Annotated in this window: 51 protein-coding genes and 6 pseudogenes (1 of these 57 only partly in view); 25 read left to right on the plus strand and 32 right to left on the minus strand. The window is 68.7% G+C overall.

Annotated elements, in window-relative coordinates; translation table 11 throughout:
• Positions 1–3 precede the first annotated feature (3 nt).
• Together ACIQD6_RS25560 and ACIQD6_RS25565 are read left to right on the plus strand one after the other, a co-directional pair.
• A pseudogene (locus tag ACIQD6_RS25560) lies at positions 4–261 on the plus strand (aldehyde dehydrogenase family protein); the annotation flags it as partial.
• Between the two features lie 76 nt (positions 262–337).
• A pseudogene (locus ACIQD6_RS25565) lies at positions 338–784 on the plus strand (aldehyde dehydrogenase family protein); the annotation flags it as partial.
• A 332-nt stretch (positions 785–1116) separates the two neighbouring features.
• On the opposite strand, the gene ACIQD6_RS25570 reads toward ACIQD6_RS25565, so the two are convergent.
• From ACIQD6_RS25570 to ACIQD6_RS25580, 3 genes are all read right to left on the minus strand, one after another.
• Positions 1117–2646 carry a GMC family oxidoreductase gene (locus ACIQD6_RS25570; RefSeq protein WP_401886194.1) on the minus strand — a complete coding sequence of 510 codons (1530 nt, stop codon included), beginning with the start codon at positions 2644–2646 and terminating at the stop codon, positions 1117–1119.
• A 78-nt stretch (positions 2647–2724) separates the two neighbouring features.
• On the minus strand, positions 2725–3603 hold the full coding sequence (locus ACIQD6_RS25575; protein WP_401886196.1) for an LLM class F420-dependent oxidoreductase: 879 nt from the start codon (positions 3601–3603) through the stop codon (positions 2725–2727).
• Positions 3600–4685 (minus strand): CE1758 family FMN-dependent luciferase-like monooxygenase, encoded by a 1086-nt coding sequence (locus ACIQD6_RS25580; protein WP_401886197.1) that lies wholly within the window; start codon positions 4683–4685, stop codon positions 3600–3602. The genes ACIQD6_RS25575 and ACIQD6_RS25580 overlap by 4 nt, the downstream gene beginning before the upstream one ends.
• 221 nt (positions 4686–4906) lie before the next feature.
• Here ACIQD6_RS25580 and ACIQD6_RS25585 point away from each other — a divergent pair, with 221 nt between their 5' ends.
• Positions 4907–5359 (plus strand): MarR family winged helix-turn-helix transcriptional regulator, encoded by a 453-nt coding sequence (locus ACIQD6_RS25585; protein WP_401886198.1) that lies wholly within the window; start codon positions 4907–4909, stop codon positions 5357–5359.
• A 161-nt stretch (positions 5360–5520) separates the two neighbouring features.
• On the opposite strand, the gene ACIQD6_RS25590 is transcribed toward ACIQD6_RS25585, so the two are convergent.
• Together ACIQD6_RS25590 and ACIQD6_RS25595 are read right to left on the minus strand one after the other, a co-directional pair.
• Positions 5521–5937, minus strand: coding sequence for a MarR family winged helix-turn-helix transcriptional regulator (locus ACIQD6_RS25590; RefSeq protein ID WP_401886201.1), 417 nt, complete (start codon positions 5935–5937; stop codon positions 5521–5523).
• Positions 5938–6155: 218 nt separating this feature from the next.
• Positions 6156–7031 carry an aldo/keto reductase gene (locus tag ACIQD6_RS25595; RefSeq protein ID WP_401886203.1) on the minus strand — a complete coding sequence of 292 codons (876 nt, stop codon included), beginning with the start codon at positions 7029–7031 and terminating at the stop codon, positions 6156–6158.
• 440 nt (positions 7032–7471) lie between these two features.
• Here ACIQD6_RS25595 and ACIQD6_RS25600 point away from each other — a divergent pair.
• Positions 7472–7645 (plus strand): annotated as a pseudogene (locus ACIQD6_RS25600) (MoxR family ATPase); the annotation flags it as partial.
• 3 nt (positions 7646–7648) lie between these two features.
• On the opposite strand, the gene ACIQD6_RS25605 reads toward ACIQD6_RS25600, so the two are convergent.
• From ACIQD6_RS25605 to ACIQD6_RS25615, 3 genes are all read right to left on the minus strand, one after another.
• On the minus strand, positions 7649–8968 hold the full coding sequence (locus ACIQD6_RS25605) for an MFS transporter (RefSeq protein ID WP_401886205.1): 1320 nt from the start codon (positions 8966–8968) through the stop codon (positions 7649–7651).
• A 262-nt stretch (positions 8969–9230) separates the two neighbouring features.
• Positions 9231–10211, minus strand: coding sequence for a catechol 2,3-dioxygenase (locus ACIQD6_RS25610; RefSeq protein ID WP_401886208.1), 981 nt, complete (start codon positions 10209–10211; stop codon positions 9231–9233).
• Positions 10212–10257: 46 nt separating this feature from the next.
• Positions 10258–10908 (minus strand): GntR family transcriptional regulator, encoded by a 651-nt coding sequence (locus ACIQD6_RS25615; RefSeq protein WP_401886209.1) that lies wholly within the window; start codon positions 10906–10908, stop codon positions 10258–10260.
• Between the two features lie 255 nt (positions 10909–11163).
• Between ACIQD6_RS25615 and ACIQD6_RS25620 the strand changes: the two genes are divergently transcribed.
• Positions 11164–12939 (plus strand): tannase/feruloyl esterase family alpha/beta hydrolase, encoded by a 1776-nt coding sequence (locus ACIQD6_RS25620; RefSeq protein ID WP_401886211.1) that lies wholly within the window; start codon positions 11164–11166, stop codon positions 12937–12939.
• A 445-nt stretch (positions 12940–13384) separates the two neighbouring features.
• On the opposite strand, the gene ACIQD6_RS25625 is transcribed toward ACIQD6_RS25620, so the two are convergent.
• Together ACIQD6_RS25625 and ACIQD6_RS25630 are read right to left on the minus strand one after the other, a co-directional pair.
• The gene (locus ACIQD6_RS25625) at positions 13385–14374 is read right to left on the minus strand and encodes a D-alanyl-D-alanine carboxypeptidase family protein (RefSeq protein WP_401886213.1); all 990 of its coding nucleotides are present in this window, start codon (positions 14372–14374) and stop codon (positions 13385–13387) included.
• A 322-nt stretch (positions 14375–14696) separates the two neighbouring features.
• Positions 14697–15113 (minus strand): hypothetical protein, encoded by a 417-nt coding sequence (locus ACIQD6_RS25630; RefSeq protein WP_401886216.1) that lies wholly within the window; start codon positions 15111–15113, stop codon positions 14697–14699.
• Between the two features lie 52 nt (positions 15114–15165).
• On the opposite strand from ACIQD6_RS25630, the gene ACIQD6_RS25635 reads away from it, so the two are divergent.
• Positions 15166–15333, plus strand: coding sequence for a hypothetical protein (locus ACIQD6_RS25635; RefSeq protein ID WP_401886219.1), 168 nt, complete (start codon positions 15166–15168; stop codon positions 15331–15333).
• 353 nt (positions 15334–15686) lie between these two features.
• On the opposite strand, the gene ACIQD6_RS25640 is transcribed toward ACIQD6_RS25635, so the two are convergent.
• Positions 15687–15956 carry a hypothetical protein gene (locus ACIQD6_RS25640; protein WP_401886221.1) on the minus strand — a complete coding sequence of 90 codons (270 nt, stop codon included), beginning with the start codon at positions 15954–15956 and terminating at the stop codon, positions 15687–15689.
• A gap of 673 nt (positions 15957–16629) precedes the next feature.
• Between ACIQD6_RS25640 and ACIQD6_RS25645 the strand changes: the two genes are divergently transcribed.
• Entirely contained in the window at positions 16630–16953 is a 324-nt protein-coding gene (locus ACIQD6_RS25645) for a chaplin (RefSeq protein WP_401886223.1), read from the plus strand.
• Here the strand turns inward: ACIQD6_RS25645 and ACIQD6_RS25650 are convergent.
• The 3 genes from ACIQD6_RS25650 to ACIQD6_RS25660 all read right to left on the minus strand — a co-directional run bounded on the left by ACIQD6_RS25650 (position 16950) and on the right by ACIQD6_RS25660 (position 18477).
• Positions 16950–17144 (minus strand): hypothetical protein, encoded by a 195-nt coding sequence (locus ACIQD6_RS25650; RefSeq protein ID WP_401886224.1) that lies wholly within the window; start codon positions 17142–17144, stop codon positions 16950–16952. The two genes, ACIQD6_RS25645 and ACIQD6_RS25650, sit on opposite strands and share 4 nt — an antisense overlap.
• A 109-nt stretch (positions 17145–17253) precedes the next feature.
• A complete protein-coding gene (locus ACIQD6_RS25655) occupies positions 17254–17613 on the minus strand; it encodes a nuclear transport factor 2 family protein (RefSeq protein ID WP_401886226.1) in 360 nt (119 codons plus the stop codon).
• A 78-nt stretch (positions 17614–17691) separates the two neighbouring features.
• Positions 17692–18477 (minus strand): SDR family oxidoreductase, encoded by a 786-nt coding sequence (locus tag ACIQD6_RS25660; RefSeq protein WP_401886229.1) that lies wholly within the window; start codon positions 18475–18477, stop codon positions 17692–17694.
• A gap of 118 nt (positions 18478–18595) precedes the next feature.
• On the opposite strand from ACIQD6_RS25660, the gene ACIQD6_RS25665 reads away from it, so the two are divergent.
• Positions 18596–19111 (plus strand): winged helix-turn-helix transcriptional regulator, encoded by a 516-nt coding sequence (locus tag ACIQD6_RS25665; protein WP_401886230.1) that lies wholly within the window; start codon positions 18596–18598, stop codon positions 19109–19111.
• A 437-nt stretch (positions 19112–19548) separates the two neighbouring features.
• Positions 19549–21042: an FAD-binding oxidoreductase gene (locus ACIQD6_RS25670; RefSeq protein WP_401886232.1), complete on the plus strand. Its 1494-nt coding sequence runs from the start codon at positions 19549–19551 to the stop codon at positions 21040–21042.
• A 102-nt stretch (positions 21043–21144) separates the two neighbouring features.
• Here ACIQD6_RS25670 and ACIQD6_RS25675 read toward each other — a convergent pair whose 3' ends face one another.
• The 4 genes from ACIQD6_RS25675 to ACIQD6_RS25690 all read right to left on the minus strand — a co-directional run bounded on the left by ACIQD6_RS25675 (position 21145) and on the right by ACIQD6_RS25690 (position 24340).
• Positions 21145–22176, minus strand: a complete 1032-nt coding sequence (locus ACIQD6_RS25675) for a zinc-dependent alcohol dehydrogenase family protein (protein WP_401886234.1) — start codon at positions 22174–22176, stop codon at positions 21145–21147.
• Between the two features lie 244 nt (positions 22177–22420).
• Positions 22421–22831, minus strand: a complete 411-nt coding sequence (locus tag ACIQD6_RS25680; RefSeq protein WP_401886235.1) for an arsenate reductase ArsC — start codon at positions 22829–22831, stop codon at positions 22421–22423.
• The gene (gene arsB, locus ACIQD6_RS25685; RefSeq protein ID WP_401886236.1) at positions 22824–23924 is read right to left on the minus strand and encodes an ACR3 family arsenite efflux transporter; all 1101 of its coding nucleotides are present in this window, start codon (positions 23922–23924) and stop codon (positions 22824–22826) included. The genes ACIQD6_RS25680 and arsB overlap by 8 nt, the downstream gene beginning before the upstream one ends.
• Complete coding sequence (locus ACIQD6_RS25690) at positions 23921–24340, minus strand: ArsR/SmtB family transcription factor (protein ID WP_401886239.1); 420 nt, start codon at positions 24338–24340, stop codon at positions 23921–23923. Before ACIQD6_RS25690 ends, arsB begins: the two co-directional genes overlap by 4 nt.
• A 476-nt stretch (positions 24341–24816) precedes the next feature.
• Between ACIQD6_RS25690 and ACIQD6_RS25695 the strand changes: the two genes are divergently transcribed.
• On the plus strand, positions 24817–27138 hold the full coding sequence (locus tag ACIQD6_RS25695) for a beta-L-arabinofuranosidase domain-containing protein (RefSeq protein ID WP_401886241.1): 2322 nt from the start codon (positions 24817–24819) through the stop codon (positions 27136–27138).
• A 192-nt stretch (positions 27139–27330) separates the two neighbouring features.
• Here the strand turns inward: ACIQD6_RS25695 and fdhA are convergent, their stop codons facing one another.
• Positions 27331–28560, minus strand: coding sequence for a formaldehyde dehydrogenase, glutathione-independent (gene fdhA / locus ACIQD6_RS25700; RefSeq protein ID WP_401886243.1), 1230 nt, complete (start codon positions 28558–28560; stop codon positions 27331–27333).
• A 481-nt stretch (positions 28561–29041) separates the two neighbouring features.
• Positions 29042–29650: an NAD(P)H:quinone oxidoreductase gene (wrbA, locus tag ACIQD6_RS25705; RefSeq protein ID WP_401886245.1), complete on the minus strand. Its 609-nt coding sequence runs from the start codon at positions 29648–29650 to the stop codon at positions 29042–29044.
• Between the two features lie 499 nt (positions 29651–30149).
• Here wrbA and ACIQD6_RS25710 point away from each other — a divergent pair, with 499 nt between their 5' ends.
• Complete coding sequence (locus tag ACIQD6_RS25710) at positions 30150–30521, plus strand: SgcJ/EcaC family oxidoreductase (protein WP_401886248.1); 372 nt, start codon at positions 30150–30152, stop codon at positions 30519–30521.
• Positions 30522–30607: 86 nt separating this feature from the next.
• On the opposite strand, the gene ACIQD6_RS25715 is transcribed toward ACIQD6_RS25710, so the two are convergent.
• Positions 30608–30937: a VOC family protein gene (locus tag ACIQD6_RS25715; protein WP_401886249.1), complete on the minus strand. Its 330-nt coding sequence runs from the start codon at positions 30935–30937 to the stop codon at positions 30608–30610.
• Here ACIQD6_RS25715 and ACIQD6_RS25720 point away from each other — a divergent pair.
• Positions 30936–31859 (plus strand): LysR family transcriptional regulator, encoded by a 924-nt coding sequence (locus tag ACIQD6_RS25720; protein WP_401886251.1) that lies wholly within the window; start codon positions 30936–30938, stop codon positions 31857–31859. The two genes, ACIQD6_RS25715 and ACIQD6_RS25720, sit on opposite strands and share 2 nt — an antisense overlap.
• A gap of 87 nt (positions 31860–31946) precedes the next feature.
• On the opposite strand, the gene ACIQD6_RS25725 is transcribed toward ACIQD6_RS25720, so the two are convergent.
• Entirely contained in the window at positions 31947–32801 is an 855-nt protein-coding gene (locus ACIQD6_RS25725; protein ID WP_401886253.1) for a GNAT family N-acetyltransferase, read from the minus strand.
• A gap of 203 nt (positions 32802–33004) precedes the next feature.
• Positions 33005–33307 carry a muconolactone Delta-isomerase family protein gene (locus ACIQD6_RS25730; RefSeq protein WP_401886255.1) on the minus strand — a complete coding sequence of 101 codons (303 nt, stop codon included), beginning with the start codon at positions 33305–33307 and terminating at the stop codon, positions 33005–33007.
• A 259-nt stretch (positions 33308–33566) separates the two neighbouring features.
• On the opposite strand from ACIQD6_RS25730, the gene ACIQD6_RS25735 reads away from it, so the two are divergent.
• The 5 genes and pseudogenes from ACIQD6_RS25735 to ACIQD6_RS25755 all read left to right on the plus strand — a co-directional run.
• A complete protein-coding gene (locus ACIQD6_RS25735) occupies positions 33567–34280 on the plus strand; it encodes an SDR family NAD(P)-dependent oxidoreductase (protein ID WP_401886258.1) in 714 nt (237 codons plus the stop codon).
• A 75-nt stretch (positions 34281–34355) separates the two neighbouring features.
• On the plus strand, positions 34356–35195 hold the full coding sequence (locus tag ACIQD6_RS25740) for an oxidoreductase (protein WP_401886259.1): 840 nt from the start codon (positions 34356–34358) through the stop codon (positions 35193–35195).
• Between the two features lie 44 nt (positions 35196–35239).
• On the plus strand, positions 35240–35884 hold the full coding sequence (locus ACIQD6_RS25745) for a DsbA family protein (protein WP_401886262.1): 645 nt from the start codon (positions 35240–35242) through the stop codon (positions 35882–35884).
• Between the two features lie 336 nt (positions 35885–36220).
• Complete coding sequence (locus ACIQD6_RS25750) at positions 36221–36949, plus strand: SDR family oxidoreductase (RefSeq protein WP_401886263.1); 729 nt, start codon at positions 36221–36223, stop codon at positions 36947–36949.
• 33 nt (positions 36950–36982) lie between these two features.
• Positions 36983–37383, plus strand: a pseudogene (locus ACIQD6_RS25755) (glycosyltransferase); the annotation flags it as partial.
• Here the strand turns inward: ACIQD6_RS25755 and ACIQD6_RS25760 are convergent.
• Complete coding sequence (locus ACIQD6_RS25760; protein WP_401886266.1) at positions 37382–37729, minus strand: SDR family NAD(P)-dependent oxidoreductase; 348 nt, start codon at positions 37727–37729, stop codon at positions 37382–37384. The pseudogene ACIQD6_RS25755 and the gene ACIQD6_RS25760 sit on opposite strands and share 2 nt — an antisense overlap.
• Before the next feature lie 223 nt (positions 37730–37952).
• Between ACIQD6_RS25760 and ACIQD6_RS25765 the strand changes: the two are divergent.
• Positions 37953–38174 (plus strand): annotated as a pseudogene (locus ACIQD6_RS25765) (transcriptional regulator); the annotation flags it as partial.
• Between the two features lie 119 nt (positions 38175–38293).
• Here the strand turns inward: ACIQD6_RS25765 and ACIQD6_RS25770 are convergent.
• Entirely contained in the window at positions 38294–39304 is a 1011-nt protein-coding gene (locus ACIQD6_RS25770; RefSeq protein WP_401886268.1) for an aldo/keto reductase, read from the minus strand.
• Positions 39305–39443: 139 nt separating this feature from the next.
• Between ACIQD6_RS25770 and ACIQD6_RS25775 the strand changes: the two genes are divergently transcribed.
• A complete protein-coding gene (locus ACIQD6_RS25775) occupies positions 39444–40343 on the plus strand; it encodes a LysR substrate-binding domain-containing protein (protein WP_401886271.1) in 900 nt (299 codons plus the stop codon).
• A gap of 48 nt (positions 40344–40391) precedes the next feature.
• On the opposite strand, the gene ACIQD6_RS25780 is transcribed toward ACIQD6_RS25775, so the two are convergent.
• Positions 40392–41195, minus strand: coding sequence for an AraC family transcriptional regulator (locus ACIQD6_RS25780; protein ID WP_401886274.1), 804 nt, complete (start codon positions 41193–41195; stop codon positions 40392–40394).
• A gap of 49 nt (positions 41196–41244) precedes the next feature.
• On the opposite strand from ACIQD6_RS25780, the gene ACIQD6_RS25785 reads away from it, so the two are divergent.
• Positions 41245–41724, plus strand: coding sequence for a DUF2000 family protein (locus tag ACIQD6_RS25785; protein ID WP_401886277.1), 480 nt, complete (start codon positions 41245–41247; stop codon positions 41722–41724).
• A gap of 90 nt (positions 41725–41814) precedes the next feature.
• The gene (locus ACIQD6_RS25790; RefSeq protein WP_401886805.1) at positions 41815–42957 is read left to right on the plus strand and encodes an FAD-dependent monooxygenase; all 1143 of its coding nucleotides are present in this window, start codon (positions 41815–41817) and stop codon (positions 42955–42957) included.
• Between the two features lie 85 nt (positions 42958–43042).
• Here ACIQD6_RS25790 and ACIQD6_RS25795 read toward each other — a convergent pair.
• Positions 43043–43318: pseudogene (locus ACIQD6_RS25795) on the minus strand (hypothetical protein); the annotation flags it as partial.
• Between the two features lie 81 nt (positions 43319–43399).
• Here ACIQD6_RS25795 and ACIQD6_RS25800 point away from each other — a divergent pair.
• Complete coding sequence (locus ACIQD6_RS25800; RefSeq protein WP_401886280.1) at positions 43400–44434, plus strand: zinc-dependent alcohol dehydrogenase family protein; 1035 nt, start codon at positions 43400–43402, stop codon at positions 44432–44434.
• Between the two features lie 70 nt (positions 44435–44504).
• Here the strand turns inward: ACIQD6_RS25800 and ACIQD6_RS25805 are convergent, their stop codons facing one another.
• Complete coding sequence (locus tag ACIQD6_RS25805; RefSeq protein WP_401886283.1) at positions 44505–45065, minus strand: TetR/AcrR family transcriptional regulator; 561 nt, start codon at positions 45063–45065, stop codon at positions 44505–44507.
• Between the two features lie 111 nt (positions 45066–45176).
• Here ACIQD6_RS25805 and ACIQD6_RS25810 point away from each other — a divergent pair, with 111 nt between their 5' ends.
• The 3 genes from ACIQD6_RS25810 (at position 45177) to ACIQD6_RS25820 (ending at position 50631) form a co-directional block, all read left to right on the plus strand.
• Entirely contained in the window at positions 45177–45863 is a 687-nt protein-coding gene (locus ACIQD6_RS25810) for an SDR family oxidoreductase (RefSeq protein ID WP_401886286.1), read from the plus strand.
• A gap of 387 nt (positions 45864–46250) precedes the next feature.
• Entirely contained in the window at positions 46251–49292 is a 3042-nt protein-coding gene (locus tag ACIQD6_RS25815; protein WP_401886289.1) for a family 16 glycoside hydrolase, read from the plus strand.
• A gap of 238 nt (positions 49293–49530) precedes the next feature.
• Complete coding sequence (locus ACIQD6_RS25820) at positions 49531–50631, plus strand: cellulose binding domain-containing protein (protein WP_401886291.1); 1101 nt, start codon at positions 49531–49533, stop codon at positions 50629–50631.
• 159 nt (positions 50632–50790) lie between these two features.
• On the opposite strand, the gene ACIQD6_RS25825 is transcribed toward ACIQD6_RS25820, so the two are convergent.
• The 4 genes from ACIQD6_RS25825 to ACIQD6_RS25840 form a co-directional block, all read right to left on the minus strand.
• Positions 50791–51546, minus strand: a complete 756-nt coding sequence (locus ACIQD6_RS25825) for a class I SAM-dependent DNA methyltransferase (RefSeq protein ID WP_401886293.1) — start codon at positions 51544–51546, stop codon at positions 50791–50793.
• Between the two features lie 114 nt (positions 51547–51660).
• The gene (locus tag ACIQD6_RS25830; protein WP_401886295.1) at positions 51661–52440 is read right to left on the minus strand and encodes a hypothetical protein; all 780 of its coding nucleotides are present in this window, start codon (positions 52438–52440) and stop codon (positions 51661–51663) included.
• Entirely contained in the window at positions 52437–54350 is a 1914-nt protein-coding gene (locus ACIQD6_RS25835) for a class I adenylate-forming enzyme family protein (RefSeq protein ID WP_401886298.1), read from the minus strand. The genes ACIQD6_RS25830 and ACIQD6_RS25835 overlap by 4 nt, the downstream gene beginning before the upstream one ends.
• Positions 54347–55494, minus strand: partial view of an amino acid adenylation domain-containing protein gene (locus tag ACIQD6_RS25840; RefSeq protein WP_401886301.1) — the end only. 10321 nt of this gene lie beyond the right edge of the window; only the last 1148 of its 11469 coding nucleotides appear in the window; its start codon lies off the right edge, out of view; the stop codon is at positions 54347–54349. The genes ACIQD6_RS25835 and ACIQD6_RS25840 overlap by 4 nt, the downstream gene beginning before the upstream one ends.

The raw sequence follows: 55494 nt of genomic DNA on the forward strand, positions 1-55494 counted from the left end.
CTGATGGTTGCCGAGATCGCGGAGGAGGCAGGGTTCCCACCCGGCGTGATCAACGTGGTCCCCCATGCTCCCGGCGGCGCGGCGGCCATCGCCGATGAGTTCTTCGCCAGCCCGGACGTGCGCGTCATCAACCTTATCGGCGGAGTGAACACGGCCCGGATGCTCGCGGAACGAGCCGGCCGCATGCTGAAGAGGACGGTCCTGGAGCTCGGCGGCTACAACCCCATGATCATCCTTGACGACGTGGACCTGGACTACGCCGTGCGCACCGCAACCGCCGGTGCCTTCTTCCACCAGGGGCAGATCTGCCTGAACACCCGCAAGAGCAGCGGTCGACCTCGTGGATGCGCGTGTCAAGGAGGCTGTCGAGAAGGGCGCCACGCTGCACACGGGCGGTACCCACGGGGGTCTCGTCTACCAGCCGACCATTCTCACCAACGTGTCCTACGACGCCACCGTTTCCAACGAGGAGACGTTCGGACCGCTGGTCATCGTCGAGCCGGTGGACACCGCCGAGGAAGCCGTACAGGTTGCGAACCGGACCATGTACGGTCTCACCTCCTCGATCCTGACGGGCGACACCTACCGCGGCTTCGAGTTGGCACCGACCCTGCTGCACGGCATCGTCAACGTCAATTCGTCAACCGTCAACGACGAGATCCACGCGCCCATGGGCGGCGTCCGCGACAGCGGCTGGGGGCGCACTGGCCCGGATGCCCTCAACGACTTCTCGGACGTCATCTGGATCAACGCCACGAGCGATGAGCGGCCGCTCCCGTTCTGAGGAGTCGTCCAGAGCGGGGATCACCCACACAAGGTGGGTCGACGCGCTACAGCAGATGGCCCAGTCACAGCGAGGTGACTGGGCCATCTGCGTTATGCGCGAGGGGTTCGTCATGTGGTGCCGGACGGTTCGTCGGAGCTGTTCCAGCGCGTCGTGCCGCCTGCGTTGGTACGTCCTCAAGGCGGAGGCCGACGTGGACGGCAAGCGGTGACCGGGAGGCCCCGGCCACCGCTTACCGTCAGCCGCACGCTGTCCCCCTGTCCGGGCGGCCGGCCTGTTCCCGTTCCACTACTACGACCGATCAGGGTTCTGACAGTTCTGGTGACGGGACGTCAGTGCTTGTAAACACGACGCGCAATGTGTTCCGCGAGCATGATCGTGGTCGCGTTCGTCGGTGCGGACGGGACCTCGGGGATGATCGATGCGTCCACGACACGCAACCCTCCCAGCCCCTTGACCGCACCGAGTCCGTCGACGACGGCCCATTCGTCGTCGGAGCCACCCATGGGCGCTGTCGATGTGGGGTGGCCATAGGTGGTGATCTTCCGCATGACGAGTTCCGCCAGTTGATCATCACTGCGGACCGCGTCCCCGGGGGCGAGTTCAGAGGTGATCGCGCGTGCGAAAGGAGCACTTCCGGCGATACTCCGCACGAGCTTGACGGCTTCCAGCATGCGACGCAGATCTCTTGGCGTCGACAGGTAGTTGTCGTCTATGAGGGGAGCGACGTGCGGATCCCTGCCCGCGAGTGAGACGGAGCCACGCGAGTCCGGGCGGGTCACCGCGGCCGCCAGCAGTACCGCTCCTCCTGTGGGGCTGAACGAGCCGTCCAGCAGGTGGGTGGCGACGATGCTCAGGTCGAGCTCAGCTTCGTACGCGTCGCGCGACGCGAACCACAGGTGGGCCTGGAAAGCCGCCGTCATCGTCTGGTGTTCAGGGGCAAGCGCGAACAGCGAGTGGAAGAAAGGGTGGTCCTGCAAGCGCCGGCCCACCGGCAGGTCGGCCACCACGTCGATTCCCAGGGCCCGCAGATGAGCCGAAGGGCCGATTCCCGAGCGCATCAAAATGGCGGGACTGCCATAGCTGCCGGCGGACAGTACGACCTCTTCAGCACGGTAGACGGTGCCCGAGTCGCTCACCACTCCTTGCGCCACGCCGTTCTCGATGAGCACGGTGTCGATCGTGATGCCCGAAAGGATTCTGAGGTTGGGGCGGCGGCGGACCTCAGGAGTCAGGTATGCCAGAGAGGTGTTCTGGCGGATGCCGTCCACGATGTTGACCGGGTAGCCGCCCGTTCCGTACTGCTCGGCGCCGTTGAAGTCGTGGTTCTGCGGAAAGCCTTGGCCGACGCAGGTGTCGACGAAAGCCTTCAGTGGGGACGTCAGTTCCTTGTAGTCCCACTGCCTGAGAGGGAATGGGCCGGTGCGCCCGTGGAATCTGTCGTCCCCGGCCGACGTGTTCTCCAGGTCCCTGAATGTGAGGAGAACGTCCTCATAGGACCACCCCTTGATTCCGTATCGAGTGTCCCAGGCGGCGAAGTCCGAGGCTCGGGCCCTGAGAAACACTCCGGCGTTGACCGAAGAGCTGCCGCCCATGGTCCGGCCGCGGGGCGCGGGTATGAGCGGAGCGCGCTCAGAGCCCCGAGCACTGTAGGCCCAGTCGTGGCTCGGGTGAGCCAGGATGTGGGGGTTCAGGAGTTCTTCCGGGAAGTCGCCGTCGGGATAGTCCGGTCCTGCCTCGATGAGCAGGACCCGTCGCTGCGGATTCTCGCTGAGCTTGGCTGCCAGCACGGCCCCGGCTGACCCGCCGCCCACGACGAGCACCGTGGTGCCATGGATGTCAGCAGTGTTGTTGTCGCTCACAGATGTCTCCAGCTCTACATGCTTTTCAAAGCAATAAAGTTCAGGGCAATAGAGTTCAGGTGTCGACCGGCCGGCCGCCTACATGCCCATGGCCTCAGGAACGACACGTTCTCCCAGCAGCGTCAGCGCAGCGAGCTGATCGGGACCGTGCACGGGACCGATGACGTGGTCGAATCCCAGCCGGCCGAGACGCTCAAGTTCAGCGAGGAGGGCAGGGATGCGCTCGCCTCGTACACCTGGTGCGAGAGGGAGCATGACCGTCTTCTCGATCGTGGCGTAGTCCCTGCCGATCGCGTCGCAGTGCCTGCGCAGCACATCCAGTTTGTGCCCGAGGTCCGGACCGTGGAAGAGATTGCAGGCATCCGCGTACTGGGCCACGAGCCGAAGTGTCTTCTTTTTCCCGGACCCTCCGATCAGGATCGGAGGGCGCGGATCACGCACCGCGGGAGGCGAGTTGAGAGTGCGCTCAAGGCGGTAGTGCTTGCCCTGGTAGGGCTCGTCGTTGCTGTCCCACATCCGCAGGCAGATCTGGAGTGTTTCTTCCAGACGTTCGAACCGCTCGGCAACCGGCGGAAAGGGCAGCCCCAGCCCCCGCGACTCGGCGATGTTGAAAGGGGCACCGATTCCGATGCCGAGCGCTGCCCGGCCTCCTGAAAGAACGTCCAAGGTGGTCAGCGTCTTCGCCAGGAGACCGGGCTCGCGGTAGCCGACGGAGGTCACCAAGGTGAGGAGTTCGGCGCGCGAGGTCGATGCCGCCAGGTAGCCGAGCGTGGTGTATGCCTCAAGCATCTCCTGCTCGGGCGCACCGACGATGCCGATCTGGAACAGATGGTCCATCACGGCGATGCGGGAGAATTCGAGGTCGTCCGCCGCTCGAGCCAGTTCGGTGACATGCCTGGCGATGGAGTGCGGGCCCTCAGGCCAGGTGAAGTCGGCGATGGTGACGCCCAGTCTCATGCGCTGCTCCCATGGATGGGGGACCCTACTGCCTGACGGACGGTCATGCGGCCGGCCATGCGGCCGGCCGGGGAAACGCCGAGCTCCGTGCGCAGCACGGGCAGGATCTCGGAGCCGGCCAGTTCGATCATTTCGTGGACCGTGGTTTCAGGCAGTCCCGCCATGTCCAAACCGAACAACTGCCGTTGGTAGGTGCCGAAATGCTCGCGGAAGGACAGGACTCGCTCAATCGCCTGTGCCGGGCTTCCGACGATGGCACCGGTGTGCTGGCTTGCCTCCTCGAGGCGGCCGGAACTCGACAGCACAGGGTGTGAGTAGTAGTAGGGCGAGTACTCACGGTAGGCCTGCTGGGAGTTGGGGCGTACGTACAGTGAAGCGCCGGCGCCGACGATGGCTGTTTCGGGCGTCCCGCGTCCATGCGCCGCCCACTGGTCACGGTAGAGCTTTACGGATTCCGCGAAGTGGGAGACCGGCATGAACAGGTTGTTGACGAAGAATCCGTCACCGTGGCGAGCGGCCTGTTCCGCGATCTGAGGGCTGCGGATGGAGCCGTGCCAGACGAACGGCGGTGCTGCCAACGGCCGTGGAACTGCTGTGAAGTTGGTCAGCGGCGCCCGGAAGGAGCCACTCCAGTTGACGTTCTCCTCGTCCCACAGGCGACGCAGAAGGCCGTAGTTCTCCAGCGCCAGGTCGATGCCGTTACGGATGTCCTGGCCGAACCAGGGATAGACCTCGGCTGTGTTGCCCCGGCCGAGCATGATGTCCACGCGGCCGTCCGCCAGCAGTTGCAGTGTGGCGAAGTCCTCGGCGATCTTCACGGGATCGTTCGTCGTGATGAGGGTGGTGGACGTCGACAGGGTGATAGCCGATGTGCACGCGGCGATATAGGCGAGCAACGTCGATTCCGCGCTGACCACGAACGGCGGATTGTGGTGCTCGCCGATGGCGAAGACGTCGAAGCCGGCCTCTTCCGCATGGACCGCGATCCGAGTGAGGGCCTTCAGGCGCTCCTGCTCGGTGGGCCGGTGCCCGGTGAGCACATCTGGCGCGCAGTCTCCCACGCTGAATATCCCAAGTTCCATGCCGCGCCTGCCTCACACTCTGCTCTCGTGGCCATTTTATTGCGTGCGTCAGCAAATATTAGCGTGCCGAATACTTGCTGTCGATGCGCCCTCAGCGCGACGCCGCCGCTTCACCGGCCGCCTCGATCTTGTCTGCGAGGCACCGGCGGCTCTCGGCTGCGCGTCCTCGGCGGCCTCACGCGATTGGAGTACGTTTGCTTGGGCACGCTAAGGTTTGAGGTGTGAAATCTGCTGATCCTTTGACTGCTCAGGAAGAACGCCTGTGGCGCGCTCTGATGCGCATCATCGTGGCCCTTCCTCGTTCCCTGGATGAGGATCTGCTGCGCTCCACCGGGCTGACTCTCACCGAGTATGTCGTGCTGATGGGCCTGTCCGAAGCTGAGAATCAGGAACTGCGGATGGCTGATCTGGCTGCCACCACCGCGCTGTCGGCGAGCCGAATCACGCGAGTCGTGGACACACTGCGCTCGCGAGGCCTGGTGGCCAAGCGGCGCTTCGAAGGTGACGGTCGCGGGAGCGTGGCCACGCTGACTCCCGACGGCCTGGATCGCCTCAAGGGCGCCTACCCGGTGCACTTGGCGAGCGCTCGTAAGCGCGTCATCGACCAGCTGGACGGACGGTCGGTGCCGGCCATGCTGAGACAGTTCGAAGCAATCGCGGAGCGACTCGACTGATCTCCGGCCGCCCTCGATCTCCGGCCCGCTGCCACCGAAGAGCAGTGGGCCGTTCTCGTATCCAGATCCGGTTGCTTGCCGGCGCGCGAGCCCGGCAAGATCCGAACGAGAGGTCCTGGGTGGCCGTCTTGCGCCGGGTCCTCACCGAGGTCGCCCCAGACTCACGTGCTGACGCCTGGCGTCTGTGCCGTCGGGCAGAGGGGCTCTGCGACGGCCTGCAACTGGACGGCGATGTCGCCCACCGTCGTTCGGTCGAGGTAGTCCAGGACCCGTGCCCGTGCGCTGGCCAGATGAGTGGGGTAGGCGGTGCGCAGCCGGTCCCGGCCGGCCTCCGTGATCGTTACCACGTTTCCCCGGGCGTCTGTGGAGTGGCGGCGCTTGGACAGCAGGCCGCGGGCTTGCATGGACTCCACGACGCGTGTGACGCGGCTTGCGGACAAGGCTGTCGCCGATGCCAACTCGGTCATGCGCATGGAGTTGTGCGGTATCTCCGACAGGCACATGAGGACGGTGTACTGGGTGAGCGACAGGCCGGTTGATCGAAGTAGATCTTCATCAAGCGCGCGGGGGAGGGTCATCAGGAGTCTCTGAAGCGAGCGCCACAAACGCTCCTCCTCGTGGGTCAGCGGGTGCGGCACCGTCGATTCGGGGGATGAGGGCCCAGTCGGCACGTCGTGTCCGTCCTCTCTGGCGAGCCGCGGGAGCCTGGCGGACGCACAGTGCGCATATCGCCCAGGGCTTTGTCGCTTCCCTTACGGCACATGGTTCCTCAGGCAAGAAGAAGCGAGTGGTTTACCTACAGCCGGCCACCCCCACTGTCTGCTTCGCCGTCCACCTCCTTGTCGGTCAGCAGGGCCATGTCCTCGCGTGACAACTCAAGGTGCCGCGCCTCCATGTTTTCCGAGAGATGGGTGACGGAGGACGTACCGACAATCTGCACCAGGGTCGGCGAGCGGTGGAGTCCCCAGGCAAGGGCAACCTGCCGCGGTGTGGCACCGTGCCGCACCGCGATTTCATGGAGAACCTCCCTGTTCGGGGTGGCGCGCCCGCCCCCGAGCGCGAAGTACGGCATGAAGGCGATCCCGGCATCCGCGCAAGCGTCGACGATCGCGGCGTCGCTCTGGTCGAACACTCCGAACAGGTTCTGCACCGCGGCCACCGGGGCAATGGTCCGGGCTTCCTGGAGCTGGTCCAGCGTGACCGCGCTGACTCCCAGATGGCGGATCAGGCCCTCGACGCGAAGCTCGTCAAGCGTGGCGAACCGCTCTGCCAGCGAGTCGGGCTCGCCCACTCGCAGATACACGAGGTCGAGGACGTTCACACCCAGCTGCTCCAGGTTCTCCTCGACCAGTGCGCGCAGCCGGCCTGGGGCGGCCGACACCATTGGCTGTCCCGGTGCGGGGAAAAGGGGGCCTACTTTGGTCGCGATGGTCAGGTCGCTGGGATAGGGCTCCAGCGCTTCGCGGAGGATCTCGTTGGCCCCTGTCGTGCCGACACGGTAGAAGGCTGCGGTGTCGATGTGGCGGACGCCGAGATCCACGGCGGCCCTGGCCACCTGGACGGAGCTGCGCCGGTCGGCGGGCCTGGTACCACGGCCGACACGGCCGGGAAGGTGCATGGCGCCGAAACCCAGCCGGGGAATCTCCGTCGTGCCTCCGAGCCGGAATGTCATGTGGCCCTGAGTATCACTTGCTCGTCCGTGCTTGTGTCCGTTCGTGGGTACGTGCATGGGGGGCTCTCCGGAAGTCGGCGCACCGTGTGTTTCCGTGCGCGGATCGGGTGGTGGGACTGCGTCGGTGAGGTGGGCTCCGGCATGCTTCGCGGACTCACCCCACGGTGGGCCGCGTGTGCGGTGCCTCAGGGCTGACCGGGATAGGAGATTCCCGTCCATCTGCTGACGCTTGTGGAGTTAATTGCTTGCTTTGGCAATTATATGCGCAGTCGCTTCATCGAGCAAGGAAGGCCGGGGAGCAGCCGGGATGTGGCACGTCTGTGTCCCCTGAGCGAGGGTGGCACCCGCGCCGGCGCGGCCCGAAATTCGGCTGCGGCGGTCCGTGGGGCCTCCCATACTGAGCGGGCTCGATCTCCCACGTCCCGAAGGAAAACCTCCGCGTGCAGGCCGCCGTCACCGTCACTCCCGCCCGGATTCCCGACCTGCTGCTCGGGCTCGCCACCGTTCGGCCCGTGTTTCTCTGGGGAGCACCCGGGATCGGCAAGTCATCGCTCGTACGCGGCTTCGCCGAGTCGCTGGGCCTGGAGTGCGTCAGTCTCCTCGGGACGCTCCTGCGGTCAGCCGGTGGGAGACGGCTGCGGGGTGCTGTTCTGCGGCGTCATCTGGACGCGGCGCAGGCCGGTCAGGCTGACGAACAGCATCGAGAAGACGCCCGCGACGGCGAAGGCGATGAAGCCTGCGGTGTGCGAGCCGGTGGCGAGCAGTTGACCACCGAGCCATGGGCCGAAGATGGCGCCGAAGCGGCCCATACCGGAGACCCAGCCGACTGCGGTGGCCCGGTTCTCGGAGTGGGAACGGGCGGCGACGGTGGCGTAGATCATCGCCTGGGCGCTGAAGAGGAACAGGCCGGTCAGGAAGACCACGACATAGGTGACGGCCGGCAGCATGTGGACGCTGAGCAGGTAGATGCCGATGGCGGTGGCGCCGAACCAGATCGCGGCGATGCGCGAGCCGCCGAACGTGTCGGTGAGCCTGCCGCCGATCAGCATGCCGACGATGCCGCCGAAGTTGATGACGATGACGAAGCTGATCGAGGAGCCGAGGTCGTAACCGGCGGCGCGCATCATCGAAGGCAGCCACTGGGAGACGCCGTAGACAAGCAGGAGGCCCCCGAAGGAGGCCAGCCAGAAGAACAGCGTCTGGACCCACATGCCGCCACGGAACAGTGCGGCGAGCGCGCTCCAGCGGTCGGCAGCGACCGGGCGGCCCTTGTCCCGGGCCACCAGCTCGACGCCGTAGCGGTCGGCGAGTGCCAAGGCGTCCTCGGTGCGGCCCCTGGCCTGCAGGAAGGCCATGGACTCGGGGAGGAATCCGGCGGCCAGCGGGACACCGATGAAGAGCGGGGCCACGCAGATCCAGAAGGAGACGCGCCAGTCGCCGGTCCACAGCGCCACGAAGCCGGCGACGATACCGCCGGCCTGATGGGCGGTCATCAGAGAGCCGACGATCAGGGCACCGCGGCCGCGCGGAGCGTACTCGCTGACCATGGTGATCGCGCTCGGCAGCAGGCCGCCGAGGCCGAGGCCGGCCAGGAACCGACCGAAGGTGAACTCGCCGAGGCCGGTGGCGGAGGCGCAGACGGCGGAGGCCAGGGAGAAGACGGCGGTCGAGGCGATGATCGTCTTCTTTCGGCCGACCCAGTCGCTGACGGTACCGGATAACAGGGCACCGGTCAGCACGCCGAAGTTGGCGTAGGAGCCGATGTCGCCGGCTGTTCCGGGGTCGATTCCGAGCGCTTTGGTCTCCAGCATGTGCGGCAGCACGGAGCCGTAGATGAACTGGTCGAGGCCGTCGAAGAAGACGACCAGCCAGCACAGACCGACGACCAGTGTGGCCAGTCTTGCGCCGTCGGCGGGCAGAGCGCGGGAGGGAGACATCATTGTTTCCTTCGTCCGGGGGCGTCCCTGAAGGCGGGTGAGGAGGCGGGGCATCACGGCTTGTGCGGCTCACCCAAGGCTGGGCAGGGCCCGACGCTAAGGACCTGGTTCGCCACCGTCAACGCTTTTGTCAACAATCACAGGAACAATCTGACCGCCTCCTGAGTCGGCGGCACAGCCCCCACCGGACCGGTGGTACGGGCTATGGCCGGCACACGGCCGTGTGCCGGCGCCGGGCGCTCCGCAACGTGCGGAGGGCGCACTACCCGACGGGCGGTGTGCCGTGGGTATGGAAGGACTCGATGGTCTTGAGGCCCCAGGCCTGGCCCTTCTTCCGCTCGTCCTCGGTCCAGGTGACCAGCCGCCAGTCGGGGGCCAGGACGAGGCGGGTGAGCGGGTTGCACAGTTCGATGCGGTTGCCGCCCGGCTCGTAGACGTACAGGAAGAAGGTCTGCTGGATGGCGTGCTTGTGCGGGCCGGTCTCGATGAACACGCCGGTGTCGATGGCGAGGTCAGCGGCGCGCAGGATGTCCTCGCGGGTGTCCGTGGCGAACGCGATGTGGTGCAGGCGCCCGTTCGAGCCGGTCCAGTCCTCGGTGTAGACGATGTCGTACGACTTGTTGCTGAAGGTCAGCCACTGGGCGGCGATCCTGCCGCTGTTGAGCCGGATCTGTTCGGTGGGGCGGGCCCCGAGCGCGTCGTGGATGAAGTCGCCGTTGGTCGCGACGTCCGCGGCGAGGAAGTTGACGTGGTCAAGGCGGCGCACACCCACCCCGTGGCCGGGCTTGGCCTGCGGCTGGTTCTTCAGGGCCGGCTTGAGCTCGTCCGGGGCCTGGTACCACTCGCTTTCCCAGTACAGGGCGATTTCGTGGCCGTCAGGGTCAGCGGTGACGTAGACCGAGCCGATGCCGGGCTCGTCCTCTACCCAGCGGCCTTCGCGGCCCGCGTTCTCGAACTCTCCGACGCGGCGCTGGAGGGCTTCCTCGCCGGAGGTGCGCAGGGCCGTACGGCGGATGCCCGACGTCGAGTGGGCGGTGAGGGTCAGGCTGTGGTGCTCGTAGTCGTCCCAGGTTCGCAGGTAGACCGAGTCTCCGGAGCGTCCGTTCTCGGTCAGTCCGAGGTAGTCCGTGAAGAACCGGACGCTGGCGTCCAGGTCCGGAGTGAGCAGTTCGACATGACCGAGGTGGGCGATGTCACCGAGGGGCCTCGATCGTGGTGTGGTGGGCGCGTTGCCGTGCGTCATCGCAGATATCTCCTTGATGGACAGTTGTGTGCCCGTCCCGGTGACGTCAGCTGCGCAGCGCGTCGATCACACTGCGGAGGTGGGCGTGGACGGCGGCTTCGGCCGCCCGCGGATCTCTGGCCGTGATCGCTTCGATCATGGTCAGATGCTCGCTCAGGGACTGTTGCGGGCGACCCGGGCGCAGCGCGAGCTGGAAACGATGGCGCACCAGCTGTGCGTTGAGCCGGTCCAGCAGCCCAACCGCCACCCGCTGACCGGAGAACTGCCGGATCCGGTCGTGCAGTTCGTGGTTGAGTTCGGAGTAGGTCACCGGCTCGCTGTTGGCAACGGCCTTGGACATCTCCGTGCCCAGGTCCGTCAGTTGGGCCAGCTGGTCGTCGTCGGCCGCGATGGCTGCCTTTGCCGCGCACAACGCTTCGGGTGCCATGCGGCACTCGGTGATGGCCACTGCTTCCTCGACGGTCACCACCCGCACTCGTGATCCGCGGTTGCGGATCCGCTCGACCAGCCCCTCGGATGCCAGATCGGCCAGCGCTGCCCGGATGCCGGCCCGCGTCACACCGAACCGCTTGGCCAGCTCGTTCTCCACCAGCCGCTGGGACGGTGCCATGTCGCCGCGCAGAATCGCCTGCCTGAGCTGCACCAGTGCGTGTTGCCTGGCCTGCTCCCCAGTGCCTGGACGGGGGTCTTCCTCCATCGCGCCCTCCCTGGGTGAGTGCCTGGCGAACCTAAATCCAGAGGAGCGAGATTGTCAACAATTTTGACACCGGTGTTGTCACCAAGCCTCGGTGACGCTACGTTCATCCGCCACGGCACCGTTGCCCCGCCACGATCGCCCGCTCACACGGCTCCTTCACGTCCAGAGCCACACCGGACGCGACATCGCCCTGCGTGCGGGCCGGTCCGGCCTGCCGTCCTTCACCCCTTCCTCTTCCTCCGGAAAGGAACGAGCATGAGGCGACCTCGCGTGCTCACGAGTCTGTCCCGCTTACGCGCCTTCATTCACGCCACCGCCGTCGCCGGACTGGTGGCCACAGCGGCTCTGTTGCTGCCGACCGGTAGCCCCGCCGGGGCGGCCGACGGCATGGCCTCGGCCTCGACCAGCGGCACCACATCGAGCAGCACGTCCTCGGGTATCGCGCCGGCCATGTCCTGTGCCGGCGTCACCTCGCGGGACCTGGCCACCGCCGTACCCGGCGTGCCCTTCGAAATCACCTCGGCCACAGAGCTGGCCGCCGGCAGCAACTCGCTCGGCAACTGGGCGGCCTGCGTCGTGAAGGGCGTGATCGCTCCGCAGATCCACTTCGAGCTGCGTCTTCCTCAGACGGGATGGCAGGCCGACTACCTCCAGTTGGGCTGCGGCGGCCTCTGCGGCAACGTGAGTGTGGGCAGCGCCCCCGCGTCGAGCGGTTGCGTACCGCTGACCAGCGGCGCCTTCGCCGTCGCCTCCAGCGACGAGGGCCACTCCCAGGGCGGCGGTCTGTTCTCCACCGACCCGACGCTGCGCGCCGACTTCGGCTACAAGTCCGACCACGAGCTCGCCCAAGCGGCCAAGGCCATCATCAAGCTGTACTACGGGCAGTCCGCCACTCACTCGTACTTCGACGGCTGCTCGCAGGGCGGTCATCAGGCCCTGACCGAGGCTCAGCGTTACCCGACCGACTTCGACGGCATCATCGCCGGTGCCCCGGCCAACAACTTCACCGCGCTGAACACCTTCTCGCACGCCTGGACCGCCCAGTCGGTGTTCCTCGACAACGGTCCCGCCACGATCACCACCGCCGCCCTCGCGCCCCTGCACGAGGCCGTGCTCAAGGGCTGCGGCGCCAGCGACGGCATCATCGCCGATCCGCTGAACTGCGACTGGGACCCGGCGAGCATCCAGTGCAAGGCCGGCCAGACCTCCACATCCTCGGACTTCTGTCTGACGGCGGATCAGGTCACCACCCTGCACCGGATCTACTCGGGACCGACCGACGAGCACGGCAAGCTGCTGTATCCGGGGTACCAACTGCGCGGCTCCGAACTGAACTGGGCCGGTGTCATCGTGCCGGCCACGGCCACCGGCACCACCGGAGACATGAACTTCGTCCGGGAGACCGTCCGCTACCAGATCTTCGACCGTCCGCAGCCTGCCCTGACCTACAAGAACATCAAGTTCACCGCTGCCTACTACGAGAAGGTCATGCGGCCCAACGAGGGCATGTACGACGCGACCGACCCGGACCTGAAGGCGTTCAAGGCGGCCGGCGGCAAGCTGATCCTCTGGCACGGTCTGGGTGATCAGCACATCCCCGCCGTCGGCACCATGGCGTATTACAAGGCCGTGCAGAAGACCATGGGCGGCGCGGAGGCGACCAGCAGTTTCGCGCGGCTGTTCCTGCTCCCGGGCGTCGCGCACTGTGGCGGCGGTCAGGGCCCGGACACCTTCGACGCGCTGACCGCCATGGTCGACTGGGTCACCGAGGGCAAGGCGCCGAGCAGCCTGACGACCACGTCGGTCGACAGCGGCGGGAAGACCACCGCCACCCGCCCGGCCTATCCCTTCCCCTACTTCGCCAAGAACACCACGGGCGGCCCGGCCGACGAGGCAAGCAGCTACACCCCCGTGAGGTCCACCGCCGAGGCCGGCCTGGCGCTGAACTGGTTCGGCTCCTTCCGCTCCGGCTACGAGACCGTCGGCAACTGGGTCAACGGCAAGTGGGTGGTCACCAAAGGCAAGGCCTGAACGCGTGAGGTGACCAGGAACAGCAAGTGACTTCAGACGTCGGGCTCCTGGCTCCCGCAGGGAGCGTGACGTCGTGCGCGGTACTGGAGCGCCCTCTGCCGGCCTCCGGGCGGCAGAGGACGCCATCGCCCTGTTTCCGTTTCTCGCGCTGTTCGTCAGTTCCAGGGGTTGGCCGGCTGGTCGTCGATCGCGGTCCAGAAGCGGGCGCCGTCCGGTACGTAGCCGTATGCACAGAAGGGCCGGCCGCCGGAGTATTCCGTTCTTGTGGCCCTGGTTCAGAATGTGCCTGGGGTCGAAGTGCGTCCCGCACCCTGCGCGTGGCGGGCGGACCGGGTGTTTTCTCGCGCCGAGCGGAAGGCCCCCGCTCGTCCGCGATGGGGCAGGGACGGAGCGGGGGCCTGCGGCGCCGCACGTGGACACGGTCGGTTCCGGGGGTGCTGCCTGCTCAGCGGGCGAAGCCCCAGTCGAGCATCTTGGTGGCGTCGTCGAAGCGGGTCTGGTCGGTCCCGAGGATCGCGCCGACCAGGGTGCGATTGTCCCGCTCGGCGGCGAAGACGACGGCGTAGCCGGCCTCCGGGCCGCTGCCGGTCTTGATGCCCAGGGCGCCGTCGTAGGTACCCAGCAGCTGGTTGGTGTTGGTCCAGGTGTAGTACCGGATACGGCCGTTGGCCGCCGTGGCCTCGGTCTCGAACTGCGCGTTCTTCACGACGTCGGCGAACACCGGCTTCAGCATCGCGCGCTGGCCGAGCTTGGCCAGGTCGCGGGCGGTGCTGCGGTTGTCGCCGTTCGAGATGCCGTCGTAGCCGTCGAAGTGTGTGCCGGTCAGGCCCAGTTGCTGCGCCTCGGCGTTCATCTGGTTCACGAAGTCGGCGATCCGCGCGTCCTCGGTGTCCCCGGAGCCGAAGTTGTCGGCCAGGGCCCGTGCGGCGTCCGCTCCGGACGGGATCAGCATGGCGTGCAGCAGCTGCTTGACGGTCAGTTTGTCGCCGGTCTGGAGGTCGGCCGTACTGGCACCGACCTGCTGGACGTAGTCGCGGTACTCCTGCTTCACCGTGATCTGCTGGTCCAGCCGCTCCGGCTGCTTGAGTACCACCAAGGCAGTCATGATCTTGGTGGTACTGGCCATCGACACGCTCTCGTCAGCCTTGGCCCCGGCCCACATCTCCCGCTCCTGGCTGCCGTCGCGAGCGTCCAGCAGGAAGGCGTGGTCGGCTTTGATGTTGGGGGCGGCCTGGTCCTTCGTGGCCAGTGCTCTCTGGTTCTGGCCGGCGGGAGCGGTGGTCTCGCCGCTCTGCTCGGTGGAGTGTGTGGCACTGGGGGTGGCCGCCTCGGCGAGGCCGCCGGCGGTGATCGGCAGGGCGGCCCCGAAAAGTGCGACTGTCGCGATCCGGGCCCCAGTTCGGTGTATCCGGTTGGGGCGGGCGTGGGAACCCATGGGCGTCCCTTCTCCCGGCGCGGGGACGCCGGCTGGTAGTGGAAACTCGGTGCATATCGAACTTACTTGCGTCGTGGCAGCCACTGTCAAGATCGCTTTGTCATAGCCGGGTAACAGGATTGATCTCTGTGCAGATGTCGTGCGGACAACTGGTGGGGCCTGTGGAGCGGCTCGCGCACCGTGCCCGGCCGACTCCACTGGGAAGCGGCCTCGTCGGCGTCGGCGCCGGCCGTGAACCACGGCTCAGGTGTTGGTCCACACCGTGCCGGCCTTGATCTCGCGGTCGACGCGCAGCGGGCGGTCCACATCCCGTGCGGGCTGATCAGCCGGCCTTCCACTGCGGCCACTGCTTCAGCGCGGTGCTCACTCGGTCCGTCAGGCGTGGGAGGGCATCGCCTGCCTGCTCGTATGTGTCAAAGAGTTGCTCCAGCATCTTCGTGTTGCGCCGCACGTCATCCGTCTCCGAGCCGAGCACGGACGTGCACTCGCGGGCCGCATCCCGGCTCTTGGCCAGCAGGGCGGACCATTCGCGGCCCAGTTCGGGGTCGGGTACGTCCAGATGGTGTTGTGCGGTGGCCGTGTCGCGGGCGATGCCGGTGCAGACGGGGCGCAGGGCGTCACCGTCGAAGGCACCGGTCTCAGCGGGGGTATGCGGGCGGGCTTGGCGCTCGGACTCGGCCTGGTCTGCGGGGAGTTGCTGTCCGGGGCAAGCATCGGCCCCGACTGGTGGCCCCCGCACCTGGAACCCCTGCTCTTCCCGTTCCTCGGCGCCGTGGTCTACGTCTGCTGGCTTGCTGGGCAACCTGTGGGGCGGCCAACCGGCCGCCTCGCTCGTCGAGGGTGCGCACTCCGGCGATCCCGGCCAGCTGGGCGACCTCGGCACGGATCTCGCCCTGCGGATCCCGGCCGTACGGCGGCACCACACCGCGCCGCCACCGTTTCCAGCGCGGCAGCAGTAGGTACACGGCGACGGCCGTCAGCAAGACGACGGCGCTGCCTGCCAGTCCGTACCACCCCGGCGTCACGGGGGCGCCCTCAGCGCACTCCTTGATCGCCTCGGCCTGGGCGTTGCTCCGCGTCACGTTGTCGATGAGTTTGCCGCCCGGGTCGTAGCCCGCTGCGAACTCGCAGAGGAACTCGACGTTCCGGGTGGGGTACGGCTGCAGAACACCGGTCAGCATCTTGAGCGTTGCCACCGCCATCGCGACGACGAGGATGAGGAAGCGCAGGGTGGTCCCGGAGGGGAGAGCGCCCGGCTCGGGGGCCGAAGGCGCTGGGGCCTGGCGGGGCGCAGCTGCCTCGGTGTCCCCGCTCACCGGACCGGCCCGTCCTCCTGACGAGCACCATCATCGCCCCGCTCACCGGTCTCGCTCCCGCCGGGCTCGGCGTCCTGCGGGTCCTCCGTGCCCGCCAGGGCCAGCCGTGCGACCACGCTGTCGGCGAGGGCGTCGGCGTCGGAATCGGAGAGGCTGTGCCGGACCGCTTCCTCACGCACCCGACGCCGTACGGACGCCAGCTGCTCCCGGTCAAGGTAGGGAACCTCGGGCGGGGCGGCTGTGCGGCGGGCGGACGGGCGCAGCACAGCCGCCCGAGGGCGGTCGTGACCCGGTTCATCAGCGGTCCGGTCCCGTCCGTGACGGCGGCGCGGCACGCCTCGTCGACCACCAGCAGTACGAAGGGCGTAAGCATGGTCGCGATGTCGTCGAGGCCGAAGTCCAGCGGGTCTGCACGTCCGCCGGAGGACGCCTGCCGCATCCGCCGTACTGCCAGGCCGTAGTCCAGACCTGCCAGATCTTCGACCAACTGCCTTTCCTGTGGTGAGTGTTGGACAACGACACCCCATAGACGGCACTTGACCATCCGTGCGTAAAGACTGACTACATCCCGCGCGCCCCCTCACCGAGCGCGCTGTTCCGGTATTCCGGGCGGGCACGGCGCACGCCTGCGGGAACCCCCGTCTCAAGCGGGCCGGGTCGGTGAAGCCAGGGCGGCGACAGCCCCGCTCCGGCCGGGGCCGCTGGGGGGCAGCTGAGGGGCGAGGGCGCGGCGGTTGCCGTTGACCAGCTGGCAAGGCGTGGCGGCCGGGGCAGGCTTCGTTACGGCTCGAACCAGAGAAGTGGCGCATGCGGAGTTTTGACGGGGAGAGACGGTCCATGTCCTCGGGATCATGGGCCGTCGTGCGCCAGTACGGGTGACCTGGGCATGTTGATCTGCTGGATCAGTCTGCACTAACCCGAGAATCAGTTTTTATGAAAATGATCGAGAAGTTGATCGGCTCCGTGGGGCTGAGCCTGTTCCTGACAGCCGTATGCGTCGGTTCGGCACAGGCATGTGACGATCCCGACCACGAACACACCAACACGGCCCCGTCGCACGCCCGGCCCGGGTGCTACAACTCCGGGAGCGCCTCGGCGTCCGGTGTGGCGCTGAACTCTCCTGGCGTTCTGTCCGGCAACGTCATCCAGGCCCCCATCAGCATCCCGCTCAATGTGTGCGGGAACAGCATCAATGTCGGGGGCCTGCTGAACGGCGTCGGCGGCGGGGGCGGCGCCAACGGTGGCGGTGGTGGCAACAACTAACGGTTGGCTGGGCACCCGTGGCGGGGACGGATCCGGAAGCAGCGGGATCCGTCCCCGGCGAGTTTGCCGTCGGGGACGGTCCACAGGTGGCTGAACCGGACGTCCACGCTCTTGCCGGTCTTCGTTTCGCTGCGGTGGTGGCCGAAGGCGAATACGTGGTCGGTGTCGTCCGTGTAGTACTCCTCGCCCACAGGGCAAAAGGCGTCGACCACAAGGCCCTCGACGCCCCACCCGTCGGGGTCCTGGGCCCGGCCTGACGGGTCCCCCCACGGGTGCCTCGACGCCTCAGGCCTTGACGCCTCAGGCCTCGATGACGAGGCGTTCGATGAGGTCGTCGCGGAGGGCGAACCGGTAGTGCAGATCGACGACACCGCCGGGAAAGTCACCTTCGAGGTGCTGCGTGGCGACGTAGTGGGTCGCGTCGGTCTGCCAAGCGGCGGTGAGCCGGGTGGTGTAGGTGAATTCGCCGGCGGATCGGCCCAGCCAGTCCGTGATCTCCGCGGTGCCTTCGTACGTGTGGCCGTCGTCGATCACCGTGGCATCGCCGGTGAACGCCGAGACCGCGGTGGCGGTGTCGCGGGCGCCATGCGCCTTCACGTAGCGGATGACCACCTCGGGCAGGGCGTCCGGGGCGATGGTACGGGGCTGGTCGTGGCGCATGACGCTCCTCATCTGATGGCCGGTTGGACGGTTCGATGGCGCTTCGGACGAAGGTGTCAGACAGATCGGACGAAGGTGTCAGACAGAGGGGACGGTGCCGCCGTCGATGACGTGCTCGGCGCCGACGATGGCCGAGGCCCGGTCGGAGACGAGGAAGGCGACCAGCTCGGCAACTTCTTCGGGCCGGTTGGGGCGGCCGAGGGGGATGCCGCCCAGGGAGTCCATGAGGCGGCCCAGCGCCGCTTCCGTCGTGATGCCCGCCTCCTCGGAGATCCTGGCGACGAGGTGGTCGGCGGCGGACGTCTGGACGAAGCCGGGCGAGACGGTGTTGACGCGGACGCCGTGCGGGGCGACCTCGTTGGCCAGACCCTTGCTGTAGGTGGTCAGGGCGGCTTTCGCGGCGGCGTAGGCCAGAGTCCCGTTCCACAACGGCATGCGGCGCTGGATCGAGGTGACGTGCACGATCACGCCCTTGCCCATGGCGATCATGTGCGGGATCAGGGCGCGGTCCAGACGGACTGCGGCCAGCAGGTTCACGTTCAGCTCTCTTGTCCAGTCGTCCTCGCCGAGCGCCGCGAATCCGCCGGCCGGCGCCTCGGATCCGCCGAGGGTGTTGACCAGTACGTCGACACCGCCCATGCGGGCGTCCACCTCGGCGACGACGCGGGCGGCGCCCTCGGCGGTGGACAGGTCGGCAGCGATGAACGTTCCTTCGTCGACGTCGTCGGGGCGAGCGCGTGCGGTGACGAGTACGGTCGCACCGGCCTGCGCGAGACGAAGGGCGATGGCGGCTCCGGTGCCCTTGGTGCCGCCGGTGACCAGAGCGCGACGGCCTTGGAGGGATTCGCTGATGGGTGGGGGCATGGCGTATTCCGTTTCCGGGTGCGGGCATGCGAGTGCGAGACGGCATCCCCGAGGTAACCGCTAGAGGAAACTGCTAAAGTAGAAGTTACTAACTTCTACTTTAGCAGTAACTGGGGAGATGGTCGTTGTGGCAAGCCGGATCAGGCTGGAGGACCGGGAGTGCCCCCTGTCCACGACGGTGCAACACGTCGGCGAGTGGTGGACGCTGCTGATCCTCCACGACGCCTTCGACGGCTACACCCGCTTCGACCAGTTCCAGGAGAGCCTGGGCATCTCCTCCAGCATGCTCACCACCCGGCTGAAGGCCCTCGTGGCGGACGGCCTCCTGGAGCGCCGGCCGTACCGGACCAACCCCGTCCGTCACGAGTACGTCCTGACCGAACTAGGTCACTCCCTCCGACCGGTGATAGTCGCTCTGGCCGCATGGGGCAACTCCCGCCTCGCACCGGCCGAACGCAGCATGATCCTCGTCGAAGCACACAGCGGCGAGGAGGTCGAGCCCGTCGTCGATGCCGGAACCGGCCGCCGACTCGACGACAGCAACGCGTATGTCTTCGCGGCGGGCCCCGCCGCGAGCGACGTGATGCGCAACCGCTACGCGACGAACCCGGGGACACCGACGCAAGGCGAATGAAAGCGAGCGGCTGGGCTACGGGCATCCGGTAAGGCGTCTGCGGGGCCCGACCGCACCTCCACGACCTCGCGCACAGGTGGCGCTGGTCCACCGGTGCCGACGTCACCAAGCCCGCCCGCCGCAGCCATTGCCGCCGTCAAGCCGCCCTTCGGCCCCGAAGATCACATCTACGGCGGAGTATTGACCGCCATATGAACGGTATGAAAAGCAAGTCCAGCCGGATATGCCCGATTGGGCTAATCAGTGCTCACCCGTATATGTCATCCTTCAACAATTCGGCATTGCCCTCAATTGGCGGTGTCGGGCGACACCGCCGCAATATCCCCTGTTAATCTGCGGGCCCCAGATGTCGTCCACAGATGATCGAACGCGCCCGTCGACGGACACGATGTGCCTCAGTCGAATGCTGGCGTATCCCGGTCGAGAGGATACGGATCATGCAGGACTTTTCTCGTCGCGGAATGCTCAGGGCTACGGCGGCCGCAGGCGCCGGCGCGGTCGTTCTCCCGGGCATCACGGCCGCGGAAGCCCCGGGCGCGAACGCCGTGACCCACGAGGCCGAAAGCGCGACGTGCGGTCCGGCGAAGCTCACCGGCCGCATCGTCCGTCCCGACGACCCCGACTACGCGAGTGCGAGCCTGGGCTGGGACGAACTCTTCGTCCACTATCCGCTGGTCATCGTCTACGCCCAGAAGACCCAGGACGTGATCAACGCCCTCACCTGGGCACGGCAACACGACGTCGCGCTGCGGGTGCGAAGCGGCGGCCACAGCCTTGAGGGCTGGTCGAACGTCGACAACGGCATCGTGATCGATGTCAGCGAGCTGAAGTCGGTACACATCGACACGGCCGCTCGTATCGCGACGGTCGGGTCTGGGCTCAACCAGTTGGAAGCGGTGACCCTGCTCGCGAAGAAGAACTTCGCGGTGACGACCGGAACGGAGGGCAGCGTGGGCCTGGCCGGTGCGACGCTCGGCGGTGGCCTCGGCTTCCTCACCCGCTACCTCGGCATGGCCTGCGACAGCCTGATCGGCGCCGAGATCGTCGTCGCCTCGGGCACCGACTGCGCCAAGGTGATCAAGGCGGACCTGAAGGACAACTCGGACCTGCTCTGGGCGCTCCGCGGGGCGGGCAACGGCAACTTCGGAATCGTCACGTCACTCACCTACAAGGTGGCTCCGCTCAAGAGCGTCACTTACGTGCAAGCGACGTGGGACGGCCTCGGGGACCTGCACGGGGTATTCGACACATGGCAGCATATGGCGCCGAGCGCCGACGACCGTCTCGGAACCCAGATCGAAGTTCACAGAAACGAGATCGTGCTGTTCGCGGTCCTCGCGGAAGGAACGCCGACGGAAGCGAAGAAGCTGCTGGCCCCTATCCTGTCGATCGGTCGTCCCGATGTCTCCGTGCAAGAAGGTAACTGGGGCGACGTATATGCGGGATTCCAGACTCCGACCGCGGACGATCCCGCGAACTGGAAGTTCTTCTCGCAGTTCACGGACAAGCCGTTCCCGAGTGAGGCGATCAGGGTGATCGCCTCATTCATGCGAGACGCGCCGACGGACGACAGCAACTTCTTCACCCAGGCCTTCGGTGGAGCGGTCAGGAAGAGCCCCCGCGGTGGCACGGCATTCCCTCATCGCGATGCGCTCTTCTACTCCGAGCCCGGCACCGGCTGGGGAACCCGTGGAGAACCGGGCAGCGGCGACGAGCTGACCCCACAGGCCCAGGCCTGGATCGCCGAGTTCAGCCAGGCACTACGGCCCTACGTGAACGGCGCCTACGTCAACGTGCCGAACATCGGCATGCAGGACTGGGAAACCGCCTACTGGGGATCCAACTTCGACCGGCTGCGCAAGATCAAGGCGAAGTACGACCCCCTCAACGTCTTCCAGTACGAGCAGAGCATCCCGCCCGCGTTCTGCTGACCGGCTCGCAGGTGAGGCAGGTTCCCCTGCCGACCTGTTCATCGCCCTGCACCATGCGCGGATGCCGAGACGCGCTCTCCCGCGGTCTGCCCGGAGGGAGAGTCAGTCGGGTACGAGTACGGCGGCGCCGGTGACGTGATCGGCGGCCAGGTCGGCGAGCGCCTGGTCCGCTCGGCTCAAGGGATACGGAGTGACGGTGACCTGGATGCCGATGCGCTCGGCGAGGGCCAGGAAGTCGCGCCCGTCCTGACGGGTGTTGGAGGTGACGCTGCGCAGGTTCCGTTCCTGGAAGAGGTGGCGCTGGTAGTTCAGCGGGGGAATGTCGGTGAGGTGGATCCCGGCGATCGCGAGTGTGCCGGACCGGTCCAGGGCCTCCAGCGCCACCGGCACCAGGTCGCCCACCGGGGCGAACAGGATCGCCGAGTCCAGAGGCTCGGGCGGAGGATCGTACGCGTCTCCTGCCGAAGCGGCACCGAGTTCCAGCGCGAGTGCGCGTGCCCGCGCGGACCGGGTCAGCACGTGGACGGTGGCGTTCTCGGCAAGGGCCACCTGCGCTGCCAGGTGGGCGGAGGCGCCGAAGCCGTAGATGCCCAGCCGCCCTCCCTCGGGCAGTGCGGAGCGGCGCAGCGCGCGGTAGCCGATGATTCCGGCGCACAGGAGGGGCGCGAGCGAGGTGGCGTCCTGGCCTTCCGGAAGAGGGTAGGCGAAGGCTTCGGGGACCAGCGCCAGATCGGCGAAGCCTCCGTCCGCGTCCCATCCCGTGTAGGTGGACCGGGGGCAGAGGTTCTCCTGTCCGGCGCGGCAGTAGCGGCATGTTCCGCAGGTGCCGCGCAGCCAGGCCCCGCCGGCGCGGTCGCCGGTACGGAACATGGTCACCGAGTCGCCGGTGGCGACGACCCTGCCGACGATCTCGTGTCCGGGTACGGTCGACCGTCGATGCGGTGCGAGGTCTCCCTCGGCCAGGTGCAGGTCGGTACGGCACACACCGCAGGCCTCCACCCGTAGCAGCAGGTCACCGGGGCCGGGGGCGGGTGTGTGCATCCGGCCCCGGACCAAGGGCCCGGTGCTGATCGGACCGGGCGTCCCGACGGCCCAGCCGTGCTGTGTCTCCCCGGCGGAGACGGTGAACGTCATTCTTCAAGCCTGCGGCGGGGGCGTGGCCGGGGCAAACGGGCCTGTCGGCGAGGTCCTCTGCCAGGAGCGAGAACCGCGAGAACACACTGACAACGACTGCCGGGGGATTCATGGCGAGGTCGTGGTACCGGCAGACGACGAAGAACGGGACGGCCGCTTGACAGGCCTGCCAGTGGCAACGGAGCTCGGGATGTATGTCGCCAACGGCATTCACCGTGAAATAGCCGGGACTTGGGCCGGATTCTCAGGAGGCGGTGAGTTCGGTGAGCAGCCTGCGGATGCGCCGCTCGATCTCGTTGCGGATGGGCCGTACCGCGTCGATGCCTTGCCCGGCCGGGTCGTCGAGCCTCCAGTCCAGGTACTGCTTGCCGGGGAAGACGGGGCAGGTGTCGCCGCAGCCCATGGTGATCACGATGTCGGACGCCTGTACGGCTTCCACGGTCAGTACCTTCGGGGTTTCGGCCGAGATGTCGATGCCGACCTCGTCCATCGCCTCGACCACTGCCGCGTTCATGACGTCGGCCGGTGTGGAACCCGCGGAGCGCACTTCGACGCGGCCGTGTGCGAGGTGGGTCAGGAACGCGGCGGCCATTTGCGAGCGGCCGGCGTTGTGGACGCACACGAAGAGTACGGATGGCTTCGGGCTCTCAGACACGGACGGAACCTTCCGGTGCGGGTTGAGGGAAGAAGCGGCGAGTTGCCAGGGCGACGTGGACCAGGCCGATCAGGACGGGCACCTCGATGAGGGGGCCGACGACTCCGGCGAGGGCCTGGCCGGAGGTGGCGCCGAAGGTGGCGATGGCAACCGCGATGGCCAGCTCGAAGTTGTTGCCCGCGGCGGTGAACGCCAGTGTGGTGGCCTTCGGGTAGTCCAGGCCGACCGCTCGGCCGACGGCCATGGACCCGGCCCACATCACGGCGAAGTACACGAGCAGCGGCAGCGCGATCCGTACGACGTCCAGGGGGCGGGTGGCGATGGCGTCGCCCTGGAGGGCGAAGAGCACGATGATGGTGAACAGCAGCCCGTACAGGGCGAACGGGCCGATCCGGGGGATGAGTTTCGTCTCGTACCAGGTGCGGCCCTTGGCCTTCTCGCCGAGGCGGCGGGTGAGGAACCCGGCCAGCAGTGGGATGCCGAGGAAGATGAGCACACTGCGGGCGATCTCCCACACGGACACGTCGAGCGCGGTCTGCTCCAGGCCGAGTCGGCCGGGCAGCACACTCAGGTAGAACCAGCCCAGCAGGCTGAACGCGAGAATCTGGAAGACGGAGTTCAGGGCGACGAGGACGGCGGCGGCTTCACGGTCGCCGCAGGCGAGGTCGTTCCAGATGATGACCATGGCGATGCAGCGGGCGAGGCCGACGATGATCAGGCCGGTGCGGTACTCGGGCAGGTCCGGAAGGAAGAACCACGCCAAGGCGAACATCAGGGCCGGCCCGACGATCCAGTTCAGTACCAGGGACGGGATGAGCAGGCGCCGGTCGCGGGTGACGGTGTCCAGACGGTCGTAGCGGACCTTGGCCAGGACCGGGTACATCATCACGAGCAGGCCAACCGCGATGGGGAGGGACACCCCGGTGACAGTGACTTGCGCGAGCGCGTCCCCCAGGCCGGGAACGAGGCGGCCGAGTCCGAGGCCGGTGGCCATCGCGATCAGGATCCACCCGGCGAGGAAGCGGTCGAGGAACGACAGACGTCCGGCCACCGGCCCTGCGGGCGCCGCCGTGCTGGTGGCTTCGGCGCTCACGAGGCGGCCCCGGCGGGTTCGGGTTCGGGTTCGGCCGGAGGCTGTCCGGCGGGGCGTCCGGCGGGGCGGGTGAGGACCGCGGCCAGGCGGTCGGTCATCTCGGGCAGCGGCCGGTAGTACACCCATGTCCCGCGCCGCTCGGAGTCGATGAGTCCGGCCTGCTTGAGCAGTTTGAGGTGGTGGGAGATCGTCGGCTGGGACAGGCCGAAGGCCGGGGTGAGGTCACAGACGCAGACCTCCCCGCCCGCGCGTGAGGCGATCATCGACAGCAACCGCAGCCGCACGGGGTCACCCAGGGCCTTGAACACCTTCGCCAGCGTCTCGGCCTGGCCCTCGTCCAGCGGCGCGGTCAGCAGCGTGGGGCGGCATCCGTCGGCGTTGTCCTGGCCGAGCACCACAGGCTCTTGTTTCGACATGCTTCTATATTGACGTTCTTTGATGCAATGCGCAACGCTGAATCGACAGGCGTCGATGCAACCTGATCGGGGGCTGCTGCCGTGTCACGTGCCCAGCTCGTGAGCTCCGGTGGAATGGGCGAAGGGATGGCTGCCTTCCTCGCGTGACGTGTGGCGCGGCTGACCATTCTCGGGTGTGACGGGATCTGCGTTCTGGGCCGACCGGGGTGGCACGTGGAAGGTTGTCGCACCGAGAACGGCATTGACGTCACATTGGGCGGCCTCTATGGTTCCGGCGACGCTGCGAACACCGTTCGATATGTCGACCGGCGAGCTGCGTCCCCCTGTTCTTCATGCGTCATGACGCATGAAACGCATGCGACTGTCCCGGGTAGCGGCGCCGCAGGATTCGCTCGGCGCCGCCACGTTCACGGGCGCCGGCCCCGGCGCCCGGGCCGGCGCCCGTGAAGCCCTACGCCCCTACGAAAGGGTGCACGATGTCGTCCTCCGTCAGCAGACGCCGCCTCCTGCAGATCGCCGGAGCCACGGCTACAGCCACCGCCACCGGGTCCTTACTCGACAGCTCTCCCGCCCTGGCGGCCGTCGTACCGCCCGTCCGCGCCGACACCGGGGCCCTGGCCGAGCCCTTCGAACTCGGCGAGGTCCGGCTGACCGCGAGCCGATGGCTGGACAACCAGAACCGCACCAGCAGCTATCTGCGGTTCGTCGACGTCGACCGGCTGCTGTACAACTTCCGCGCCAACCACCGCTTGTCCACCGGCGGCGCGGCGGCCACCGGCGGCTGGGAGGCTCCGGATTTCCCCTTCCGTACCCACGTCCAGGGGCACTTCCTCACCGCCTGGGCGCAGTTGTACGCAGTCACCGGGGACGCCGTCTGCCGGGACAGGGCCACCTACATGGTCGCCGAGCTGGCCAAGTGCCAGGCCAACAACGCCGCCGCCGGGTTCGGCACCGGATACCTCTCCGGCTACCCCGAGTCCGAATTCACCGCCCTGGAACAGCGCACCCTGAGCAACGGCAACGTGCCGTACTACACCCTCCACAAGACTCTCGCCGGTCTGCTGGACGTATGGCGCCACATCGGCAGCACGCAGGCCCGCGACGTACTGCTGGCCCTGGCGGGCTGGGTCGACACGCGTACCGGCCGGCTCAGCGCCCAGCAGATGCAGGCCATGCTGCAGACCGAATTCGGCGGCATGAACGCGGTGCTGACCGACCTCTACCAGCAGACGAACGACGCGCGGTGGCTCGCCGTCGCCCGCCGCTTCGACCACGCCGCGGTCTTCGATCCCCTGGCCGCGGGCCGGGATCAGCTCAACAGCCTCCACGCCAACACCCAGGTGCCGAAGTGGATCGGAGCCGCCCGGGAGTTCAAGGCCACCGGTACCACCCGCTACCGGGACATCGCCACCAACGCCTGGAACATCTGCGTCGGCACACACACCTACGCCATCGGCGGCAACAGCCAGGCCGAGCACTTCCGCGCCCCCAACGCCATCGCCGCCCACCTGCGCCAGGACACCTGCGAGAGCTGCAACACCTTCAACATGCTCACCCTCACCCGGGAGCTGTTCGCCCTCGACCCGAACCGGGCCGCGCTGTTCGACTACTACGAACAGGCCTGGCTCAACCAGATGATCGGCCAGCAGAACCCGGCCGACGCCCACGGCCACGTCACCTACTTCACCCCGCTCAACCCCGGCGGCCGGCGCGGTGTGGGCCCCGCATGGGGCGGCGGCACCTGGAGCACCGACTACACCACCTTCTGGTGCTGCCAGGGCACCGGCCTGGAGATGCACACGAGGCTGATGGACTCCGTCTACTTCCACGCCGGCACCACACTGACCGTGAACCTGTTCCTCCCCTCGGTCCTCACGTGGACCCAGCGCGGCATCATCGTCAGCCAGACCACCACCTTCCCGGCGAGCGACACCACGACTCTGCGCGTCACCGGCAACGTCGGCGGAACCTGGGCGATGCGCATCCGCATACCCGGCTGGACCACCGGAGCCACCATCAGCGTCAACGGCGTCGCACAGAACATCACCGCCGCCCCCGGCAGCTACGCCACCCTCACCCGCGCCTGGACCGCCGGTGACACGGTCACCGTCCGCCTGCCCATGCGGATCGTGATGCGGCCGGCCAACGACAACCCGAACGTCGCCGCGATCACCTACGGCCCGGTCGTCCTGTCCGGCAACTACGGCAACACCGCCCTGGGTTCCCTGCCGTCCCTGGACACCTCCTCGATCAAGCGGACCAGCACCAATGCGCTCGCCTTCACCGCGACCGCAGCCGGCTCCACCGTCAACCTGGGCCCCTTCCACGACGCCCACGGCCACAACTACACCGTCTACTGGAACACCAGCACCGTCGCGACCGTCCGCCTCGTCAACGCGGGCAGCGGCCTCGTGCTGGGCGTCCAGGACATGGCCACGGCAGACGGCGGCCGGGCCCTGCAGTGGAACGACTCCGGTACCGCCGACCACGACTGGGAAGTGATCGACGACGACGACGGCGGTGACGTCCGCTTCCGCAACGCCCACAGCGGCAAGGTCCTCGGCGTCCAGGACATGTCGACGGCGGACAACGCGGCTGTCCTGCAGTGGACGGACAACGGCACGGCCGACCACCGGTGGACCCTCCTCGACCAGCAGAACGGGACCTACAAGATCCGCAACGCCCACAGCGGCAAGCTGCTCGCCATCGCGGGCAACTCCACCGCCGTCGGCGCGTTCGCGATCCAGGAATCGGACAACGGCACGGCCGACAACCTCTGGCGCCTGGAGCGCAATTAGGAGTGTGCTGAAGATCTTGGCCCGATCAGCGAGCGGCGCCCCGTGCGTCCAGTTGCAAGACGGCCGGATCCCCGGACAGTGGTGTCCTGTCCGGGGATCCGGCCAACGCGGCCGATGAGCGTGCGGGACATCGGGAGCCCGGCACAGGTATTCAGTGCGCTCCTATGCCCTGTCCGGCCGGTCCGCGCCCGCTCAGGCGGCCTTCGCCCCGTCGAGCGCGCCATGCGGATTGAGCACGTACTTGCGGCTCGCGCCCTTGTCGAACTCCGCGTAGCCGTGCGGTGCGTCGTCCAGCGAGATCACCGTGGCATTGACCGCCTTGGCGATATGGACCCGGTCGTGCAGGATCGCCATCGACAGTGCCCGGTGGTACTTCATCACCGGGCACTGGCCCGTGCTGAACTGGTGGCTCTTCGCCCAGCCCAGGCCCAGCCGTACCTTCAGCGTTCCGCTCCTGGCGTCCTCGTCGACACCGCCCGGGTCGTCGGTGACGTACAGCCCCGGGATACCGAGGGCGCCGCCCGCCCTCACCACGCCCATCAGGGAGTTGAGGACGGTCGCGGGAGCCTCGCCGGCATCGGCGCCGTGGGCGTGCGCTTCGAAGCCGACCGCGTCGACCGCGGCGTCCACCTCCGGTTCGCCCAGGATCTCGGCTATCTGCTCCTCGACGGATCCCTTGGTGAGATCGACGGTCTCGCAGCCGAAGCTGCGGGCCTGGGCGAGCCGTTCGGCGTTGAGGTCACCGACGATGACGACCGCCGCGCCGAGCAGTTGCGCCGAGGCCGCGGCCGCCAGTCCTACGGGCCCCGCGCCCGCGATGTACACCGTCGAGCCGACACCAGCGCCCGAGGTCACCACACCGTGGAAACCGGTCGGGAAGATGTCCGACAGCATGGTCAGATCGAGGAGCTTCTCCAAGGCCGCGTTCCGGTCGGGGAAGGCGAGCAGGTTGAAGTCCGCGTACGGCACCATCACGTACTCCGCCTGGCCACCGACCCAGCCACCCATGTCGACATAGCCGTATGCCGCGCCGGGGCGGGCCGGATTGACGTTCAGGCAGATACCGGTCCTGCGTTCCTTGCAGTTGCGGCACCGGCCGCAGGCGATGTTGAACGGCACCGATACGACATCCCCGACTTCGATGAACTCGACGTCCGGGCCGCGTTCTACCACCTCCCCGGTGATCTCGTGTCCGAGGACCAGGCCCTCGGGCGCCGTGGTGCGGCCGCGCACCATGTGCTGGTCGCTGCCGCAGATATTGGTGGCGAGCACCTTGAGGATGACCCCGTGCCGACAGTTCCGGCCGACATTCTCAGGGGCCACTCCCGGCCCGTCCTGGAGTTGGAATGTCGGGTAGTCGGTGATGACGACATTCACCTCACCCGGCTTGATGTAGGCGACCGCCCTGTTTCCACCACTCATGCCGACTCGCCGTCCCTTCGGCTCCGTTCGCGTCTTCTGCGTCCGACGCTCGTTCGGGGCGCCGGAGGAGTTCGCCACCGCTCGGGCGGTCCGGCCGTAAGGCGTGTTGTTCGGGCTGTGCGCGCGGCGGCGCTGTGCTCTTTACATCAGCCTAAATCCACCTCTGTAAGCGGACAAACGGTAGTAAAGATTGCAACCAATTGGCCGGAACGACTGGTCGCTCGGAGGGAAGGGTATCGGTGGGGGGTGCGGTGAGAGGTGCAAGAAGGGTGACGGAGAGTGGCCGCCGTGAGGCGGTGAACGTCCTCGGGCGGGGGGCGGGGGTGCCCCCCCCCGCCCGAGGTTCTGGCGGTGCATCGGCGACTGAAGCCGAGATTCCCAAGGTCGCCGACAGGGTCGAGCTCGGGCGGTCGGCCGGGGGTTCGCCGGGTGTGCCTGCCGCCGCCCGGCTGCTGAATCTGTCGGGCCGGCCGGGCGCCGGTCAGACCGTCTTGAGGCGTGCGGCGATCTTCAGTGCGCGTTCCGCCTGGTAGCGGGCGGCGGCACGGGTGGTGTCGTCCACGGGGTGGGATCCATGGGCGTCGACGTGCGAGGTTCCGTACGGGTTGCCGTCCGCGAACTTCAGCGGGTCGGTGAAACCGGGGCTGACGACGAGCCCGCCGAAGTGATGGATGGTGTTGTAGAGCGCGAGAAGCGTGGTCTCCTGGCCGCCGTGCAAGGTGGCGGACGAGGTGAAGCCGCTGTAGACCTTGTCGGCGAGCTTGCCCTCGCTCCACAGGCCGCCGAGTGTGTCGATGAACTGCTTGAGCTGCGCTGAGATGTTGCCGAACCGGGTGGGGGTCCCGAAGAGGATCACGTCGGCCCACTCGATGTCCTCGGCGGTGGCCTCCGGGATGTCCCTGCCGGCGGCATGGGCGGCGGCCCAGGCGGGGTTGGCGTCGATGGCGGCCCGCGGTGCCAGCTCCGCCGCCTTCAGCAGCCGGACCTCGCCGCCGGCCTTGGCTGCCGCGTCACGCAGCTCTTTGGCGATCTCGGCGACCGTGCCGGTCGAGGAGTAGTAGACGATCGCGACATTCAGGGGAGTGCTCACAGCGGGTTTCCGTTTCCTTGCCAATGAGTGATGGACGCGACCGGAGTACTAGCCGACCGGTCGCCTAAATGAAACTAGGCGACCGGTCGACTAAGTGTCAACGCGGCTGGTGTCCACCGCCGTTTGTGTCAGGCTCTTCCCGGGCCCGGGAAGAAAGTCGGCAGCAGCTCTCTTTTCCGGGTGCTGGGACCGGGGGCGATGCTCCGGACCCGGATGTGCCCTGGCCTACGGGAGGCATGTGATGGGCCGGCCCGCGTCGTTGGCGGGCTTCGGGACAGACCTGCTGGGAGGCGGGTCCTACCAGTAGGAAGTTGCGTGGTCAGGCGGGCCGGGCGGATGGGGCGCACTCTCGATGCATGGGCGAGTACCTCCGAAACAGGCATGGGAGCGGGTCACGGCGTGACGTCGGGGGTCACCGGGCGGCGCCACGGCCGGTCGCCCTTCACTGTCCTTCACCCACGCGGCGAGCGCGTGCGGAGACTTCCGTAGGAGAGCCACGATGAACAGCACGACCGACGACAGGGCGGTGTTGTCCAGGGTCCTTGACCGCTGGAAGTCCGCGGTCGATGCACACGAACCGCAGCAGGTCGCCGACTGCTTCACCGATGACGCGATCTTCCAGGGCCTGCACCCCTATTGCGTGGGACGCCCTGGAATCGCGGAGTACTACGCGTCCCAGCCGCCGGGAATGACGGCCGTGTATCGCATCCTGGAGAGCAGACGGCTCTCGGACGATCTCGTGCTCGGCCACCTGGGCGTCGACTTCTCGTTCACTGACCGGCCGACGCTGAACGTGTACCTCGGCGTCGTGGTCAAGCGGGCGGGGCGGGGCTGGTCCATCAGCCACTATCAAGTGTCCCGCCTCGGCTAGGACTTGTCCGGGCGGTCCTTGCCGGGCCCGGAACGCCGGGGGCCTGTCCGGGAGGGGCGAACAGATCGCCGCCGCGCTGCAATGGCTCATGCACCGCGAGGCTGGGGGAGCTGTCGAGACGCGCCATCAGCTGACGCGGGTGCCCGGCCTCGTCCGGCCCGGCCCGTCCCCCCTGTCCGGCCCGAACGCCCCCGACCGGCCCGAACACCCCAGCCCGGATCGAGCCCGAGTGCCCGGTGGTACCACTCCACACTGGCCGTCATGTCCCGTACCGCCACGGCGATGCGCGCGATTTGAGAACGCGGCCATGAGGCAGCCCACCCCCTTGGAGGGCCCAGACGCACCCGCCGCCGCACACGGCACCGAGGTCGGCTACCGCCCCTCTGGTAGGCGTTGCCTCTCAAGGCCCGTAGCATGGTGGGGGTGGAGTTGCGTCAGTTGAGGTACTTCGTTGCGGTCGCCGAGGAGCTCAACTTCGGCCGGGCCGCGGAACGGCTGCTCATCGCCGGCCCGTCCCTGTCCCAGCAGATCAAGGCCCTTGAACGCGACCTCGGGGTGCGGTTGTTCGACCGCGACCGCCGCTCGGTGGCGCTCACTCCCGCAGGTGCCGCGCTGCTCCCGCACACCCGGTACCTGCTGGAACGCGCCGACGACCTGCGCAACAGGGCCGCACGGATCTCCGGCTCCGAGCCGGTCCGGCTCGGCTACGTCAACTGGATCCCGGCGGATCTGAACGCGAAAGCCTCCGCCGTGGCGAGGCTCCACATCGACGCCTGGGTCGCCCCTTCCCACACCCAGGCCGCCCGGGTCGCCGACGGCAGCCTGGACCTGGCCGTGTGCTGGGTCGACGGGCCGACCCTCGAACGGCTCGGCCTGAACGCCCGGCTGTTGGGCGCCGACCGGCTCTACGCGGTCTCCACGGGGCGAGACCCCGCACCCGTCCGGACCCGGGACACCGCCGTCCTTCTCGACGACGACGCCACCTCCTGGCAGTCCTGGAACGTCTACGCCCAGCAGCTCGCAGACGACGCCGGAGCCCGGACCGTACAGATCACCGACGGTGGCATCACCGGGCCCGCGTTCTTCGACCACGTGCGCCGCGCACGTCATCCCCTCGTCAACTCGCCCAAGGGCCAGTCCACACCGCTGCCGCCCGACCTGGTCCAGCGCCCGATCATCGGCCCGAAGGCCTACTGGACCTGGTCCCTGGTCTGGCGCCGCAGCGAGGTCCGTGCGGCCGTCCTGGCCACGATCGAAGCCCTGGCCGAACACGTCACCGACCCCGGGATCCACGACCCCGACGCCTGGCTGCCCGCCACTGACCCGCACAAGCGCTGAGACCGACTGCGTTGTCGGCGTCTCCTCGGCTTGCTGCCAGCCACGGGGCCCTTCGGTGTTCTTCGCCGGATCTCCGGCGCGGCACGACTAGAGGTCGTACACCGCGAAGTCAGCAATCGGGCGGTACCCAATCCGCTGATAGAGGCCGTTACTGGTGGGGTTGGCCAGGTCCGCGAACAGCAGGACCTCCGTCGCGCCCGCGGCTAGCGCGACCCGGCTCACCTCGACTGTCGCGGCGCCCGCGTAACCGCGGCCGCGTAGGTGAGCCGGGGTATAGACGGGAGTCACCCGGATCTGGCCCGAGACCATAGGGGTCCTGCCCGCCATGGAGACGGGGGTGCCGTCCGGGGTCTCCCAGAGCGTGACGCGTTCGTGGGCGATGCGCGTGTCCGCCCATGAGCTGTTGTCCGCAGAGGGGATTCCTCCGATGTCGGCGACGAACTCGCGGTGCCAGAGCATGAGTTGTTCGCGGTCCTCCTCGCCCGCGACTCGCCCCCGGCCCTCAGGAAACGGCTCCGGTGGCGTGAGTGTGCCCAGGCGGTACAGGCGCTCCCGCTCGTGCAGCGTCGGTATCGCACCCGTGTGCCTCTGCCACGCCTCGGTGAAGGATGCGGCGGTGTCGTGGTCCGCGTTGACGCCGGGGAGAGGGTGGCCGAGGTCGGCCAGGCGGGCGGCGAGGCTGTCCGCCTCTTCGGGAGTGAGGGGGGTGAGGGTCAGGCGGCGGGGCGGGGTACGGAAGAAGGTCGCGCGGACCTCGCCCGCCTGCTCCAGCAGGCCGAAGATGGGGGCGTCGGCGCCGTACGCGTCCGCCCCGCGCGTACGCAGTGCCTCGGTCACCGTCAGCGGGACGGTGTGCAGGGCGGGACGCGAGTGCAGGAATTCTCCGGCGCGAGCGAGAAAGCCGTCGAGGTCTTCGGCGAGGTGCCAGTCATCCGGACTCATGCCTCATGATCCCGCGCGCTGTCGGCGTGCGCCTGTGGTTTCCGCTGGGAGAGGCGCGAACGCGATGCCGTCAAGAGAGCTTCGCCGCCGACGTCTCGCTGGACTTCTTCACGAGCCGCCCACGCGGCCGAGGTGGCCCCGCCGATCATGACGTCGCCGCTGTCGAACCGTCAGGGACGGGATCGGCCGCCGGGCGGGCTCGGTCACACGGCGAGGTCGTCCCTGCCCGGGTCGTTGGGGTGCGACTGCAGCGGGGTGACCTTCACCGTCATCCATTGGCGCAGCGGCAAGGTGCCCAGCACCTTCTCGTGCAGTTCCGTCTCGTCGACGGCCCGCCAGATCCCGAGGCTGCGCAGTTCGCCGACCGGGCGCCACAGGCGGAACAGGTGCCCGGTGGCGGCCAGTTCACCGGCCCGTACCGACTCCGCGGCCCGGCGGCGGTCGACTTCGGCCTCCTCGGTGCCCTCGGGGATTGTTGTGGTGATCTCGACCAGGAACTCTTTCATCGTCCTTCTCCGTCTTCGCGTGGGGCATCCAACTTCGGTGCTCTCCCCTTTCACGGTGTGCCCGTCCCGGAGCTGTGGCTACGACCTCCTTCCTCTCGACTGGTAGGCGCAACCTCCCATCGCAGGTCGCACCTGTGAGGGCTCCCGCACCAGGCCCGTGACCCCTTTGACGTGCGCACATGCCTCGCCTAGCGTCGACTAGGCGAACGGTCGACTATCGGTCGGCACGCTTCACCTCCACACCTTTGGGAAGGTCATCATGTTTTCTGCCGAACAGAAGGTCGCCGTCATCACAGGCGCGTCGCAGGGCATCGGGGCAGGCCTGGTTGCCGGCTATCGCAAGCTGGGATACGGCGTCGTCGCCACCTCGCGCGGGATCGAGCCCTCCCGCGACCCGGACGTGGTCACCGTCCAGGGCGACATCGCCGACCCCGCCACCGCCGAGCGTGTCATCGCGGCGGGCGTCGAGAGGTTCGGCCGCGTCGACACCCTGGTCAACAACGCCGGAGTGTTTGTCGCCAAGCCCTTCACCGAGTACACCGAGGACGACTACGAGACGGTGACCGGCGTCAACCTGAACGGTTTCTTCCGCATCACCCAGCTCGCCGTGGAGCGGATGCTCGTCCAGGGCGGCGGCCACGTCGTCCAGGTCACCACGAGCTTGGTCGATCACGCGAGTTCGGACGTCACGTCCGTGCTGGCCTCGCTGACCAAGGGCGGCCTGCAGTCCGCCACCAAGGCGTTGGCCATCGAGTACGCCCGCCAGGGCATCCGCAGCAACGCGGTCGCGCTCGGGACCATCCGGACGCCCATGCACCCCGAGGCGTACCACGAGGTGCTGGCTGCGATGCACCCGCTGGGCAAGCTGGGTGAGGTCGACGACGTCGTCCAGGCCGTCATGTACCTGGAAGGCGCCTCCTTCGTCACCGGCGAGATCCTCGCCGTCGACGGCGGACAGAGCGCCGGCCGTTGAGCGAGCAGCCCCGGCCGCTGCGCTGCCACGTCACCTGGCGGCCGGTACGCCGCTGCCGCCACCGAGGGAGTTCCGATGAGTAAGACGTTCCTGATCACCGGAGTCAGCAGTGGCCTGGGCCGCGCGTTCGCTCAACAAGCCCTGGCAGCAGGCCACTTGGTGGCCGGCACCGTCCGCGACCTGGGGCAGATCCCCGAGTTCGAGGCGCTGGCGCCGGGCCGCGCCACCGGGCTCCTGCTGGATGTCACCGACGACACGGCCATCTCGCGGGTCGTCGAAGACGTCGAGACGCGCGTCGGCCCGGTCGACGTATTGATCAGCAACGCCGGCTACGGCGTGGAAGGCACCGTCGAGGAGTCCTCGATGGACGACCTGCGGCGCCAGTTCGACGTCAACGTGTACGGCACGGTGGCTGCCATCAAGGCGGTCCTGCCGTATATGCGACGCCGCCGCAGCGGACATATCGTCACCGTGTCCTCCATGGCCGGACTGACCGCGCTGCCCGGCGTCGCGTTCTACGGCGCCAGCAAGTTCGCCGTGGAGGGTATCGCCGCCTCTCTGGCCCAGGAGGTCGCGCACCTCGGTATCCACGTGACCTCCCTCGCCCTGGGTGCCTTCCGTACCGACTGGGCCGGCCGTTCGATGACCCGGGTGCCACGGACCATCCCCGACTACGACAGCGTCTTCGACCCGATCCGAACCGCTCGCCAGGCCAAGGACAACAACCAGCCAGGAGACCCCGTCCGCGCTGCGAAAGCCCTGCTCACGGTGTTGGCTACGGACAAGCCTCCGGTTCATCTGGTGCTGGGCGCCGATGCCCTGAACCTGATCGAGCAGGGCCGGCAGCGCCTGAGCGACGACATCGCAGCCTGGGCCGGCCTGACCACCTCCACCAGCTATCCCGCCGGCCAGTGACCACCCGCCGCGCACCGCGGCCGCCGTTCTTCTGGAGAATGACGATGAGCAACTCCCTCACCCCCACCCCCACCGCCGTCGACTTCTGGTTCGACCCCCTCTGCCCATGGACCTGGCTGACCTCCCGCTGGATGCTCGAGGTTGAAAAGACCCGCCCGGTCCAGGTCACCTGGCACGTCATGAGCCTGGCCGTCCTCAACGAGGCACGCCTGGACGAGCTCCCGCCCCACCACCGCGAACTGATGGGCCAGGCCTGGGCGCCCGTCCGGGTCCTGATCGCCGCGCAGGAGTCCTTCGGGTCCCGCGTCCTGGAGCCGCTCTACACCGCGCTCGGCAGCCGCTACCACCCCCAGGCACTGCCCAAGACCCGCGCCACCATCGAGGCCGCCCTGCGCGAGGTCGGGCTGCCCGAGGACCTCGCCCGGGCCGGCGACACGGACACCTACGACGCGGCTCTGCGCCAGTCCCACCAGGAAGGCATCACCCTGGTCGGCCAGGAGGTCGGCAGCCCCATCATCGCCGTCCCGGGCCCCGGCGACGACAAGATCGCTTTCTTCGGGCCTGTCGTCAACCCCACTCCCACTGGTGAGCAGGCCGCCCGCCTGTGGGACGGCACCCTCGCCGTCGCCTCCACCCCCGGGTTCTACGAGATCAAGCGGACCCGCACGGTCGGACCGATCTTCGACTAGCGTCCCGAGTCCTGAATTTCGCGTGGATTCCGGAGTCGAAGCCGGGGAACGCCACTCACTGGCCGACACGGTCGACGGCGAAGAGGACGGGACTGTCGCAGTCGACCGTTCCGCGGGTCTGGCGGGCGTTCGGGCCGCAGCCCGAACGCCCGGAGACTTCAGGCTGTCCACGGACCCGTTCTTCGTCGGCAAGGTCTACGACGTGGTGGGGCTGTATCTCGCTGCTGTGCCGAAGGGCCGCACAGTTGTCCGTGGAGGGCACGGCGCCTTTTCTTGCCGCGCCCGCGCAGGGGTCATATGTCATATTGCGGACATACTCCCGACGAAAGGCATGCCATGAAGGTCGCAGTCATCGGCGGTACCGGGCTGATCGGGTCACAGGTCGTCAAGAATCTGAATGCCGCAGGGCACGAAGCGGTACCGCATTCGCAGTCCACCGGAGTCGACGTCATCAGCGGCCGGGGACTGGACGAGGCGGCGGCGGGAGCCGACGTCGTCGTCAACCTGACGAACTCCCCGACCTTCGACGAAGCCTCCCCCGCCTTCTTCCAGACCTCGATGGACAACCTTCTGGCCGCAGCTCACAACGGCGGCGTCGGCCACTTCGTCATCCTCTCGATCCTCGGCACGGACCAGGTGCCGGAGCTGGACTACTACCGTGCCAAGGCGCTCCAGGAGACCATTCTCGCGGCCGGCCCGATCCCCTATTCGATCGTCCGGGCGACGCAGTTCATGGAGTTCATGGACGCCGTCCTGTCCTGGACCGCCGACGGCAACACCGTCCGGCTGCCCGCCACGCCGATCCAGCCGATCGCCTCCAAGGACGTGGCGGGCGCGGTGGCGGAAGTCGCCGCGGGGACCCCGCTGAACGGCATTCTCAACATCGCCGGCCCCGAGATCTTCACCCTGGACGAGCTGGGCCGGATCACCCTGTCCCACAAGGGTGACAACCGCACCGTCGCCAACGACCCCACCGCCGGCATGTTCGCCGTCGTCAAAGGCGACGTCCTCACCGACAAGGACGCCCGTCTCGCCCCCACCCGCTACACCGACTGGCTCTCCTGACCCGTTCTACGCCTTCTCCGGCGCGGAGACCACCTGGGTGCCGAACTGCGCCGGGCCGGATACGACGTCGCCCTCGCCACCACGGATGCCTTCGCACCCCTCGTACGCGATGCCGGACTGGAATTCCGCGGTCTGCCCGCCGACCTCCGGAAGGCGGTGGCGTCACGGGCAGACGGGAACTGATACGCACCGCGGCCGAGTTCATCACCGAACTGGGCCAGGGGTTCGCCGACGCGATGACCGACGGCACGGACCTGCTCCTGCTCTCGACCACCACGGCCCCGCTCGGCCGGCACCTCGCCGAGGCCACAAGCACACCGAGCCTCGGCGTGTACCTCCAACCCACCGCACCGACCGGCGACTTCCCGCCCGTTGCCACGAGCTCCCGCTCACTGGGCCGCCCCGCCAACCGCACAACCGGACGCTTCGCGCTTACTGCGCAGCGAGGCGGTAGCCGCCGTCGATGGTGTTGACGCGGACGCCTTTGCCCAGCAGGTCCCGGGCGGCGGGCAGGGTCATGCCGATGATCCCGGCCTTGGTCGCGGTGTAGGCGGTCTGTCCGGCGAGTCTGTCGTAAGCGGCGGCGGAGGACGTGTTGACGACGACGCCGCGCTCGCCGTTCTCGTCGGGTTCGTTGCGCAGGATCGCGGACACCGCGTGCCGCATGACGTTGAACAGGCCGATCAGGTTGGTGGACACCAGCCGTTCGAAGTCTTCGAGCGGAGCGGGATACCGACGCGTTTTCCGGTGTGGCGGCCAGGTCGCGGGCGAGTTCGCCACGGCGGCCGAGCAGGACGACGTTGCACCGGCGGCGGAGAGAGCCCGTGCGGTGGCCAGGCCCAGGCCGGAGGTGGCCCCCGGGGGGCCGTCGCCGCGTGCGGGGACTGCGGCGCGAGGAAGTGGCGCACCTGACGGACATCAGCACCGAGTACTACGTCCGGCTGGAACAGGGCCGCGGCATCACCCCTCCGCGGAGGTACTCGACGCGCTCGCCCGCGCCCTCATGCTGGACGGCGCCGCGACCCGCTACCTCCACCCCCTGAACGGAGCCCCCGCCCGCCGCCCCGCCCCGCAACGCGTCGCGGACAGCCTGGTCAGCATGATCAACGCCTGGACGGACATCCCGGCGTCCATCGAGAGCCGCCACATGGACGTCCTCGCCGCGAACCCCCTGGCCGGCGCCCTGGCACCGATGTACACGCCGGGGACCAACCTGCTGCGCGCCGCGTTCCTCGGCACGCCCCCGGCAGCCACGTCCCGCCCGGGAGGACGCGCAGCAGCACCTCCGGTGACGAACGCCCCACCGTCACCGTCCCCGCGTGACGCGTCCGCCGTCCGTCGAGGTCAGGCGGCGGGTACGGGAGCGTCTCGCGCTATCAGCCGCTCCTCGCGCAGATCGGCCCAGAACGCGGCCGGGATCGTCTCGCCGAGGGCGGCGACGTCCTCGGCGATGCGACTCGGCTTGGTGGCGCCGGGGATCGCGGCCGCCGTCGCCGGATGGGCGAGGGAGAACTGCAGCGCGGCGGACTTGATGCCGACCCCGTGCCGCTCGGCCAGCGCCTTGATCCGCTCCACCTTGTCGATGATGTGTGCGGGCGCCTTCTGGTACTCGAAGTGCGTTCCTCCGGCGAGGATGCCCGAGCTGTAGGGGCCGCCGACCACGATGTCGACGTTCTGGGCGGCAGCGGCCGGCAGCAGGCGCTGCAGGGCCCGGTCATGATCGAGGAGGGTGTAGCGGCCCGCGAGGAGGAAGGCGTCGGGCTTCGGCTCGTCCAGGTCGAGGGTGAGCTCCAGGGGTTCCACACGGTTCACGCCGAGGCCCCAGGCCTTGATGACGCCCTCCTCGCGCAGCTTCTGCAGGACGCGGAACGCGCCGGTGCGGGCGGTCTCGTAGGCGGCCAGCCACTCGTCTCCGTAGAAGTCCTGGGCGACGTCATGCACCCATACGATGTCGAGGCGGTCCGTCCGGAGGCGCTTGAGGCTGTCCTCGATGGAGCGGAGGGTGGCGTCGGCGGTGTAGTCGTTGACCATCTTGTTCGGGCGACCGTGTTCGAAGAGGCCGCCCTTCTCGCCGAGGTCGCGTGCGGCCGGGTTCTCGACCTCGTCGAGGATGACGCGGCCGACCTTCGTGCTGAGGACGAACTCGTCGCGGGGGCGCTGCGCCAGTACGTCGCCGAGCCGGATCTCCGAGAGGCCGGCGCCGTAGAACGGCGCGGTGTCGAAGTAGCGGATGCCCTGGTCCCACGCGGCTTCGACGGTGGCCGCTGCCTCGTCGTCGGGGATGGCGCGGAACATGTTGCCGAGCGGCGCGGTGCCGAAGCCGAGGGCGCCGGGCAGGAGGGGCTTGATGCTCATGGAGGGATCCTTGCGATGGTGATTGCGACGATTCGGCAGTGAATACGCGATCCGTCAGCCTTGCGTGTTCGAGGTTAGGATCCATAGATGAGACTGTCCAAGACTTGCTTGGACATACTTGAGTCCTCCGAGGTCCTACATGCTTGACCTGCGTCAACTCCGCTACTTCGTCGCCGTCGCCGAGGCCGAACACGTCGGCCGTGCCGCTGAGCGGCTGCACATCTCCCAGTCGCCTCTCAGCCGGCAGATCGCCCAGCTGGAGAAGAACCTGGGCCTGACCCTTTTCGAACGCAGCCAGCAGCGCATCCGGCTGACCTCCGACGGCCGTGTCTTTCTGACCGAGGCGCGTGCCCTGCTGCGCCACGCGGACCGGCTGGAGAACCTCGGCCGGCGGCTCGGCCGTGGCGAGGAGGGCGGCCTGTGCATCGGCTACGTCGCCGACGCCATGCACACGGGCATCCTGCCCACCGCCCTGCGCACACTGCGCGATCGGCGCCCGGGCATCCACGTCGCGCTGTACGACCAGGAGTCGGCCGAGCAGTTCGAGGGACTGCGCCAGCGCAGCCTGGACATCGCGCTGGTGCGCACGCCGCCGCCCGAGGACGACCCGGACCTGAACACGGCCCCTTTGCTGAGGGATCCACTGCTGCTCGCGCTGCCCGCGGAGCATTCCCTCGCGGAGCAGGAGGAGTTGACCCCCGACGCCCTTGACGGGCAGCCGTGGATCGCGGTGGGCGACTCCCAGGACCCGGCCTGGCGCAACACGTTCGTCGCGTCGTGCGTGTCCTCCGGTTTCACACCGGACATCCGTCTCGACGCGGCCGATCCACTCACCGCACTGGGCCTGGTCGCCTCCGGTCTCGGCCTCGCGCTCATCCAGAAGAGCATGATGCGCGGCACGACCGAGGGTGTCGCGGTACGTGAACTGCCTTGGTACGGAAGGTCTGTTCAGCTGTGGGCGGCCTGGCACCGGGTCGATCTCCGGCCCGTGGTGGCCTCATTCCGCGAAACGGTCCTCGCGGGCCGGGACGCCGCCTGAGCGGTCGCCGATCCGGGCGGCGCCGAACGCGTGCCGGAGCGACCCTGCTCAACTGGCGGTTCCGGTACGGGCGTACCGGCCCGGGGGGATGCCGACGACCCGCTTGAAGTGCCGGGTGAGGTGGGACTGGTCGTAGAAGCCGACGGCCGTCGCCACTTCGCCCGGCGGCTGTCCGGCGAGGAGCCGACGGCGGGCCAGGTCGACGCGGCGGGACATCATGTACTGGTGCGGGGCGATGCCGAAGGCACCGCTGAAGGCCCGTACGAGATGCGCGGGGTGGGTGTGGAGCAGGCGAGCGGCCTCTTCCAGGGCGATGCCTTCGAGCAGTCGTTCGTTGAGGAGGTCACGCAAGTCCTGGGCGATGCCGCGGTAGGGCCTTGCTCCGCCGACGGCCAGCCTGGGGCGCAGATGCTCGCGCAGCCGCTGGCTGATGAGGGCCAGACGGCTCTCCGCCTCGAACTCGTCGCCCCGTTTCGCGAGGGCCGTGTGCAGTTGTCCGACGCGTCTGCGCAGTACGGGATCGGCGAGGTCCGGGCCGTCCACTGCCGGCGCGATGAAGTTCTTGTCCAGCTGCGTCATGTCGAGGTAGAGCACGCGCTTGCGGAAGCCGTAAGGGGTGGCGGGTGAGCCGTTGTGCGGGACCTGCGGCGGGAGCAGGCTCACGGTGTCGTTCGGGGTGCCACGCTCGTGGCGGTCCAGGTTGTAGCGGACCGCGCCGTCGTCGACGATCAGCAACGTCCAGGCATCGTGGATGTGCATGGGGTACGCGTGCTCGGTGAAGTGGGCGTGGAAGACCTCCACGACACCCGCGACCGGCGGGCGCCAAGCGGAGATCTCCTGCCCGGGCGTCACGCAAAGAACGTACAAGACGGAGAAGAGGTGGACCCTGGAGTCTCGAAGCATGAGAACCGAGAATGAGAACAAGGCCGGAGCCGGAGTGGGAACAGGAGCCCCGGACGAGAGTGTGCCTGTGCGCTTTGACACCAAGATCGCTGTTCTGCTGCGCGACGACCTTGAGACCTGGCAGCGGCTGAATGTGACCGCCTTCCTGGTCAGCGGGCTCGGCACGGCGTCACCCGAGGTGGTCGGCGAGCCGTACGTGGACGCCGACGACACCGCGTATCTACCGATGTTCCGGCAGCCTGTGCTGGTCTTCGAGGGGACGAAGGAGACGCTGACCGTCGCGCACGGTCGTGCGCTGTCCCGCTCGATGCCGAGGGCGGTGTTCACGTCAGATCTCTTCAGCACGGGCAACGACCGGGACAACCGGGCGGCTGTACGGGCCGTGCGCAAGGGCCGGCTCGATCTCGTAGGGATGGCCGTCTACGGGCCTCGCAACGCCGTCGACAAGGTCCTCAAGGGCGCGCGAATGCACTCCTGAGCGGCCTATCGCACCTTGGGCCGCAGCTGCCGCCCCTCGCGCACGTGGCGGTGGTCGAGCGTCTGCTGGGCGTGGACGGGCGGCAGCGCGGTGGTGGTGGGCGGAGGCATCGGCGGGCTGGCCGCCGCGATCGGTCTGCGCCTGATCGGCTGGGAGGTGACGGTCGTCGAACGGGCCCCCGTCCTGGCCGATGCGGGTGCGGGCATCTCCCTGCACGCCAACGGCATCCGGGCCCTGGACGTCCTCGGTGTCGGCGAGGCGGTGCGCGCGGCTGCCCGGCCCCAGTACACCGGGGGCACCCGTGTCCCCGGTGGCGGGTGGCTGGCCCGGATGGACGGGGCCGCTCTCGATCGCGAGCTGGGCACGCCGATCGTCGGTATTCCCCGGGCCGTGCTGCATCAACTGCTGCGCGCGGCGCTGCCGTCCGAGTGCCTGGTGGCCGGGGCCGAGGTGACGTCCGTCGACCGCTCCGACCCGAGCCGGGTGCGGATACCGCTCGGGGACGCCGTCCTGGAGGCGGATCTGGTCGTGGCCGCCGACGGCGTGGGCAGCCGGCTGCGGGCGCAGCTGTTCCCTGAGCATCCCGGTCCGGCCTACAGCGGGTCGACCGTGTTGCGCGCCATCACCGAGCGCCCCGTCGAGTTGGCCACCGACTTCGGGCCGACCTGGGGGAAGGGCGCCGAGTTCGGCCACATCGCGTTCGCCGACGCCCGGGCGGAGTGGCACGCGGTGCTCAGCTCGGCGCCCGGGGTGCGGCATGCGGATGCCCTCGCCGCGATGCGCCGACGGTTCGGCACCTGGCACGATCCGATCCCGGTGCTGCTGGCCGCGACCCGGTCCGGCGCCGTCCTGCACCACGACATCCACGAACTGGTGACGCCCTTGCCCGCGTTCACCGCAGGCCGGATCGTGCTGCTCGGTGACGCGGCCCACGCCATGACCCCGAACCTCGGCCAGGGCGCCTGCCAGGCGCTGGAGGACGCGGCCGTGCTGGCCGCCGCGCTTGCCACCCGGCCCACCGTCGAATCGGCGCTGGCCCGTTACGACGCCGAGCGCCGCCCGCGCAGTCAGTCCGTCGCACGCGCCGCCCGCCAGGCCGGCCGGATGGGTCAACAACTGACGCATCCCCTGGCCGTCGCCGTGCGGAACACCGCTCTCCGGCCGGCCCCCTCCCGCGTGACCGTACGCACCATCCTGCGCCATGCCGACTGGACACCGCCGGGCCTGGGCTGACGCCACCGGGCCCGCCCCACCACTCCCTGGGGTCGTCGGGGTACGTGGCGGCTTCCACGCGCAGCTGCGCGACACAGGTATGCGCGACGGTCTTCCGGTCGGCGTACAGCGTACGCATCGCCGGATCCGTGAAAACCGGACGGTATACGCGAGGTGCGCGGAACCAGCGAATCACTGAGAATTCAGAGCAGGAGGCAAGAGCAGCTGCGAGGCGCGTCGAGCTGAGAGGCCCGGATGTTTCCCGTATCGGCCTGGGTGCCATGGGAATGTCCGGCTTCCGCACCGGAGCGGGTACCGACGAGGCCGAGTCCCTGAGGGGTTCCGCCGCTGTGGCCGTCGCGTTGCCGCTGTCGGTGCTCATCACTCGCGGTGGAAGTCCCGCCTCGGCAACCCGGCTTCACTCCGCAAGGCGCCGGAAGCAACACGAGAAAGGGGAAATCCTATGCGAGCGACCGTGATTCACGGAGCCGGTGACGTACGCATCGAGGAGGTGCCCGATCCGGGAATCAAGCAGCCCACGGATGTGGTGGTGCGGGTGCTGTGGGCGTGTATCTGCGGCAGCGACCTGTGGCCCTACGGTTCCATGCCCGCCTCGGAGGACGGCGACCGGATCGGCCATGAATTCCTCGGCGTGGTCGAGGAGACAGGCGCGGACGTCTCCGGGCTGAAGCGTGGAGACGTCGTCGTGGCACCGTTCGTCTGGTCCGACAACACCTGCGACTTCTGCCGCGAGGGCCTTCAGACCTCCTGCCGGCACGGTGGCATGTGGGCGGCGGACGGCGTCGACGGCGGCCAGGGCGAGGTGGTCCGCGTACCGCAGGCCGCCGGCACGCTGGTCAAGCTGCCCGTGGGCGAGGACGCCGCGCTGCTGCCGTCCCTGCTGACCCTGTCCGACGTCTTCCCGACCGGTCACCACTGTGCCGTGACGGCCGGGGTGAATCCCCGTACGACGGTGACGGTGATCGGCGACGGGGCGGTCGGGCTCTCGGCGGTGCTGGCCGCCGGGCGGCTCGGCGCCGAGCGCATCATCCTGATGGGCCGGCACCGGGAACGCACCGACCTGGGGCGTGAGTTCGGCGCTACCGACGTGGTCGCAGAGCGTGGCGAGGAGGGCGTCGAGAAGGTCCGCGAGCTGACCGGCGGGGACGGTACCCACACCGTGCTGGAGTGCGTCGGCCTCGCTCAGGCCATGGACACCGCCTTCGGGGTCGTACGGGACGGCGGCACCGTCAGCCGGGTCGGCGCCCCGCAGTACGAGCAGATCTCATCTGGTTTGCCCGTCTTCTTCCGCAACATCGCGCTCACCGGTGGTGTGGCTCCCGCCCGCGCGTACATCGAGGAACTCCTGCCCGACGTCCTGGAAGGCGGCATCGAACCCGGCAGGGTCTTCGATCGCACCGTCGGTCTCGACGAAGTTCCCGACGGCTACCGGGCGATGGCGGACCGCGAGGCTCTGAAGGTGCTCGTACGCCCCTGAATCACCGCATACGTGGTGGTCGGCGGCGGGCGGGCCATGCCGACGGCGCTGCCCGTACTCGTGTCGCTGATCAGCCGGCCGTCTTCAGGGCCGCACGCGCGGCGGTGAGGATCTCCTCGGAGAGTGGGGAGCCCTTGGTGGCCCGGGCCAGGACGAGTGCGCCGAGCATGGTGCAGAGCCGGGTGACGCCCTCCTGGTCCTCGGTCGCGAGCCACTCGGCGAAATCCCCCACACCCTCGGCGTAGACGCGGCGGGCCTCGCGGTCTTCCGGTTCGCGCGCCATGTCGCCGGCGAGTGCTGCGGCGGGGCACCCGTCCGCCGCGCTGTCGCGGTGGTCGACGGAGAGGTAGGTGTCGATCAGTGCCCGCTGGGCGGCATCGCGCTGTCCGGCGTGCTGGTCGAGTTCGTCGTCGCGGAGCTGGGCGAGCTGGCCGAAGGCGTGGGCGGTCGCTTCGTCGATGAGTGCCTCTTTGGAGGCGAACTGCTTGTAGAAGCCGCCGTGGGTCAGGCCGGACGCCTTCATGAGGTCGGCGACGCTGATGTGGGTGCCCTGCTCCCGGAACAGCCGGGAGGAGGTTTCCACGACCCGTCGGCGGTTCTCCTCCGCTTGTGCCTGTGATACGCGGCCCATCAGCCACCTCCCAGTTGGATGTCGATTGACATCTATCCTAGACCCGGTATTAGATTATGGACGTAATCTAATTGGGCGGGTGCTCGGCACCCGCAATGTTTGGGAGCGGTCATGGATCTGAAGGACGCGGTCGCGGTGGTCACGGGAGCCAACCGGGGACTCGGGCGGCATCTGGCCGGCCAGCTCGTGGAGCGCGGAGCGAAGGTGTACGCGGCAGCCCGCCGCCCCGAGACGGTGGACCTGCCGGGCGTCACCCCGCTGCGGTTGGACGTGACGGACGAGGAGTCGATCCGGGCCGCGGCCCGCACCGCCTCCGACGTGACGCTGCTGGTGAACAACGCGGGCATCCTGACCCCCACGCCGCTGATCGCGGGCGGCCTGGACGCGGTGCGCCTGGAGATGGAGACGAACTTCTTCGGCCCGCTCACCGTGACGCGGGCCTTCGCCCCCGTCATCGAGGGCAACGGCGGCGGCACCGTACTCAACGTCCTGTCCGTCCTGTCCTGGATGCACCCCGCCGGCGTCGGGTCCTACGCCGCGGCCAAGGCCGCGGCCTGGGCGTTGACCGGCGCGGCCCGGGAGGAGCTGGCGCCCCGCGGCATCACCGTCTCGGCGCTGCACGTCGGATACATGGACACCGACATGGCCGCGGACGTTCCCGCCGACCAGAAGACCGCCCCCGCCGATGTCGCCACACAGGCCTTGTACGGCATCGAGACGGGTGCGCGGGAGATCCTCGCCGACGAGGTCACCCGGCACGTGAAGCAGGGCCTGGCCGCTTCGTCGAACGCGGCGTGAGGAAGCCCCGGGGGGCCGCCCGGTAGGAAGGGGGGGCGGTGCGGCGTGAGGACACCTCGCCGTACCGCCCCCTCTCGTTGCATTCTTGGAGCCGGAGCCGGAGCCGGAGCCGGAGCCGGAGCCGGAGAACGAGGCGAGGTCGCGGGGCGGGGTGGTGAACCGGGCGATGTCTGCGCCTGGCGTTTCTCAACACCCCGCGAGTTTCGACTTGTTGAGGACAAAGTATGGACGCTTCGGGGTGTTGTTCGTACGCTGGGCGTCGATTTCGTACGGACGTCTGCGTGCATCACGGCGGAATGCCGCCGCACCACCCGTACGTGGACGAACTCCACTCCGCGACCGCGGTCCGCCGTCGGCCGCGCCGCCTCGCGCCCAGCAGGAGGAAGAGTGACGCCACGCAAGTGCCCGAGCCTCCGTAGTCATCGCCGTCGCCGTAGTCATCGCCGTGGGCCACGAAGAATCACCGGGCTGCTCCTCGCGGCCCTCCTCGCCGGCGGCCTCGCGGCACCGTCCGCCGAAGCGGACGAGAAGCCCTTCGCGGAACTGCCGCCCCAGGAACCCGGCGTCACTCTCCGCGTCTTCGACATCCAGTCCCCGCTGAGCAAGCTCTGCGACCTCAAGCCGGCCCAGACCCCCAATGTCGACAAGCTGATCCCCAGCGTCGACTGGTCCTCCACGGAGGGCTTCGGATTCACCGACAACTTCGTGTCGCAGATCATCGGCAACATCAATGTCCCCGCCGATGGCGCGTACACCTTCCGCCTGATCAGCGACGACGGCTCCCGCCTGTTCATCGGCGACAAGAAGGTCATCGACCACGACGGACTGCACGGTGCCGAGCCCAAGGACGGCGAGATCGCCCTCCTCCCCGGCCACCACGCCCTGCGGATCGACCACTTCGACCGCGGCGGCGACCAGCAGGTCACCCTCCAGTGGAAGCCGCCGGGCGCCGACGACTTCGTCCTCGTCCCGAACTCCGTGCTCAGCACGGACGCCGACGTCGTCCGTGTCACCGCCCCCGGCCGCAAGGAGTGCGAGGGCAGCTACGACACCCCCGGCGACGGCCTCCCGCTGACCTCGGTCAACCCCGGCTACACCCTCACCGATCTGCGCCCCAAGGGCTTCGAGCCGCAAGTCTCCGCGATGGACTGGCTGCCGGACGGCCGGCTCGCCGTGACCACGTGGGGCGGCAGCACGAAGACGGAGGGGGAGGTGTACGTCCTCGACCACGTCACGGGTGACACCGGTCCGGAGGAGGTCACCTACAAGAAGATCGCCGACGGCCTGAAGGAGCCGATGGGGATCAAGTACGTCGACGGAAAGCTGTACGTCTCGGAGAAGCACCAGCTGACCGAACTGTCCGACACCGAGGGCAGCAACGAAGCGGGCGAGATCCGCAAGGTCGCCGACTGGCCGTACGGCGGGAACTTCCACGAGTTCGCCTTCGGACTGCTCTACGAGGACGGCAACTTCTATCTGAACCTGTCCGTCGCCATCAACTACGGCGGTGCGACGACCAATCCGCAGCCCGCCGCGAACCGCGGCACCACCATCAAGGTCAACAAGAAGACCGGAAAGGTCAGCTACCTGGCCGGCGGCCTCCGTACCCCGAACGGCATCGGACGCGGCCCGCTGGGCGAGCTCTTCGTCACCGACAACCAGGGCGGCTGGCTGCCCGCCTCCAAACTGGTCCACATCAAGAAGAACCGGTTCTTCAACCACTACACCGAACCGGACGGCCCGTTCGACGACCGCACGGTCACCAAGCCGGTGCTCTGGCTGCCACAGAACGAGATAGCCAACTCGCCCAGCACACCGATGCTGTTGAAGAAGGGGCCCTTCGCCGGGCAGATGCTCTTCGGTGACGTCACCTACGGCGGACTCCAGCGCGCCGACCTGGAGAAGGTGGACGGCGAATACCAGGGCGCGGTGTTCCGGCACACACAGGGCCTGGAGGCCGGCATCACCCGGATCAGCACCGGACCGGACGGTGCGATCTACGCGGGCGGCCTCGGCGCCGACGGAAACTGGGGCCAGGAGGGAAAACTCCGCTTCGGCCTTCAGAAACTCACGCCGAACGGCAAGACCGCCTTCGACATCAAGACCATGCGCGCCACCCGTGACGGCTTCGAACTCACCTACACCAAGCCCCTGTCGGACGAGACAGCCGCCAAACTGACGAGCGGCGGCTACTCCGTCGAGCAGTGGCGCTACGCACCCACTCCGGCGTACGGGGGCCCCAAGGTCGACGAGGAGGTCCTCCCCGTCACGGCCGCCCGGCTGTCCGACGACCGTCGCAAGGTCCGGCTCACCATCCCCGGACTGAAGACCGACCGGGTCGTGCACGTCAGGTCGCCGCGCCCGTTCGCCTCGGCCGAGGGTGAGCAACTCTGGTCCACCGAAGCCTGGTACACGCTGAACGCGCGCCCGGGTCCCGAGCAGCCCGTCACCTCGTACGACGCCGAGTCGGCACGCCTGTCCGGCGGGGCGGACACCGACACGGAGCACGCCGGCTACACCGGCGGTGGCTTCGTCGACGGCTTCGGCACCCCGGGCGCCACCGCCACCTTCGAGGTCGCCGCACCCGCGAAGGGCGACTACGACGTGGCACTGCGCTACGCCAACGGTCCCGATCCCTTCGCCGGCACCAAGACGATCGGCGTCGGCGTCAACGGCGGGCAGGCGCGACAGACCAGCCTCCCCTCCACCGGCGTCTGGAACCGCTGGTCCTCCAAGACCGAGCGGCTCGATCTGCGCAAGGGCCGCAACACCATCACCTACACCTATCGGCCCGAGGACACCGGCCATGTCAACCTCGACATGATCGAGGTGCGCAGACCCGGCAGCCGTATCGACCTGTTCTCCGGCGGCAGTGTCTCCACCGCCTGGCAGCACACCAACGGCCGCAGCGTCGAATGGCCGCACACCGCCGAGGACTCCATCGAGGTGTGCTGCGGAGATATCCGCACCAAACAGTCCTTCGGCGACTTCAAGCTGCACGCCGAATTCCGGGTGCCGAAACTGCCGGACGACGTCACCGGGCAGGACCGCGGGAACAGCGGCATCTACCTCCAGGAGCGGTACGAGATCCAGATCCTGGACTCCTTCGGAGTGGAGAAACTCGCCTCGAACGAGGCCGCGTCCATCTACAACAAGAAGGCCGCCGACCTGAACGCCGCCACCGCACCCGAGACGTGGCAGACGTACGACATCGTGTTCCGCGCGGCCCGGTTCGACGACGCGGGCCGGAAGACCGATGACGCCAGGATCACCGTGGTGTGGAACGGCAGGACGGTCCACGACAACGTGGCGGTGGACGGCCCGACCGGCGGCGGCGAGGCCGAGTCGGCCGCTGCGGGCGCGATCCGGCTCCAGGACCACGGCAACAAGGTCCGCTTCAGGAACCTCTGGATCGAACCGTTGAACTGACAGCCACAGAGGAGGACTTGTCCCGGTCCGACGAAGCCACCGTGCCTGAGAACGCATGGCTTCGCCGGCCCGGGACAACGGTTGTCCACCGCGATGTCCACCGCGACTCTTGACGTGCCTCCGACAACGGTGCATTGATGTGGCGAGACGTCGGACGCGAAAACGGATCACTCCACCCGTGAATGGGAGCGCTCCCATAGCTTGTCCGGCTCCGCATGCACGAGAAGGGACCTTGGATATGCGGAACAACTCGGACGCGTGGAACAGCACGGCCTTGCGGGCCCTCCTGGCCGTCATCACCCTCACCGCCGCCGCGCTTGCCGCGCTCGTCGCCCACCCGGCAGGCAGTGCCGCAGCGGCGGCGGAACCCGTACGGATCATGCCGCTGGGCGATTCGATCACCGGCTCACCCGGCTGCTGGCGGTCCGTGCTCTGGAACCGGCTCCAGGACGCGGGCCACACCTCGATCGACTTCGTGGGCACGCTCGGCCCTCAGGGCTGCGCGTTGCCGCACGACGGTGACAACGAAGGACACGGGGGCTTTCTCGCAACCAATGTCGCCGCGCAGAACCAGCTGCCGGGCTGGCTGAGCGCCACCCGGCCCGACATCGTGGTGATGCACTTCGGTACCAACGACGTGTGGAGCAATATCGCCCCCGACCGGATCCTGGCCGCCTACGACACACTCGTCGGCCAGATGCGGGCGAGCAACCCCGATATGAAGATCCTCGTCGCCCAGCTCATCCCGATGAACCCGGGCAACTGCGCCGAGTGCGCGCAGCGTGTGGTGACCTTCAACAGCCGTATACCCGCCTGGGCGGCGGCCATCAGCACCGCGCGCTCGCCGGTGATCACGGTCGACCAGTGGAGCGGATTCAGCACCGCCTCCGACACCTACGACGGAGTCCACCCCAACAGTTCGGGCGACGACAAGATCGCCGGCCGCTGGTACCCCGCGCTCGCCGCGCTGCTGCCGGCGGGCACCCCGACCCCGACACCCACCGGCCCGACACCCTCCGATCCCGGGAACGCCGGGTGCGGTGCGTCGATCACGACGGTCTCGTCCTGGCAGGGCGGCTACCAGGGGCAGGTGACCGTACGGAACAACGGGGCCGCGGCGCTGAGCGGTTGGTCCGTCGGGCTCACCCTGCCCGCCGGTGAGGAGATCACGCAGGTGTGGAACGGCGTACTCTCCACCGGCACCGGTGGCCCGACCGTCACCAACGTGTCCTGGAACGGCACCCTCGCCACCGGAGCCTCGACGGCTTTCGGCTTCATCGCCTCCCGGCCGGGATCGGGCACGCCGTCCACAAAGATCGTCGGCTGCACGGCCCGGTGAACCGCACGGCCCGGAGAACCGGACGGCCCGATGAACCGGACGGCTCGGTGAAACGCACCGCCCGGTGAACCGGACGGCTCGGTGAAACGCACCGCCCGGTGAACCGGACGGCTCGGTGAAACGCACCGCCATCCGTGTCGTAGCTGAGGAGGGGGCGCGTCAGGCCGGCTTGCGCCACACGGAGATGTGCTTCGTGGAGTCCTGGGTGAACGGCGTCATGTCCCAGTCCCCGACGCGCAGTTCCAGCTTCAGCCCCGCGATCCGTGCCATCAGGTCGAGTTCCTTCGGCCACGCGTACCGGTGCCGGGAGTTCGCGCGGCGGTAGCGGCCGTCGTCGCCGTCGCGGGTGAAATGGTGCGAGACGAGGATCTGCTCGACCAGGTCGAAGGTGTCGAAGCCGAGATGCCGCTCGGAGACGTCGAACGGCACCGCGACCTGCCCGGGAGGCAGGAACCGCAGGGGCGGCACTTCCAGTTCGATGACGAATCGGCCGCCAGGTGTCAGGTGTCGCGCGGCGTTGCGGAAGCACTCGACCTGCTCGTCCTGCGTGAGCAGGTTCGTGATGGTGTTGTAGACGAGATACACCAAGGTGAACTCGCCGGGGACGACGGTCGTGGCCATGTCCCCGATGGTGACCGGAAGCGTCTCCTCGTCGACCTTGCGCCGCAGGACCGCTGCCATGTGTTCGGACAGTTCGATGCCCACTACCGGCACGCCACGTCCCCGGAGCGGGACGCCCACGCGTCCGGTTCCGATGGCGAATTCCAGGGCCCGGCCGTCACCTGCCCGGCCGTCTCCAGCGAGTTCGGCGAGGAAGTCGAGAGTCGGTCGGAGAAAGGCGGCCGAGGAGGTTTCGGCCTCCTCGGTGTCGTAGCGGTCGGCGGTCGCACGGGTCCACAGCTCACTGCTCGTCACGGGCCGCAACTCTGCCGGGCGCGGCGGGCGTTGTCGACCTTATTTCGCACGGGCCGGACACACTGCGCTCGCCCGCGGCCGCCGGCGCGTGCCGGTCAGCCGCGGGCGCCGTGGTCAGTGGCGCGTGCTCGTGCTCGTGTTGTCGTCCGGTTCGGTGGTGTCGGCGCAGGTGGTCGCCGGGCTCTTGTCCTTGGCGAGGAAAATGGTCTGCGCCATCATCCGGTATCCCGACATTCCCTCGCGCAGGGTCTCGATGGACTCCTCCGGGTGTACGGAATCGATCACCGCGTTCGGGCCCACCGCGTTGAACTGGTGGGACACCCCGCGCGGTATCTGCATGTCCACCCAGGAGTTCGGCGGCACGATCACGTTGTGCCGGATCCGGTCCACCCCGGTGGGCGTACCGGGCAGCGCGTCGGTGAAGGCGTTCAGCGGTTCGGGCCAGCCTGCCGTGGGCCGCACGGTGATGGGGGACAGGCTGGAGACCCGGATCCTGGTGTCGGGACCGGTCATCATCCGTACGAACCTCAGCCCGGTGTGCAGGTGCATGCGCGAACAGATGTCGCGTTCGGCGGTGTCGTAGAAGTCCATCAGGTAGCGGTCGGCGAAGAAGCCCTCGAAGGGGGGCTCCAGCATGAAGACGTCGCCTTCTTCGAACTCCTGCGCCTCTTTGAGCGCACCGGCCGGGGTCGGGCTCGCCGCCTCCCTGCCGTGGGCGGTCCGGACCAGACCGGCGAGTGAGTCGACCACGGCCAGGGCGACCTCCGGCGGCAGTGTCACCACCGGAGTCAGCCGGTTCCGGCCGGGGTCCTGGTGCCGCCGGACGTCGAGGATCTCGTCCTCGACATCGGGAGACTGCTTCATCCGGCCGGTCGTTTCGGTACCCAGCGTCATCCAGTCACTCCAGTGTGCTCGTTCGGTCCGGAACCCGGCTGCCGTGCCCACAGCACGCCGCCGAGGTCGTGCCGCCCGGCGCGCAGCACCGAGCAGCCCGCGGTCGGGAATCCTCCGTCCCGCAGCCGGGCCAGCCGTGTCCAGCGATCTGTCCCGCCAGCCTCGACCGAACCGTCCAGAAAGGCCAGTAGCGGACCCAGCGGCCAGCCGGGTCCGTCGGCCGCCGGCCCGTGCGGGAGTACGAGAAGTGTGCCGTCGCCGAAGCGCGCTTCGGTGCCGAACGGCACCTGCGCGCCCTCGTACCCGTGGCGGGCGGCCACTTCCGCGGCGAGTTCTCCGTGCACCGCCAGGGGCCACTCGGCGAGCAGCGTCCGGAGCCATCGGGCCTTGGCCCGGGACAGTTCCGTATCGTCCTCGCTGTGCCAGTGCTCCCGCAGGAAGTCGAAGGCGCCGAAGACGGGTTCGTCGTCCGCCTGCGGGCGGTCGTCGGCCTGCGCGGCCAGTGCGCGCAGGCCGGGGTGTTCGGCGCCCGCGCGCAGCAGGTGGTGTGCGGTGGCCGCGGCATGGCGCAGCAGCCGTTCGTACCGTGCGGGGGCCAGCCGGCGTACGGCGAGGGCCCGGCTCATCGCCTTGCGCTGGGGCTTGCCGGTGGACGTCGACAGGAACCCGCCGAACTGGACCGCCGTCGGGCGCAGCGGCGCCCGTTCGTACAGGTCGCGTACGGCGGAGACCGGCTGATCCGTGGCGATCAGCCCGACGTCCTGGCCGAGTGCGGGTTCGTCCACCGCGACCGCCGCGAACCGGCCGGACAGGCCCGCCCGGCGCCAGCCCTGTTCGAGGTCGAGCGGGTAGTGCTTCTCACCGCCCCGGTTGATGCGCTCACCGGCGCGGCCGCGCAACACCAGTAGCCCGTCACGGAGTTCGCCCAGATCACCGGTGCGCAGCCAGCCGTCGTCGGTGACCGTGGCGGCGGTCGTACGGCTGTCCTGCCAGTAGCCGGTCATCAGATCCGGGGTTCTGATCCACACTTCGCCGGACTCCAGCCGCAGTTCGGTGTCCGGCAGCGGTGCCCCGACCGGGGGCACGTGCTCCAGGTACTGGTCGCGGAACTCGGCGTCGTCGAGCAGGGGCGTGGTGAAGCTGAAGTTGACCGCCTCGGTCAGGCCGTAGCCCTGCCGCAGGCGCGGGCCGTACCGGCGGTGGAAGCGGCGGGCGAGGTCGCTGGTCAGCGGGGCGGCCGCGGTGATCAGGTACTCCAGGCCGTCCGGCCATTCGGGACCGGCCTCCACCAGGTCCGCCAGCAGGGCGGGCACGATCGACGCGGTCCTGGCCCCGGTCGCGTCCAGCGCGGCGAAGTAGCCCGCCGGGTCGAAGGTGGACCGCAAGGTCAGCGGCGTGCCGGTGAGATACGTGCCGAGCAGGGACATGACCAGCGCGTTGCAGTGGTACAGCGGCAGGCAGGTCCCGTGCGGACGGTCGGGCATCAGCCCGTGCAGCGCCGAGGTCCTGGCCGCGTTGCCCAGTACCGCCCGCCTGCTGAGCATGACCCCTTTCTGCGGGCCGGTGGAGCCCGAGGTGAACATGATGAACGCGAGGTCGTCCATCGGCCCGTGGACGTCGGGCAGGCCGGTGCGGCGCGGCCCGTGGACGTCCACCAGGGCCGTCGCGGACACGCGCTCGGCGATGTCCCGGGCCGCCCGGTCGGTGGCGCGCGGGTGCAGCGGGACGGCGACGAGCCCCAGGTCGAAGCAGGTGAGCAGGGTGTCCGCCAGCGCGCGGCCATTGGGCAGCCGGACCACCACCCGTGCGCCCGTGGGCAGTTCGGCGAGCATGCGGACCGGGTTGCGCGGGTCGGACGGCACTCTCGTACTCGTACCATGCCCGGGGGCGCCGGGGTCGGTGCCGGTCAACGCGGCCTCCTCAGCAGGTCGCGGAGCGGTGCTCCGATGTCGTCCACGTGCTGCGGTTGCATCACCTGGTGGTGGAGCGCGGTGACATGATGAACCGTCAGGTCGCCACCGGTGTGGGGCCGCCACAGTTCATGGTTCGGTACGCGGCGTGGCGCACCTGCCCTTGCTTCGACGTACGTGGTGTCTCCCGGGTAGAGCGGTGGCCGGTAGGTCCGCGCGAGCCTCTCGTTGTGGCGCGACACGGCGATGACGCGGCTGATGTCGTCCGCGGTGAACCGGGCGAACACACTGCCTTCCCGGTGCAGCAGCGCCGAGACGGTGTCGAAGTCGAGGTCCGCCGAGGCGAATCGCTCGTCGTCGAGCCCCGCGGCCGTCAGCAGCACCCGGAAGACGCGCTGGTCGTCGATGGGCTGTCCCGGTCCGGCTTCGGTGCCGGCGACGGAGTCCACCAGGAACAGCGATCCGGCCGGCTCGCCGAGTTCGTGCAGCCGGACCGCCATCGCGTGCGCCACGAGTCCGCCGAAGGACCAGCCGACCAGGTGGTAGGGGCCGCCGGGGCGGACCGTACGCAGCAGGGCCAGGTAGCGCTCGGCCATCGCTTCGACGGTGTCGGGCAGATCCGCCGCTGGGCCGGGGCCTTCGGCCTGGATGCCGTACACGGGATGGTCGCGGTCGATGTGCCGCAGCAGTCCCGAGTACAGCCAGCTGATCCCGCTGAGCGGATGTACGCAGAACACGGGTGTCGCCGGGCCGCCCGTCCGGAACGGTACGAGGTGCGCGGACGCGTTCTCGGACGGTGCCCGGTCCGGCTCGGACGGTGCCCGGTCCAGCAGCCGGTTCAGCGCGGCGGGGGTGGCCGCCTCGAAGACGTGCCGGATCGTCGGTTCCAGTCCGAGCACGGTCCGCACCCGATCGGTCAGCCGGGCCGCCACGAGCGAGTGCCCGCCCAGCTCGAAGAAGTTGTCGTCGGGACCGACCCGGGGCAGATCCAGCACCTCGGCGAAGAGTTCGCACATCAGGTGCTCGCGGAAGTCCGCCGGCGGCGTCGAACCGCCCGCGGACGCCCAGTCCGGTTCGGGCAGACTGCCGCGCAGCAGCTTTCCGTTGGCGCTGAGGGGCAGCCGGTCCAGCGCGAGCAGACGGC

Origin of the sequence: Streptomyces sp. NPDC088400, from assembly GCF_044753355.1 — a bacterium.
In the GTDB taxonomy this organism is placed as follows: domain Bacteria; phylum Actinomycetota; class Actinomycetes; order Streptomycetales; family Streptomycetaceae; genus Streptomyces.

Bases quoted from the DNA above. Each gene is read 5' to 3' on its own strand.
- ACIQD6_RS25830 (WP_401886295.1), bottom strand. From the start codon at position 52,440: ATGACGCTGGGTACCGAAACGACCGGCCGGATGAAGCAGTCTCCCGAT.
- ACIQD6_RS25625 (WP_401886213.1), bottom strand. From the start codon at position 14,374: ATGGGTTCCCACGCCCGCCCCAACCGGATACACCGAACTGGGGCCCGG.
- ACIQD6_RS25645 (WP_401886223.1), top strand. From the start codon at position 16,630: ATGATCGAGAAGTTGATCGGCTCCGTGGGGCTGAGCCTGTTCCTGACA.
- fdhA (WP_401886243.1), bottom strand. From the start codon at position 28,560: ATGAGTGGTGGAAACAGGGCGGTCGCCTACATCAAGCCGGGTGAGGTG.
- ACIQD6_RS25690 (WP_401886239.1), bottom strand. From the start codon at position 24,340: ATGTCGAAACAAGAGCCTGTGGTGCTCGGCCAGGACAACGCCGACGGA.
- ACIQD6_RS25710 (WP_401886248.1), top strand. From the start codon at position 30,150: ATGAACAGCACGACCGACGACAGGGCGGTGTTGTCCAGGGTCCTTGAC.
- ACIQD6_RS25655 (WP_401886226.1), bottom strand. From the start codon at position 17,613: ATGCGCCACGACCAGCCCCGTACCATCGCCCCGGACGCCCTGCCCGAG.
- ACIQD6_RS25740 (WP_401886259.1), top strand. From the start codon at position 34,356: ATGAGTAAGACGTTCCTGATCACCGGAGTCAGCAGTGGCCTGGGCCGC.
- ACIQD6_RS25820 (WP_401886291.1), top strand. From the start codon at position 49,531: ATGCGGAACAACTCGGACGCGTGGAACAGCACGGCCTTGCGGGCCCTC.
- ACIQD6_RS25785 (WP_401886277.1), top strand. From the start codon at position 41,245: ATGAGAACCGAGAATGAGAACAAGGCCGGAGCCGGAGTGGGAACAGGA.
- ACIQD6_RS25750 (WP_401886263.1), top strand. From the start codon at position 36,221: ATGAAGGTCGCAGTCATCGGCGGTACCGGGCTGATCGGGTCACAGGTC.
- ACIQD6_RS25775 (WP_401886271.1), top strand. From the start codon at position 39,444: ATGCTTGACCTGCGTCAACTCCGCTACTTCGTCGCCGTCGCCGAGGCC.
- ACIQD6_RS25770 (WP_401886268.1), bottom strand. From the start codon at position 39,304: ATGAGCATCAAGCCCCTCCTGCCCGGCGCCCTCGGCTTCGGCACCGCG.
- ACIQD6_RS25715 (WP_401886249.1), bottom strand. From the start codon at position 30,937: ATGCTACGGGCCTTGAGAGGCAACGCCTACCAGAGGGGCGGTAGCCGA.
- ACIQD6_RS25595 (WP_401886203.1), bottom strand. From the start codon at position 7,031: ATGACATTCCGGCTCGGAGGCACGACGGAGATTCCCCGGCTGGGTTTC.
- ACIQD6_RS25745 (WP_401886262.1), top strand. From the start codon at position 35,240: ATGAGCAACTCCCTCACCCCCACCCCCACCGCCGTCGACTTCTGGTTC.
- ACIQD6_RS25670 (WP_401886232.1), top strand. From the start codon at position 19,549: ATGCAGGACTTTTCTCGTCGCGGAATGCTCAGGGCTACGGCGGCCGCA.
- ACIQD6_RS25580 (WP_401886197.1), bottom strand. From the start codon at position 4,685: ATGGAACTTGGGATATTCAGCGTGGGAGACTGCGCGCCAGATGTGCTC.
- ACIQD6_RS25605 (WP_401886205.1), bottom strand. From the start codon at position 8,968: ATGTCTCCCTCCCGCGCTCTGCCCGCCGACGGCGCAAGACTGGCCACA.
- ACIQD6_RS25805 (WP_401886283.1), bottom strand. From the start codon at position 45,065: ATGGGCCGCGTATCACAGGCACAAGCGGAGGAGAACCGCCGACGGGTC.
- ACIQD6_RS25590 (WP_401886201.1), bottom strand. From the start codon at position 5,937: ATGACCCTCCCCCGCGCGCTTGATGAAGATCTACTTCGATCAACCGGC.
- ACIQD6_RS25800 (WP_401886280.1), top strand. From the start codon at position 43,400: ATGCGAGCGACCGTGATTCACGGAGCCGGTGACGTACGCATCGAGGAG.
- ACIQD6_RS25695 (WP_401886241.1), top strand. From the start codon at position 24,817: ATGTCGTCCTCCGTCAGCAGACGCCGCCTCCTGCAGATCGCCGGAGCC.
- ACIQD6_RS25660 (WP_401886229.1), bottom strand. From the start codon at position 18,477: ATGCCCCCACCCATCAGCGAATCCCTCCAAGGCCGTCGCGCTCTGGTC.
- ACIQD6_RS25675 (WP_401886234.1), bottom strand. From the start codon at position 22,176: ATGACGTTCACCGTCTCCGCCGGGGAGACACAGCACGGCTGGGCCGTC.
- ACIQD6_RS25665 (WP_401886230.1), top strand. From the start codon at position 18,596: ATGGTCGTTGTGGCAAGCCGGATCAGGCTGGAGGACCGGGAGTGCCCC.
- ACIQD6_RS25610 (WP_401886208.1), bottom strand. From the start codon at position 10,211: ATGACGCACGGCAACGCGCCCACCACACCACGATCGAGGCCCCTCGGT.
- ACIQD6_RS25810 (WP_401886286.1), top strand. From the start codon at position 45,177: ATGGATCTGAAGGACGCGGTCGCGGTGGTCACGGGAGCCAACCGGGGA.
- ACIQD6_RS25720 (WP_401886251.1), top strand. From the start codon at position 30,936: ATGGTGGGGGTGGAGTTGCGTCAGTTGAGGTACTTCGTTGCGGTCGCC.
- ACIQD6_RS25615 (WP_401886209.1), bottom strand. From the start codon at position 10,908: ATGGAGGAAGACCCCCGTCCAGGCACTGGGGAGCAGGCCAGGCAACAC.
- ACIQD6_RS25620 (WP_401886211.1), top strand. From the start codon at position 11,164: ATGAGGCGACCTCGCGTGCTCACGAGTCTGTCCCGCTTACGCGCCTTC.
- ACIQD6_RS25735 (WP_401886258.1), top strand. From the start codon at position 33,567: ATGTTTTCTGCCGAACAGAAGGTCGCCGTCATCACAGGCGCGTCGCAG.
- ACIQD6_RS25725 (WP_401886253.1), bottom strand. From the start codon at position 32,801: ATGAGTCCGGATGACTGGCACCTCGCCGAAGACCTCGACGGCTTTCTC.
- ACIQD6_RS25730 (WP_401886255.1), bottom strand. From the start codon at position 33,307: ATGAAAGAGTTCCTGGTCGAGATCACCACAACAATCCCCGAGGGCACC.
- ACIQD6_RS25575 (WP_401886196.1), bottom strand. From the start codon at position 3,603: ATGAGACTGGGCGTCACCATCGCCGACTTCACCTGGCCTGAGGGCCCG.